We start from the raw sequence: 42,107 nt of genomic DNA, 5'->3' as shown, positions 1-42,107 counted from the left end.
AGCGGGCGGTGTCTTCCGGGCTGTTGGGCCCTTCCGACGAGTGAGACATTAGCGGATTCCCGGCTCCCGAGCTAATCGGGGGCCGCGTTCTTTCGAACGTGGATTCCTCATTCCGTGAATACGCACATCAGTGACATGACGGCGACAGGTCGACCGTTGTCGAGAGGTGTGGGTACGTGCGGGATGGCTGTCCGGGGACCGACCGGGGTCGGCGCTCACGTCGGACAACTCGGAGAACACTACGGACGCGGGTTCCGCGTGTCAAACCCGGGGTGGCGCCCCCCTCGTCGGCGTAGGGTGACAGGCGTGATGACGCGTACGTGCGCCCAGCTCTGGCGGGCCGCCTGACGGCGGCCGTACTCACGTGTGCACCCAACGGCCGCCGCTTCGGCGGCCGTTCTCGTATCTCCCTCCAGGAGGGGCGGCCGGCGGACAGCGGCGGTCCTGACCAGGAGGTGGAGAGATGACGCGGGTTTTCAGCGGGGTCAAGCCGACGGGGCATCTGACGCTCGGGAACTACCTGGGGGCCATGCGGCGGTGGGCGGCCGTCGACCAGCACCGGGCGGAGTCCCTGTTCTGCATCGTGGACCTGCACGCGCTGACCGTGCGGCACGACCCGGCACGGGTACGCAGGCTCAGCAGACAGGCGGCGTCGCTGCTGCTGGCGGCGGGGCTCGATCCGGAGCTGTGCACCGTGTTCGTACAGAGCCATGTCGACGAGCACGCGCGGCTGTCGTACCTGCTGGAGTGTGTGGCGACCGACGGTGAGATGCGGCGGATGATCCAGTACAAGGAGAAGGCCGCACGGGAGCGGGACCGGGCCGGGAGTGTGCGGCTGTCCCTGCTGACGTATCCCGTGCTGATGGCGGCGGACATCCTCGCGTACGGGACCGACGAGGTGCCGGTGGGGGACGATCAGGCGCAGCACGTGGAGCTGGCCCGGGACGTGGCCGTGCGGTTCAACCAGCGGTACGGGCACACGTTCGCGGTGCCTCGGGCGACGGTGCGGGCGGTGGCGGCCCGGGTGATGAACCTCCAGGACCCGGCGTCGAAGATGGGGAAGAGCGACGACGTGGGGCCGGGGATCGTCTATCTGCTGGACGAGCCGGACGTGGCGCGGAAGAAGGTCATGCGCGCCGTGACCGACTCCGGGCGGGACGTCGTGTACGACCGGGTGGAGCGGCCCGGGGTGGCGAATCTGCTGGAGATCCTCGCGGCCTGCACGGGTGGGGACCCCGCGGAGCTGAGTGGTGGATATCAGTCGTACGGCGCGTTGAAGAAGGACGCCGCGGAGGCGGTGGTCGAGGTCCTGAGGCCGGTGCGGGAGCGGCACATGGAGTTGTGCGCGGACCCCGGCCATGTGGAGGCGGTGCTGCGGGACGGTGCGGCACGGGCCCGGGCGATGGCGCGGCCGACCGTGGACGCCGCTTACCGGGCGATCGGACTGCTGCCACCGGTAGCGGCGGAGCCGGAGCCGGTGGTGAACGCCGAGCGGTAGGGGCGTGGGCACGGCCCCTCGGAGTCAGTCCTTGGTGCCGGAGGCGAGTTCGCGGCTGCGGTCGCGGGCGGCCTCCAGGGCGGCGATCAGCGCGGCGCGCACGCCGTGGTTCTCCAGCTCACGGATGGCGTTGATGGTGGTGCCCGCCGGGGAGGTGACGTTCTCGCGGAGCCGGACCGGGTGCTCGCCGCTGTCGCGGAGCATGGTGGCGGCGCCGATGGCGGACTGGACGATCAGGTCGAGCGCCTTGTCGCGGGGCAGGCCGAGGAGGATGCCGGCGTCGGTCATCGCTTCGACCAGGTAGAAGAAGTACGCCGGGCCGGAGCCGGAGAGGGCGGTGCAGGCGTCCTGCTGGGACTCGGGGACGCGGAGCGTCTTGCCGACCGCGCCGAAGATCTCCTCGGCGTGGGCGAGGTGGTCGGCGGTGGCGTGGGTGCCGGCCGAGATGACGGACATGGCCTCGTCCACGAGGGCGGGGGTGTTCGTCATGACGCGCACCACCGGGGTGCCGGCGGTGAGGCGCTCCTCGAAGAAGGAGGTGGGGATACCGGCGGCGCCGCTGATGACCAGGCGGTCGGCGGGGACGTGCGGGGCGAGTTCGTCGAGCAGGGTGCCCATGTCCTGCGGCTTGACCGTGAGGATCAGGGTGTCGGCGGTCTTGGCGGCCTCGGCGTTGGTGACGGCCGTGACTCCGTGGCGGGAGCGGAGTTCGTCCGCCCGTTCCTGACGGCGGGTGGTGACCAGGAGGTCGGCCGGGGCCCAGCCGGCCCGGATCACTCCGCTGAGCAGGGCTTCGCCGATCTTTCCGGCGCCGAGGACTGCGACTTTCTGGGCCATGGCTGCGGGTGACCTCCGGGGTGTACGTCGTCCGGTCCATCCTCGCACCGGGGGCGCCGGGTCCGCGCGGGCGTCCGGTGGGCGGGACGTCGGACGCCCGGACGGCGGTCACGGGGTGGTGGTGGCGACGAGGAGCACGACGTCGTAGACCTCTTCCACCACTTCGTCGGGGAAGACCGCGAGGAGGTGTTCGCGCTCGGCGGTGAGGAAGGCGGCGCTGCGGCGCTCGTCCTGGACCAGGAAGACCGAGTAGCTGCCGATGTTGGCCAGGTGGGTGTCGAGGGGGACGCGGCGGCGCCAGCGGATCTCGCGGCGGACCACGTCGAGGGAGCCGGCCGGGTCCCCGACGTGGGCGCCGGCCTGGCGTTTCTCGGCGGTGACGTCCAGACCGAAGTGGTGCTCGACGCGCCGGGCCGCCGCGGCGATCCAGGGGACGTCCAGTGCCTCGGTGTTCCACCAGAGGGCGAGCGCGCCGCCGGGGCGCAGTACGCGCAGTGCCTCCGGCACGGACCGGGCGGGGTCGGTCCAGTGCCAGGCCTGGGCGTAGGTGAGCAGGTCGGTGGAGTCGTCGGCGAGCGGCAGGGCGTCGCCGGTGCCGCGCACGATCGGTACCTCGGGGAGGGCGCGGTGGAAGTGGGCGGCCATGCCCTCGCCCGGTTCGACGGCGATGACGTCGGCGCCGCGGGCGTGCAGCAGGGCGGTGGCGATGCCGGTCCCGGCGCCGACGTCCGCGACGCGGGCACCCGCGAGGGGACGGCCGGTCAGTTCTTCCAGGGCGTCGAGGAGGGCGGGCGGGTAGGACGGGCGGGCGGCCGCGTACTGGGCCGCGGCGGCGTTGAAGGAGCGGGCTCTGGCCGCGTGGGCGGGGGCGGTGCGGGGAGCGGCGGGGGTGCGAGGATCTGCGGGAGTGTGGGGATCGGCGGGGGTGTGGGGTTCCGGGCGCGAGGTGGTCATACGGTCATGGTGGGGGGCGGCCGATGGCTTGGGGCCGCTCCGGTCGCTAACGGGGGCGTTTCCTCGGGTTTCCGGAGCGGCGGGAGGTGCGCTTCGCGTACTGCTCGCGGGCCGTGTCGTACTCGGCGCGGTGCAGGCTCTCGCCGGGGGCCTCGCGCAGCGAGCGGAGGAAGTAGGCGAGGAGCGTGCCGACGAAGCCGACGGCGAGCAGGCCCCGCAGGGACGCCTGGCGGTCGGGGTCGGGCCGCTTGGTGAAGCCGCCCCAGGTGTGGGCGAAGGCCAGGGCGCTGCAGGCCGCGAACATCACGATCAGCAGCAGGGAGACGAAACCGCCCACGTCGGCGATCTGAAGGCCCTGGTAGGCGACGCGCAGGACGAGGCAGGCGGCGGCCGCCGCGGCGAGCGAGCCGGCCGCGACGCCGATCCGGCGCCCGGTGTAGCCGTGGTCGTGGTGCAGCCAGGTCGTGCCGAAGAACCGGAGGGGCTCCGGGCGGGGGCCGGCGGTGGGTGCGGAGCCCGCGGGGGCGTCCGGGGTGCCGTTCGTACCGTTCTCAGCGCTCACGGTTCGATTATGGCCTCGGACGTGCCGCGGGCTCCGGGTGGGCTCGGCCGCGGTCAGGAGCAGCGCGGGCGGACGTAGCCGTCGCTGCCCGTCTGGATGTAGGCGTCCGAGACGTACTCGCCGCTGTCGATGCTGTCCCAGATGTTCGAGGTGCCGTAGGGCCCCGTCACACGGGTGCCCGGGGTCTGGCAGTTGATGAGGACCTTGGCGCCCTCGGGCAGGACACGTACGACGGTGTAGCCGGTGCCGGGACCGCTGCGGACGTTGAGCCGGTGGCCCGGTGCGACCGCGTAGTAGCGCAGGGCCGAGGCGGACATCGCCACCGATGCCGTGGTGGCGGTCTCTTTCCCGGTGCCGTCACCGGTGTCCGTGAGCTGGTCGACAGACATATGGACATCTCCCCCGTCGGACCCCACGACTGCCGTGGGGCAACGTCGATTCCCCTGGAATCCCCCCGGGGAATACGAGTCCACGACTCGCACGCGGAGGCTAGCAAGCCGCTTCGGTCTCGTACGCACCATCGACTAGGCTCCGAGCGTCGCGCGCCGAGGAACGACACGGGGGTGGTCCCATGGCGCCACAGCGGAACGCCGGAGCGGGTGGGGAAGCGGAACTTCCTGAGTACGCCGGTCACTACCGTCTCGACTCCTTCCTGGGATCGGGCGGCATGGGGGTCGTCCATCTGGCCCGGTCCACCTCGGGCATGAAGGTCGCGGTGAAGGTCGTCCATGCCGAGTTCGCGAAGGACCCCGAGTTCAGGGGACGGTTCCGGCAGGAGGTGGCGGCGGCGCGGCGGGTGAGCGGTGCCTTCACCGCGCCGGTCGTGGACGCCGATCCGGACGCCTCGCGGCCCTGGATGGCCACGCTGTTCATCCCCGGTCCGACCCTCTCGGAGCAGGTCAAGCGGAACGGCCCCATGGACCACGGGCAGGTGCGGCGGCTGATGGCCGGGCTCGCGGAGGCGCTGCGCGACATCCACCGGGTCGGGGTCGTCCACCGCGATCTGAAGCCGAGCAACGTGCTGCTCGCCGAGGACGGGCCGAAGGTCATCGACTTCGGCATCTCCCGGCCCAAGGACAGTGAACTGCGCACCGAGACCGGCAAGTTGATCGGTACGCCGCCGTTCATGGCGCCCGAGCAGTTCCGGCGCCCGCGGGAGGTGGGCCCCGCGGCCGACGTCTTCGCGCTCGGATCCCTCATGGTCCACGCGTCGACCGGACGCGGCCCCTTCGACTCCGACAGTCCGTACGTCGTCGCCTACCAGGTCGTGCACGACGAACCCGACCTGACCGGCGTGCCGGAGACGCTCGCGCCGCTGGTGCGGCGGTGTCTGGCCAAGGAGCCCGGGGAGCGGCCCACGCCGGACGAGCTGATGCGGCTGCTGCGGTCGGTGGCGGCGTCGTACGACACGCAGGCGTTCATACCGGCGCAGCGGGCGACACCGCAGGCCCCGCCGGAGTCGCCGGAGTCGTCAGAGACCTCGGAGTCATCGGGGTCCTCGGCGTCCTCGGCGTCGTGGCCGGGCGCGGATGATGCCGGGCGGCGGTCGCGGGGGCGTCCGGCGCGCCCGGTCCGGCCGGGCCGGCGGGCGGTCCTCGGGGCCGGGGTGCTCGCCCTCACCGTGCTCGGCACGCTCTTCTCGGTTCACGTCGTCGGCGGCTCTGAACCGGTCGTGGAGGACACCGTCCCGCAGGCCGCCGCCGAGCGCTTCGGCGGGTGGCGGACGGCACTCGCCGCGAAGGGGGGCGCACCGCAGTGCTCTTACGGCGCGGGCCGGCTGCTGTGCGCCCAGGGTGCGGAGGTGTTCGCCCTCGACCCCTCGGACGGCCGGCTGCTGTGGCGGCGGGCCGTGCGGACGCCGGGGAGCGAAGCGCCGGCCGTGGCGGGCACCCTGGTCCAGCCCTCCCTGGACCGGAGCGGTGGTCTGGAGGCGCTCGACCCCGCCTCGGGCGAGCCGTCGTGGCAGCGGGACGTGCCCGAGTACGCGGGGCTGCGTCCCGTGGGCGGCACGCTGCTGCTCACCGGCGCCGACGGGGAGGTGACCGGCCTGGACGGTGCGTCGGGCGAGACCGAGTGGTCGCACCGGATACCGGGACAGGCCATGCCGTACTTCTCCGCGTTCCCCGGGGAGCCGCTGGCGTACACGGCGAGTCCCTCGGACGACGGGACGCGTACGCGGGTCGCGGCGGTGGATCCGGGGACCGGTGAGGTGCGCTGGGACGCGGACCTTGACGGGACGCTGAAGATCTTCGGCGCGGCGGACGGGTCCGTCTACTTCCTCTCCGTCGACGCGGTCTACGGGGACACGGAGGCCGTCGTCCGCTACACCCCGGCCGGCGGGGCCGTCCGCCGGGTGGCGCTGCCCGTGCCGCTCGCGCAGGCGCACGGCGGCGTGCACGGGGACTCGGTGTATCTGATGGGCGCCGGTGGTTCGCTGCGGGCCGTCGACCTGGCGGGCGGGAAGCAGCGGTGGAGCCTGGAGACGGGGCTGAACCGGGGCTCGGCGCCCGTCTCCGACGGCCGTCAGGTGTACGTCACCGGCCCGGACGGGCGGCTGCTCGGCGTCGACGCCCGCGCGGGCCGGCTCCTCGGGCAGACACCGCCGCGGCTGGGGACCGACTCCGACCGCGTGCCCGCGTCGCTGCCGGCGCCGGTGCTCGCGGACGGCCGGGTGTACGCCGGCGCGCCCGACGGGAGTGTGTTCGGGGTGGACGGGCGGGACCCGGCCGCCTGGTAGCGGTACCGGGGCCCGGTGATCGGTGTCCGGCGTGTCCGGTGCGTCCGGAGCCCGGTCAGCCCAGCTTGCTGACGTCCCGCACGGCGCCCTTGTCCGCGCTGGTCGCCATGGCCGCGTAGGCGCGGAGGGCCGCGGAGACCTTGCGTTCGCGGTTCTTCGGGGCGTACACGCCGTTCAGGGCCTGCTCGCGGCGGGCCAGCTCGGCGTCGTCGACCAGCAGGTCGATCGTGCGGTTCGGGATGTCGATGCGGATACGGTCGCCGTCCGCCACGAGGGCGATGGTGCCGCCGGAGGCCGCCTCGGGGCTGGCGTGGCCGATGGAGAGGCCGGAGGTGCCGCCGGAGAAACGGCCGTCGGTGACGAGTGCGCAGGTCTTGCCCAGGCCCCGCCCCTTCAGGAACGACGTCGGGTAGAGCATCTCCTGCATACCGGGGCCGCCCTTGGGACCCTCGTAGCGGATCACCACGACGTCGCCGTCCTTGATCTGCTTGTTCAGGATCTTCTCGACGGCCTCCTCCTGGGACTCGCAGACGACCGCGGGGCCCTCGAAGGTCCAGATGGACTCGTCGACGCCGGCCGTCTTCACCACACAGCCGTCGACCGCCAGGTTGCCCTTGAGGACCGCCAGGCCGCCGTCCTTGGAGTAGGCGTGCTCGGCGGAGCGGATGCAGCCACCCTCGGCGTCCACGTCCAGCGCCTCCCAGCGCTCGGACTGGGAGAACGCCTCGGCGGAGCGGACGCAGCCGGGGGCCGCGTGCCACAGTTCGACCGCCTCGGGCGACGGGGAGCCGCCGCGCACGTCCCAGGTCTTCAGCCAGTCCGCCAGGGACGGGCTGTGGACCGCGTGCACGCCCTCGTCGAGCAGACCCGCGCGGTGCAGTTCGCCGAGGAGGGCCGGGATGCCGCCGGCCCGGTGCACGTCCTCCATGTAGTACGTACGGTCCTTGGCGACGTTCGGCGCGACCTTGGCGAGGCAGGGGACCCGGCGGGAGACGGCGTTGATCTCGTCCAGGCCGAACGGGGCGCCGGCCTCCTGGGCCGCCGCCAGCAGGTGCAGGATCGTGTTGGTGGAGCCGCCCATCGCGATGTCCAGGGCCATCGCGTTCTCGAACGCCGCGATGGTGGCGACATTGCGGGGCAGGACCGTCTCGTCGTCCTGCTCGTAGTAACGGCGGGTGATGTCCATCACCGTGCGGGCCGCGTCCTGGTACAGCCCCTTGCGGGCCGTGTGGGTGGCGAGGATCGAGCCGTTGCCGGGCAGCGAGAGGCCGATGGCCTCGGTGAGGCAGTTCATCGAGTTGGCGGTGAACATGCCGGAACAACTGCCGCAGGTCGGGCAGGCGTTCTCCTCGATGCGGAGGATGTCCTCGTCCGAGATCTTGTCGTTCACCGCGTCGGAGATCGCGTCGACCAGGTCGAGCGTGCGGACCGTGCCGTCGACCAGGGTGGCGCGGCCGGACTCCATGGGGCCGCCGGAGACGAAGACCGTCGGGATGTTCAGGCGCAGGGCCGCCATCAGCATGCCGGGCGTGATCTTGTCGCAGTTGGAGATGCAGATCAGGGCGTCGGCGCAGTGCGCCTCGACCATGTACTCCACGCTGTCCGCGATCAGGTCGCGGGAGGGCAGCGAGTACAGCATGCCGCCGTGGCCCATCGCGATGCCGTCGTCGACGGCGATGGTGTTGAACTCGCGCGGGATGCCGCCGGCCTCGGTGATCGCCTCGCTGACGATCCGGCCGACCGGCTGCAGGTGGGTGTGGCCCGGCACGAACTCCGTGAAGCTGTTGGCGACCGCGATGATCGGCTTCCGGCCGATGTCCGCACCGGGTACACCGGAGGCGCGCATAAGGGCGCGGGCGCCCGCCATGTTGCGGCCGTGGGTGACTGTGCGGGACCTCAGCTCGGGCATCGTCGGTCGCTCCTTCGAGAAGTTTCCGCCGGGCCCGGAGAGGGCACCGGCGGGATTCTGGCTGTCTTCGAGCGTACGCCGGTCATCCAGGGACCGGGACAGGGTGTCCGAATTGCGGGATGCCTGTCTCGCGGGGCGCACCGGGGCCCACCGCGCCGGGGGATCGCCTCAGGGGCCGGTTCAGGGGCCTGGTTCAGGAACCCGGTTCAGGGGCTGGGTTCAGGAACTGGTCAGGAACTGGTTCAGGAACTGGTGCGCGGCACCCTCGTGGCCGAGGCCAGGTGCAGGCGGGTGAAGGCGAGCGCCTCGGCCAGGTCGGCCTCCCGCTCGGCGCTCGACATGGCCCGGCGGGTGTTGACCTCGATCACGACGTGGCCGTCGAACCCGGTCACCGCCAGTCGCTCCAGCAGCTCGGCGCAGGGCTGGGTGCCGCGACCGGGGACGAGGTGCTCGTCCTTGGCCGAGCCCCGCCCGTCGGCGAGGTGGACGTGACCGAGGCGGTCGGCCATGCGGTCGACCATGTCGAGGGCGTCCGTGCGGGCCGTCGCGGTGTGGCTGAGGTCGATCGTGAAGTGCCGGTAGTCGTCCTTGGTGACGTCCCAGTCGGGGGCGTACGCCAGCATCTCGCGGTCGCGATAGCGCCAGGGGTACATGTTCTCGACGGCGAACCGCACGTCCGTCTCGTCCGCCATGCGCCAGACGCCGCGGACGAAGTCACGCGCGTACTGGCGCTGCCAGCGGAACGGCGGGTGGACGACGACGGCACTGGCGCCGAGCTTCTCGGCGGCGGCGCGGGCGCGCTGGAGCTTGGTCCAGGGGTCGGTGGACCAGACGCGCTGCGTGATGAGCAGGCAGGGGGCGTGCACCGCCAGGATCGGTACCTGGTGGTAGTCGCTGAGTCTGCGCAGTGCGTCGATGTCCTGGCTGACGGGATCGGTCCACACCATGACCTCGACCCCGTCGTAGCCGAGACGGGCGGCGATCTCGAAGGCCGTGGCCGTGGACTCCGGGTAGACCGAGGCCGTGGACAGGGCGACCTTCGCATCCGTGATGCGCGTGTGGGGCTCTGCCATGGGGGACAGGTTACGGGGTGCGGTTGGGGCGGTGCGGGGCGCCGGGGGGCCGTTGTGGTGTTCGCCATAGGCGGGGGCGAGTACGTCCCCCTCCCCGCTCAGCCATGGCCCATGTGGTCCAGCCTGCGGAGGATCACGCCCTCTCGCAGGGCCCAGGGGCAGATCTCCAGGCTTTCGACGCCGAAGAGGTCCATCGTCGCCTCGGCCACGAGCGCGCCGGCCACCAGTTGGCCGGCCCTGCCCTCCGAGACGCCGGGCAGCTCGGCGCGCTGGGCCGTGGTCATCCCGGCCAGCCGGGGCACCCAGTCCTCCAGGGAGGCCCGTTTCACCTCGCGCTGGACGTACAGGCCCTCGGCGGAGCGGGCGGCGCCGGTGATGCGGGCGAGCTGCTTGAAGGTCTTGGACGTGGCGACCACGTGGTCGGGGGCGCCGAGGCGGCTGAACTCGCCGACCGTACCGGCTATCTCGGCCCGTACCCGCCGGCGCAGGGCCCGTACGTCGTCGGGGTCCGGCGGGTCGCCGGGCAGCAGGGACGCGGTCAGGCGACCCGCGCCGAGCGGCAGGGACGCGACGGTGTCGGGCTCCTCGTCCATGCCGTAGGCGATCTCCAGGGAGCCGCCGCCGATGTCGAGGACGAGCAGCCTGCCCGCGGACCAGCCGAACCAGCGGCGGGCGGCGAGGAAGGTGAGCCGCGCCTCCTCCGCGCCACTGAGGACCTGCAGCTCCACGCCGGTCTCGGCGCGCACCCGCGTGAGGACGTCGTCGGCGTTCCTGGCCTCGCGCACGGCGGAGGTGGCGAACGGCAGCAGCTCCACGACGCCCTTGTCCTCGGCGGCCTGGAGCGCCCGGTGGACGACCGCCACCAGCCGGTCGACGCCGTCGGAGCCGATCGATCCGTCCTCGTCGAGGAGTTGGGCGAGCCGCAGTTCCGCCTTGTGCGAGTGGGCGGGCAGCGGGCGGGCGCCCGGGTGTGCGTCCACCACCAGCAGATGCACCGTGTTCGAACCCACGTCGAGGACACCGAGTCTCATGGACGGAACGCTACTGCCAGTACGGCCGCCGCAAGCCCCCGGAACGGGTACGGAACGCGGGCCGGGGACGGTAGGGGGAGCGGCGGTGGGCGACTTACCCTGGACGGGTGCCAAAGACGAAAAAGGCGAAAGACGAAAAGTCGGCCAAGAAGGACAAGACAGGCAAGGCGGGCAGGTTGGCCAAGGATCTCCTGCGGGGTGACGAGAAGGGGCTCGACTTCGCGCGCGCGTGGGTGGAGTTCCCGGACCCGGCCGACGACGAGCAGGTCTTCCGCTGCGATCTGACCTGGCTGACCTCTCGCTGGAACTGCATCTTCGGCAGCGGCTGCCAGGGCATCCAGCCGGGGCGCGCGGCGGACGGCTGCTGCTCGCTGGGCGCCCACTTCTCCGACGAGGACGACGAGCGGCGGGTGGCCGGGCATGTGGCCAGGCTCACCCCGGACATCTGGCAGCACCACGCCGAGGGCACCGAGCACGGCTGGACCTCGGAGGACGACGAGGGCTCCCGGCAGACCCGCCCCTTCGAGGGCTCCTGCGTCTTCCAGAACCGGCCCGGCTTCGCCGGCGGCGCGGGCTGCTCGCTGCACATCCTCGCCCTGCGGGAGGGCCGCGAGCCGCTGGAGACCAAGCCGGACGTGTGCTGGCAGCTCCCGGTGCGACGGACGTACGAGTGGATCGACCGGCCCGACGACACGCGCGTGCTGCAGGTGTCGATCGGGGAGTACGACCGGCGGGGCTGGGGACCGGGCGGTCACGACCTGCACTGGTGGTGCACCTCGGCGACCTCCGCGCACGGCGCCGGCGATCCGGTCTACGTCTCCTACCGCCCCGAGCTGACCGAGTTGATGGGCAAGGCCGGCTACGACCGGCTGGTCGAGCTGTGCGAGGAGCGGCTGGCCTCGCAACTGCCGCTGCTGGCACCGCATCCGGCCGACCCGGAGCGGCCTGCGGGGCTGTAGGGCTGNGCTGTAGGGCTCTAGGGCTCTAGGGCTCTAGGGCTCTAGGGCTCTAGGGCTCTAGGGCTGTAGGGCTGTAGGGCTGTAGGGCTCTAGCAAGGCGCCCGCCGAGCCGGGCCGGCGTCGAGGGCGCCGGGTGCCGGTCCCGGCGGGCCGGGTGCCCGGTGCCGGCTACCGCGCGGCCGGGCCCGGGCCGCCGGTGTCGCCGGGTGGTGGTGACGAGCCGCCCGTGCCGGTCGGGGACGGGACGGTGGGCGTCGGGTGGGGGTCCGTCGGGGTCGGCGTCCCGCTCGGGACGGCGGTCGGCGGCACCGAGGTCGTCGGGGTCGGGTCCGGGCCGGACGGGGACGGGATGCCGGGGCGGCTCGGACGGGGGGCCGGACGGGAGGGGCCGGGCGCGGTGCCGTAGCCGTCGATGGTGACGACGGCGCCGACGGGCGCGAGGGCCACCCGCGCCGTCCAGCGGCCGGACGGCTCGCGCAGGTGGTCGACGTGGACGCGGACCGTCAGCGTCTCGCCGGGGCCCAGGGTGCCTGCGTACTGACTCAGGTAGAGCCAGGGGGCGGTGGTGGACGCGGACCACCGCACCGGGGAGCGGCCGGTGGCGGCCAGTGTGATGAGCGTGGTGTCGCCGCGGTGACCGGCGGACACCTCCAGCCGGCCGGCGTCCCGGCCGGCTCCCGCGACGCCCAGGACCTCCACGGAGACGTCCGGCCCGCCGGTCCGGTCGCCGCGCGTGGCACCGGCGTTGCCCGCGTTCTCGTAACCGCCGTTCCCGCCCGCCGGACCGTCCTCGGCGTGGGTCTCGCCGGCGCTGGCCGGGCGGCCGTCCTCGGCCTCGCCCACCGGGGTGCCCCGGTAGGCCGCCCACAGGGCGAGCACCGGGGCCGCGACGACGGTGGCGACGACGGTGGTGGTGACGGCACGCGCGCGCAGGCGGTCGCGCCGGGCGGCACGGTCCTTGGGGTCCATCGGGAAGCCGCGCTGGTCGAGGCGGGGGGCGGCGCCCCTAGTGCGCGGGTGGTGTGCCATGAGCACGCGCAGCGCCGCGCGCGGGGCCGGGAGGACGGGCAGCTCGGCGGGGGTGACGCTGGTGCCGGGCCAGTGGCCGGGGATCGCGTGCTCGGCCGTACGGCGGCAGCGCGGGCAGTCGTCGACGTGCCGGACCAGTTCCCGCCGGAGCGGCGCGCTCAGCACCACTTCGTGGCCGCCGGTCAGGCGGGTGACGCCGGGGCAGGTGCCGGTCTCCGCGACGGCGAGGGCAGCGCGGGTGCGTTCGACCTCGCAGGCGGCGGAGGCGAGCAGTTCGCGGGCGGCGGGCGGCTCCATGCCGAGGACGGCGGCGACCTCGTGGGCGGTGAGGTGGTGGCGCACGGCGAGTTCGAGGGCCTCGCGCTGCTCCGGGGTGGTGCCGGCCGCCTCCGGCCAGGCGAGCAGGGACAGTTCGCGGCGGCGCTCGCGCCGGACCTCCGGGGGGACGGGCGGGCCGTGATCGCCGGTCTCGGCGCCGGTGCCGGTACCGAGACCACCGGCACCGGTACCGGTGGTCTCGGTGTCGCCGCGGTCCTCGACCGGGCGGCCCGCCGCGTGGCTGCTCCGCCGTTTCCGCTTGGCCTCCGCCAGCTTGCGCAGACACGCCCAGCGGGCCAGTGCGTACAGCCAGGCCCTGCGGTCGCCGGGGGCCTCCGGGCCGCGGCCGCCGCGACGCTCGGCGAGCGCGAGGACGTCACCGAGGGCGGCGGTCGCGGCGTCGTGGTCGCACAGCGCGGACAGGCAGTAGGTGAACAGGCCGTCCAGGTGGGGCTCGTAGCGCGCGTGCGATGAAAGCGACGAGCGCGACGAGTGCGCCAGCGTGCGCGCCGCGCCGCGGTCACGCGCTTCCCGGTGCGCCCGGTGCGTCCGGTGGGTTCCGGTCGTGCGGGTCGAGGTCTGCGGACTGCTGCTCATCCGGCGACCGTAGGCGGCCGCGAAGGGCGGAAACGGGCACCTTGAGCAGTTTTAATCCATACGGGTGAAACGATCCCTCAATCGGGGACGGGAACCTTCCGTTCCGGTGCGGCGGAGCAGGGCGAATGGCCGGGACCGGACGGCGGATGGCCGGTACGGGCACGCGCCCTGCGCCCCCGCCGAGCCCATGGGACGGGCCGCGGCGGGCGCGCCGAGCCCGTAGGACAGGCCGCGGCGGGCGCGTGGGACAGGCCGCGGCGGACCCGTTGTCAGTGGGGGCCGCTACGGTTTCGGACATGGCTGCCCGTACCAAGACCACCAAGGACCGTCCGTCCTACCGCTGCACCGAGTGCGGCTGGCAGACGGCCAAGTGGCTCGGCCGCTGCGCCGAGTGCCAGGCGTGGGGCACGGTCGAGGAGTACGGCGCGCCCGCGGTGCGCACGACGGCCCCGGGCCGCGTCACCACCTCCGCGCTGCCCATCGGCCAGGTCGACGGCCGCCAGGCCACCGCCCGCTCCACCGGCGTGCCCGAGCTGGACCGGGTGCTGGGCGGCGGGCTGGTGCCCGGCGCGGTGGTGCTCCTGGCGGGCGAGCCCGGCGTGGGCAAGTCCACGCTGCTGCTGGACGTGGCGGCCAAGGCGGCCGACGACGAGCACCGGACCCTCTATGTCACGGGCGAGGAGTCGGCGAGCCAGGTCCGGCTGCGCGCCGACCGCATCGGCGCCATCGACGACCACCTGTACCTCGCGGCCGAGACCGACCTCGCCGCGGTCCTCGGTCATCTGGACGCGGTGCGGCCGTCCCTGCTGATCCTGGACTCGGTGCAGACCATCGCCTCGCCCGAGATCGACGGCGCCCCCGGCGGCATGGCGCAGGTGCGGGAGGTGGCGGGCGCCCTGATCCGCGCCTCCAAGGAACGCGGCATGTCCACGCTGCTGGTGGGCCATGTCACCAAGGACGGCGCGATCGCCGGTCCCCGTCTCCTCGAACACCTGGTGGACGTCGTCCTGAGCTTCGAGGGCGACCGGCACGCGCGCCTCAGGCTGGTGCGCGGCGTCAAGAACCGGTACGGCGCGACCGACGAGGTCGGCTGCTTCGAACTGCACGACGAGGGCATCGTCGGGCTCGCCGACCCCAGCGGCCTGTTCCTGACCCGTCGCGCCGAGGCGGTCCCCGGCACCTGTCTGACCGTCACCCTGGAGGGCCGCCGCCCGCTCGTCGCCGAGGTCCAGGCGCTCACCGTCGACTCGCAGATCCCCTCCCCCCGGCGCACCACGTCCGGTCTGGAGACCTCCCGGGTCTCGATGATGCTGGCCGTGCTGGAGCAGCGCGGCCGCATCAGCGCCCTGGGCAAGCGGGACATCTACTCCGCGACGGTCGGCGGCGTGAAGCTCTCCGAGCCCGCCGCCGACCTGGCCATCGCCCTCGCGCTGGCGAGCGCGGCCAGCGACACCCCGCTGCCGAAGAACCTGGTGGCGATCGGCGAGGTGGGGCTCGCGGGCGAGGTGAGACGGGTCACGGGCGTGCAGCGCCGGCTCTCCGAGGCGCACCGCCTGGGCTTCACGCACGCCCTGGTACCGGGCGATCCGGGGAAGGTCCCGGCCGGTATGAAGGTTCAGGAAGTGGCGGACATAGGGGACGCTCTGCGGGTCCTTCCGCGGTCCCGTCGTCGAGAGGCCCCCCGGGAGGCGGAGGAGCGCCGGTAGACTTTGCCCAGGTCTCGCCCGTCCGTACGAACCGAGTGCGCGAAACGGGGGCGCCCAGAACCTGCGACCGGAGGAGTGCAGTGGCAGCCAACGACCGGGCAGCAGCTCCCGGAAAATCCGGTGGGAGTGCCGGTGCCGATGGCCTGATGCGCGCCTCTCTGAGCGCTGTGGCGCCCGGCACACTCCTGCGCGACGGCCTGGAGAGGGTCCTGCGCGGCAACACCGGCGGACTGATGGTGCTGGGCTCCGACAAGACCGTCGAGTCGATGTGCACCGGCGGTTTCGTCCTCGACGTCGAGTTCACCGCGACCCGGCTGCGCGAGCTGTGCAAGCTCGACGGCGGCATCGTGCTGTCCTCGGACCTGTCGAAGATCCTGCGCGCGGGCGTGCAGCTCCTTCCGGACCCCACCATCCCCACGGAGGAGACCGGCACCCGGCACCGCACCGCGGACCGGGTGAGCAAGCAGGTCGGCTTCCCCGTCGTCTCCGTCTCGCAGTCGATGCGGCTCATCGCGCTCTACGTCGACGGCCAGCGCCGCGTCCTGGAGGACTCGGCGGCGATCCTCTCCCGCGCCAACCAGGCCCTGGCCACCCTGGAGCGGTACAAGCTCCGTCTCGACGAGGTGGCCGGCACGCTCTCCGCGCTGGAGATCGAGGACCTGGTCACCGTCCGGGACGTCTCCGCGGTCGCCCAGCGCCTGGAAATGGTGCGCCGCATCGCCACCGAGATCGCCGAGTACGTGGTGGAGCTGGGCACGGACGGCCGGCTGCTCGCGCTCCAGTTGGACGAACTGATCGCGGGCGTGGAGCCGGAGCGCGAGCTGGTGGTGCGGGACTACGTGCCCGAGCCGACCGCGAAGCGCTCCCGCACGGTCGACGAGGCTTTGGCCGAGCTGGACAAGCTCAGCCACGCCGAACTGCTGGAACTGGCCACGGTCGCCCGGGCACTGGGTTACACCGGCTCGCCCGAGACCCTGGACTCGGCGGTGTCGCCGCGCGGGTTCCGGCTGCTGGCGAAGGTGCCGAGGCTGCCGGGCGCGATCATCGACCGGCTGGTGGAGCACTTCGGCGGCCTGCAGAAGCTGCTCGCCGCCAGCGTCGACGACCTCCAGACGGTGGACGGCGTCGGCGAGGCCCGCGCCCGCAGCGTCCGGGAGGGTCTGTCGCGCCTGGCGGAGAGTTCCATCCTGGAGCGCTACGTCTGAGCCGGCCCGGCCCGGCGGCCCCGCCCGGCGGCCCCACCCGGGGCCCCACCCGCCTCCAGTCGCGAGGGAGCGGTGGTCCGCCGCACCGCCGCCGCCCTTCGGTCGGTCAGTCCTTCTCCAGCACGAACGACGTCCGCTCCTTGGCGAATCCCGGTGCCTTCGCCTCCACCAGGTAGGTGCCGGCCTCGGCCGAGCCCGCCGGTGGCGTCGCGCACTCCGGGGAGCTGGGCTTGCGGTCCCACTTCACGGTGTAGGTGATGCCGCTGCCGGCGGCCACCTTGTACAGCCTGCTCGCCGCGCCCTTCGGGCAGTCGCCGGAAGTCCAGTAGGCGTCGTCGCCGCCCGCCCGGGTGATGGTCAGCACCGCCCGCTTCGGGCCGAGATCGACCTTGCAGTCGCTGCCCGAGGTGTTGCGCGCGGTGAGTTCGAGGGCCGGCCGCTGACCGGGTTCGTAGGAGTTGCGGACGCTGCGCAGGCTCAACTCGACCGCGCCCGCCGTGCAGTCGGGCAGACCGGAACCGGCCGGCAGGGCGTCACCCGCGCCGACACCGACCGCCGTACCGCTCCCTGCGCTCCCGCCCGCGCCGCCGCCGGTACCGCTCTCCCCGGACCCGGAACCCGCGCCGGACCCTGAGCCCGACCCGTCACCGGAGCCGTCGCCTTCGCCGTCGTCCCCGCCGGAACCCCCGGTGTCCCTGGTACCCGCTCCCGAGCCGTCCCCGGACCCCGACCCGCCGGAGTCCTCGTCGCCCGACTCGTCGCGTCCACCGGGCGCCTGGCTGATCGCCGGGCCGGAACCCGAGGGGCCCGCGGTGATCGACGGCAGGGGGTTCTTGCCGTCGGCCCCGTCGTCGCCACCGCCTTTGCCGCCCCCGCCGCCGGACACCACGATCCAGGCGATCAGCAGCGCCAACACGGCGACCACAGACAGCAGTACGACCCTCCGTCGCCAGTAGATGGAGGAGGGAAGCGGCCCGATCGGATTGCGCAGAGATCCCACGGCGGAAACTCTACGAGAGATCGCCACGTTCCCCCGCGCCACCCGCCGTTCGGGCGAACAACTTTTCCGGATCATCATTCCGGTGAGCACGGTCGGCGTCCGGCGGACGCACCCGCACAGGGTGGCGATGCGTCCGCCGGACCACCCCGCCGTGGCAGGATCGAGAGGTCATGACTGCGCCCACGAAGCCCTCGCACACCGGTTCCGCCGGCCCCGCCTCCGCCGACGCCCCGGCTCCCGCCACCTCACCCGCCTCCGCTTCCGCACCCGCCGAGACCGCCGCCGAGACCGCCGTCTCCGGCGCGCTCCTGCACTCCCCCGTCATCGACTGGTTCGACGAGCACGCCCGCGACCTGCCCTGGCGGCGCCCCGAGGCCGGCGCCTGGGGCGTGATGGTCAGCGAGTTCATGCTCCAGCAGACACCGGTCAACCGCGTCCTTCCCGTCTACGAGCAGTGGCTGGCCCGCTGGCCGCGCCCCGCCGACCTGGCCGCTGAGGCCCCCGGTGAGGCCGTGCGCGCCTGGGGCCGGCTCGGTTACCCACGCCGCGCGCTGCGCCTGCACGGCGCCGCCGCCGCCATAACGGAACGGCACGGCGGCGACGTACCGTCGGACCACGCCCAGTTGCTCGCGCTGCCCGGCATCGGCGAGTACACGGCCGCCGCGGTCGCCTCGTTCGCCTACGGCCGGCGCCACGCCGTGCTGGACACCAATGTCCGCCGGGTCTTCGCGCGGGCCGTCACCGGTGTGCGCTTCCCGCCGAACGCCACCACCGCCGCCGAGCGCAGACTCGCCCGCGCGCTGCTTCCCGACGACGAGCGAACCGCCGCGCGCTGGGCCGCCGCCTCGATGGAGCTGGGCGCGCTGGTGTGCACGGCGAAGAACGAGTCGTGCCACCGCTGCCCGATCGCCGCGCGGTGCGCGTGGCAGCTCGCGGGCAAGCCCGAGCACGAGGGGCCCCCGCGCCGCACCCAGACGTACGCGGGCACCGACCGGCAGGTACGCGGCCGGCTGCTCGCCGTGTTGCGGGAGGCGCACGGGCCGGTGGCGCAGGCGGCCCTGGACCGGGTGTGGCACGAACCGGTGCAGCGCGCCCGCGCGCTGGACGGCCTGGTCGCCGACGGCCTGGTGGAGCCGCTGGCCGGCGGCCGCTACCGGCTGCCGCTGACCTGACAGCTCCGCGAAACGTCTCGTACCGGTAGAGATCAGCCCAGCCTTTCCCCCTCCCGCCTCGGCCGTTACACAACCGACGGACAGCCGACTGCCAGCCGCAGGCTGCTCCGCACAGCGCCGTGACAACGCTTGCCTAGCTTCTTCTCAGTGCCCGGCGGACCGGGCCGGATCAGTACCACGGGGAGAGGGAAGGCGGTTCACCATGGCGCAGGGCGAGGTGCTCGGGTTCGAGGAGTACGTCCGCACCCGGCAGGACGCGCTGTTGCGCAGCGCCCGCCGCCTGGTGCCGGACCCGGTGGACGCGCAGGATCTGCTGCAGACCGCGCTGGCCCGGACGTACCGCCGCTGGGAGACCATAGAGGACAAGCGGCTGGCCGACGCCTACCTGCGCCGGGTGATGATCAACACGCGGACGGAGTGGTGGCGGGCGCGCAGGCTGGAGGAGGTGCCGACCGAGCAGCTCCCCGAGTCCCGCGTGGACGACTCCACCGAGCAGCACGCCGACCGCGCGCTGCTGATGGACGTCCTGAAGGTGCTCGCGCCCAAGCAGCGCAGCGTGGTGGTGCTGCGACACTGGGAGCAGATGTCCACGGAGGAGACGGCCGCCGCCCTCGGCATGTCGGCCGGCACGGTCAAGAGCACGCTGCACCGGGCGCTCGCCAGGCTCCGTGAGGAGCTGGTCGCCCGTGAGTCGGACGCGCGGGCGCTGGAACTTGAGGAGCGGGAGCGGTGCGCGGCCTGAACAGCCATCCGGGGGCCCGAGCGGCCCGGCGGAGCGTCAGGGCGGCGATTCCGGCGGCGGCCGGGGTCGTCGCCGTCGCGGTGCTGGCCGCGGGCTGCGGGGCCGGCGGGACCGGCGCCCGGGACGAGGGTCCGGCCCACGCGGACTCGGTGACGGGCGCGGCGGCCTCGCCCTCGGCCTCTCCGTCCAAGGTGCCCGACCGGGTGGACGCCGTCCGCCTGGTCAAGTCCGACCCGCGGGTCTCGGCGGAGGTCAAACGCGAGCTGAAGCCGTGTGTCGCCGACGAGTACCCGATCGACGTCTCCTACGGCAACGTCACCCGGGGATCGGCCGAGGACGTCGTCGTCAACGTCCTGACCTGCGGAGACGCGGTGGGTGTGGGCAGTTACGTCTACCGGGAGGAGAACGGCGGGTACGAGAACGTGTTCAAGGCCGAGGAACCGCCGGTCTACGCCGAGATCGACCGCGGCGACCTGGTGGTGACCAAGCAGGTGTACGAGCGGGGCGACCCGGTGTCGAGCCCGTCCGGCGAGAACGTGATCACCTACCGCTGGTCCGGGGGCCGTTTCTCGGAGGAGTACCGCACGCACAACGACTACAGCAACGCCGCGGGGAACGCGCCCTCACCGGCACCCGACGGCTGACATCGGCCCGGAGGTGAGCGGTCCGCCCCGCCGTGACCGGTCCCGCCGTGAGCCGGCCGGCCCGTCCGTGAACCGGCCCGCCGGTCCGTGAACCGGTCCGCCCGTCCGTGAACCGGTCCGCCCGTCCGGACCGATGAAGCAGTGTCAGGACCGATGAAGCAGTGTCAGGACCCATGGAGCAGGGTCTGGACCCATGAAGCGGGGTCTGGACCCACGAAGCAGTGAGCGGGACAGCGGGACGCCGGAACGCACCGCCGGATACCGCGCCCGCACCGACCACACACGAGGACTGAGAACACCGGGATGGCAGACCAGACCCACGTCCTGTTCGTCGAGGACGACGACGTCATCCGCGAGGCCACCCAGCTCGCCCTGGAGCGGAACGGCTTCGCGGTCACCGCGATGCCCGACGGCCTGTCCGGCCTGGAGTCGTTCCGGGCCAGACAGCCCGACATCGCACTGCTCGACGTGATGGTCCCGGGCCTCGACGGCGTCAGCCTGTGCCGCCGGATCAGGGACGAGTCGACCGTGCCGGTGATCATGCTGTCGGCGCGCGCGGACTCCATCGACGTGGTGCTGGGCCTGGAGGCGGGCGCCGACGACTACGTGACCAAGCCGTTCGACGGAGCGGTCCTGGTCGCCCGTATCCGCGCGGTGCTGCGCCGTTTCGGCCACGCCGGCGGCGGCGACCGGCAGGACGACCGGGGCGCCGCGGCCGGCGGGGTGCTGACCTTCGGCGAGCTGGAGGTGGACACCGACGGCATGGAGGTGCTCCGGTCCGGCCGCCCGGTGGCGCTGACACCGACGGAGATGCGGTTGCTGCTGGAGTTCTCCTCCGCGCCGGGCACCGTGCTCAGCCGCGACAAGCTGCTGGAACGGGTGTGGGACTACGGCTGGGGCGGGGACACCCGGGTGGTCGACGTCCATGTGCAGCGGCTGCGGACCAAGATCGGCCAGGACCGTATCGAGACGGTCCGCGGTTTCGGTTACAAGCTGAAGGCATGAGCGCGGACATGCGGGAGTTCTTCCGACGCCTGGTCGCCGCGGTGGCGCGGCGCGCCCGGCTCCGTACGGGTCTGCGGTGGAAGCTGAGTGCGGCCATCGCGCTGGTCGGCGCGCTGGTCGCGGTCGCGCTGAGCCTGGTCGTGCACAACGCGGCCCGGGTCTCGATGCTGGACAACGCGCGCGACCTCGCCGACGAGCGCATCGTCGTCGCCCAGCGCAACTACGAGCTGTCGGGCCGGCTCAACTTCCCCAACGCCCAGGTCGACGACCCGGCGCTCCCCGCCGAGCTGCGCCGGAAGGTCGAGGGCGGGCGGCGGGCCACGTTCGTCGCCGACCGGCCGGGCGGGGCCAGTGACATCTGGGCCGCGGTGCCGCTCAACGACGGGCACGTGATGTCGTTGCACACGGGGTTCACCGACCGCAGCTCGGACATCCTCAAGGACCTCGACCAGGCCCTGGTCATCGGTTCCATCGCGGTGGTGCTGGGCGGCAGCGCGCTGGGGGTGCTGATCGGCGGGCAGCTCTCGCGCCGGCTGCGCAAGGCGGCCGCCGCCGCGAACCAGGTCGCCAACGGCGAGACCGAGGTGCGGGTGCGGGACGCCATCGGCGGGGTGGTCCGGGACGAGACCGACGACCTCGCCCGCGCGGTGGACGCGATGGCGGACACCCTGCAGCGGCGGCTGGAGGCCGAGCGCCGGGTCACCGCCGACATCGCGCACGAGCTGCGCACCCCGGTGACCGGACTGCTGACCGCCGCCGAGCTGCTGCCGCCGGGCCGGCCCACCGAGCTGGTGCTGGACCGGGCCAAGGCCATGCGCACCCTGGTCGAGGACGTCCTGGAGGTGGCCCGGCTGGACAGCGCCTCGGAGCGGGCGGAGCTGCAGGACATCATGCTGGGCGAGTTCGTCACCCGCCGGGTGACGGCCAAGGACCCCGACGTCCAGGTGCGGGTGGTGCACGAGTCGGAGGTGACCACCGACCCGCGCCGGCTGGAGCGCGTGCTGTTCAACCTGATCACCAACGCCGCCCGGCACGGCAGACCGCCCGTCCAGGTCACCGTGGAGGGCCGGGTCATCCGGGTCCGCGACCACGGGCCGGGGTTCCCCGAGGCGCTGCTCGCCGAGGGCCCGAGCCGCTTCCGCACGGGCAGCGCGGACCGCGCCGGGCGCGGCCACGGGCTGGGGCTGACCATCGCGGCCGGACAGGCCCGGGTCCTGGGCGCCCGGCTCACCTTCCGCAACATACGGCCGGTGGGAGCACCCGCGCAGGTGCCGTCCGAGGGCGCGGTCGCCGTGCTGTGGCTGCCGGAACACGCGCCGACCAGCACCGGCAGCTACCCGATGCTGCCCGACCGGCCGACGGGCCCGCCCCGAGGCTGAGACGCCGGACCACGCCCGGGGAGGGCGGCCCATGCGAGGGGTCCCCGTCCAGGGAGAGCGGCCCTTGCAAGAGGCCCGCCCGGGGAGAGCGGCTCATACGAGTGGCCCGCCCAGGGAAGGCGGCTCACGCGAAAAGCCCCCCGGGAGCTGTCCCGGGGAGCCTCTCGTCGTGCCGGACGGTGAGTGACGGCAGGTGATGACTGTCCGACGGGCGCGCCCGTCGGACAGGCGGTCTAGCCGGCTGTCGCCGGGGTCTTCGCCGCGGCGCCGTCGCCGGTGCCGGGGCCGTCCGCCGGGTCCTCCTGCGCCTTCGGTCCCGCCCCCTTGAGCGGGACCTCCTTGACGAACAGCGCCGCGACCAGTGCGAGCAGGGCCACCGCGGAGCCCAGCAGGAAGGCGCTGTGCGATCCGGCGGAGACCGCGTGCTGGTACGCCTCCCGTGCCAGCACCGGCAGCTTCGCCAGGCTGGCCGCGTCGAGCTGCGCGGACTGCTCGGTCACCTTGGCGCCCAGCGTGCCGGCCCGCTCGGCCATCACGTCCTGCACCCGGTGGTTGAAGAGCGCACCCATGAGCGCCACGCCGAAGGAGGCGCCGAGGGTGCGGAAGAGGGTGGTGGACGAGGAGGCCACGCCCATGTCCTTCATCTCCACGCTGTTCTGCGCCACCAGCATGGTGATCTGCATCAGGCAGCCCATGCCCAGGCCCACCACGGCCATGTACAGACCGGAGGTGAACCGGGAGGTGTCGGTGTCCATCAGGGAGAGCAGGTAGAGGCCGACCGCCATCAGCGCGCCGCCGGCCACGGGGAAGATCTTGTACCGGCCGGTGTTCGTCGTGACCCGCCCGGCGACCATCGAGGTGACGAGCATCGCGCCCAGCAGCGGCAGGAGCAGCAGCCCCGAGTTGGTCGCCGAGGCGCCCTGCACGGCCTGCTGGTAGAGCGGCAGGAAGAGGGTCGCCCCGAACATCACGAACCCGACGACGAAGCCGATCAGGGACATCAGGGTGAAGTTGCGGCTGCGGAAGATGTGCAGCGGCACGATCGGTTCGGCGGCCCTGGTCTGCCAGAAGACGAAACCGACCAGCGCGGCGACGCCGATGCCGATCAGTTCCATGATCCGCGCGGAGGTCCAGGCGTACTCGGTGCCGCCCCAGGTGGTGACGAGGACGATCGAGGTGATGCCGACGGCGAGCAGCGCGGCGCCCAGATAGTCGATCCGCGCCTCGGCCCGCTTCTTCGGCAGGTGCAGTACGACGCTGATGGCGATCAGCGCGACCGCGCCGAGCGGCAGGTTGATGTAGAAGGACCAGCGCCAGCCCCAGTGGTCGGTGATGGTGCCGCCGATCAGCGGGCCGCCGATCATCGCCAGCGCCATGACGCCGGCCATCATGCCCTGGTACTTGCCGCGCTCCCGCGGCGGGATCAGATCACCGATGATCGCCATGACGCCCACCATCAGACCGCCGGCGCCCAGTCCCTGCACGGCGCGGAAGCCGATGAGCTGGCCCATGTCCTGGGCCATGCCGCTGAGCGCGGAACCGATCAGGAAGATCACGATCGACGTCATGAAGACGCCCTTGCGGCCGTACATGTCGCCGAGCTTGCCCCACAGCGGTGTGGAGGCGGCGGTGGCGAGGGTGTAGGCGGTCACCACCCAGGCGAGGTGTTCGAGTCCGCCCAGTTCGCCCACGATGGTCGGCATCGCCGTACCGATGATCATGTTGTCGAGCATCGCGAGCATCATCGCGATCATCAGGGCGAGCAGGACGACCCGCACGCTCCTGGGTTGCTTGCCGTCCACGGCCTCTGTACGGCCGTTCTCGGCCACTGCTGTCTCCGCCATCGCTCCCACTCCCCCAGCTACCGGCACTTACTTGCCGCCCGGCTAGTGACTACACTCGGAAGGTAGACGCGTAACTAGCCGGGCGTCAAGTAAGTTTCTGGGAAAGTGCGCGGAGCGGCTGGGGCGTAGGAGGATGGGCGGCACGATGGACGGCACCAAGCAGCAACGACGCCGCGGGGACACCCGCCAGCGCATCCAGGACGTGGCTCTCGAACTCTTCGCCGAGCAGGGTTACGAGAAGACCTCCCTGCGCGAGATCGCCGAGCGGCTGGAGGTCACGAAGGCGGCCCTCTACTACCACTTCAAGACCAAGGAAGAGATCCTCGTCAGCATCTTCGAGGATCTCACCAAGCCGATCACTGAACTCATCGAGTGGGGCCGGACCCAGCCGCACACGCTGCAGACCAAGCAGGACATAGTGCGCCGCTACAGCCATGCGCTGGCGGACGCCGCCCCCCTGTTCCGCTTCATGCAGGAGAACCAGGCCACGGTGCGGGAGCTGCGCATCGGCGAGATGTTCAAGACCCGGATGCTGGGCCTCAAGGACATCCTGGTCGACCCGGACGCGGACCTGACCGACCAGGTCCGCTGCGTGAGCGCGATGTTCACGCTGCACGCGGGGATGTTCGTGCTCCAGGACCTCGAAGGCGACCCCGAGACCAAGCGCAAGGCTGTTCTCGAGGTCGCGATCGATCTGGTCACCCAGGCCCATCAGGGCGGCTGAGGTTCTTGTCGGGGTGTGACCGTCAGACGGTGACGCCCTTGGAGCGCAGGAAGGCGACCGGGTCGACGGCCGAGCCGTAGTTGGCGGTCGTGCGGATCTCGAAGTGCAGGTGCGGACCGCTGGAGTTACCGGTGGAACCGGACTGGGCGATGTGCTGACCGGTCTTGACGACCTGGCCTATCTTCACGTCGATCCGCGACAGGTGGGCGTACTGGGAGTACGTGCCGTTGCCGTGCTTGATGACGATGGCGTTGCCGTAGGCGGGGCCGTCACCGGCGCCGTTGCCACCGGCCTTGACGACGGTGCCGCCGTGGGCGGCCATCACGTTGGTGCCGGTGGGCACGGCGAAGTCCTGCCCGCTGTGGGTGGACTGCCACATGCCGCCGGCCTGCGCGAAGCTCGCGCTGAGCTTGTAGGACTTCACCGGGTCGATCCAGGAGGCGGCCTTCTTCGCGGCGGCCGTCTTGGCGTCGGTCTTCTGGGCGGTGGCGGCCTTGGCCTGAGCCGCGGCCTGGGCCTCGACGGCGCTCGCCGCGCCGGAGGCGGTGGAGGCCGCCGTGGTGTCGGCGGCGGCCGCGACCCCTGCTCCCAGCGCGACCGAGGCTCCGAGGCCGGCGGCCAGGACAGCGGCGCGGGTGCGGAGGGCGGTCGTACGGGAAGAACGGGACGTGACACGCGGAGACATACGAACCTCACGGGGGTGGGGACAGAGGAAAGCCCCTCCGACGCACAGACACTCGCCGAGCGGGACTCCACATTGGTAACCCACCAGGGCGTACCGGCACAAAGGTGTGACCTACGACGAAGACTAGTACTTCATCGTAAAACTTCCGTAGCCCCAAAAGACCCGTCATTCCGGACAAACCAGGTCACAAGCCTGGGCCCACGCCTCCCGCTCGCGGCGAGGTGCCCGATCAGGCACTTCCCGTCCGCCCTACTATTCCTGGCCGTATCCCCCGGAACCCCTGTGCGGCACGTCACCGGGCACCATGATCGAAGCCCCGCCGGATGTGACCGGGGCTACGCCGGAACACGGCCCGGCGGACTTCCACGACGTCGGCCACGCCCGCCGCGCAGCACGCACTCGACCCGCCACAGAGCAAGCATTCGTACAGGGCACCGAAGCGGCCCCGCGCCGACGCCTGACACGGCACGGCACGCCGCACGCCGCACGACGCACGACGCGGCACGGCTCAGCACGCCGCACGCAGCGCGGCACGGCACGACGCGGCACGGCGAAAGGGGCTGCCCCGGGACCGAAGTCCCGGGGCAGCCCCTTTCTGGGCTCACCCTCGGAGGGCTACGCCTCCTTGCTCAGGTTCGGGCCGGTGCCGCCGGCCGCCTGCTCGATCGGCGGGGCGTCGGGCAGGGCCGACTTCTCCTCACCTCGGAAGGTGAAGGTCTTGGTCTCGCCCTCACCCTCGGTGTCGACGACCACGATGTGACCGGGGCGCAGCTCACCGAAGAGGATCTTCTCGGAGAGCGTGTCCTCGATCTCGCGCTGGATGGTCCGGCGCAGCGGCCGGGCGCCCAGCACGGGGTCGTAGCCCTTGGTGGACAGCAGTTCCTTGGCGGACGGGGAGAGCTCGACGCCCATGTCCCGGTCCTTCAGGCGCTCGTCCACCTTTTCGATCATCAGGTCGACGATCCGCAGGATGTCCTCCTGGGACAACTGCGGGAAGACGACCACGTCGTCGACGCGGTTGAGGAACTCGGGCCGGAAGTGCTGCTTCAGCTCGTCCGAGACCTTGTTCTTCATGCGCTCGTAGTTGCTCTTGGTGTCGCCCGCGGCGGCGAAGCCGAGGTTGAACCCCTTGGAGATGTCCCGGGTGCCGAGGTTGGTCGTCATGATGATGACCGTGTTCTTGAAGTCCACGACCCGGCCCTGGGAGTCGGTCAGGCGACCGTCCTCCAGGATCTGCAGCAGCGAGTTGAAGATGTCCGGGTGGGCCTTCTCGACCTCGTCGAAGAGGACGACCGAGAACGGCTTGCGGCGCACCTTCTCGGTGAGCTGGCCGCCCTCCTCGTAGCCCACGTAACCGGGGGGCGAACCGAAGAGACGCGAGACCGTGTGCTTCTCGCTGAACTCCGACATGTCGAGGGAGATCAGCGCGTCCTCGTCACCGAAGAGGAACTCGGCGAGCGCCTTGGACAGCTCGGTCTTACCGACACCGGACGGGCCGGCGAAGATGAACGAGCCACCCGGGCGCTTCGGGTCCTTGAGCCCGGCACGCGTGCGGCGGATCGCCTTGGAGAGCGCCTTGACGGCGTCCTTCTGGCCGATGACCCGCTTGTGCAGCTCCTCCTCCATGCGGAGCAGGCGGCTGGACTCCTCCTCGGTCAGCTTGAAGACCGGGATGCCGGTGGCGGTCGCGAGGACCTCGGCGATCAGCTCGCCGTCGACCTCGGCGACGACGTCCATGTCGCCGGCCTTCCACTCCTTCTCCCGCTTGGCCTTCGCGGCGAGGAGCTGCTTCTCCTTGTCGCGGAGGGAAGCCGCCTTCTCGAAGTCCTGGGAGTCGATGGCCGACTCCTTGTCGCGGCGGACGCCCGCGATCTTCTCGTCGAACTCGCGCAGGTCCGGCGGCGCGGTCATCCGGCGGATGCGCATCCGGGAGCCGGCCTCGTCGATCAGGTCGATCGCCTTGTCCGGCAGGAAGCGGTCCGAGATGTACCGGTCGGCCAGGGTGGCGGCCTGGACCAGGGCCTCGTCCGTGATGGAGACCCGGTGGTGGGCCTCGTAACGGTCGCGCAGACCCTTGAGGATCTCGATGGTGTGCGGGAGCGAGGGCTCGGCGACCTGGATGGGCTGGAAGCGGCGCTCCAGGGCCGCGTCCTTCTCCAGGTGCTTGCGGTACTCGTCCAGCGTGGTGGCGCCGATGGTCTGCAGCTCACCGCGGGCCAGCATCGGCTTCAGGATCGAAGCGGCGTCGATGGCGCCCTCGGCGGCACCCGCACCGACCAGCGTGTGCAGCTCGTCGATGAACAGGATGATGTCGCCGCGGGTGCGGATCTCCTTGAGGACCTTCTTCAGGCGCTCCTCGAAGTCACCGCGGTAGCGGGAGCCGGCGACCAGCGCGCCGAGGTCCAGGGTGTAGAGGTGCTTGTCCTTGAGGGTCTCGGGCACCTCGCCCTTGACGATGGCCTGTGCGAGGCCCTCGACGACGGCGGTCTTGCCGACGCCGGGCTCGCCGATCAGGACCGGGTTGTTCTTGGTGCGGCGGGACAGCACCTGCATGACCCGCTCGATCTCCTTCTCGCGCCCGATGACCGGGTCGAGCTTGGACTCACGAGCGGCCTGGGTGAGGTTCCGGCCGAACTGGTCGAGGACCAGGGACGTGGAGGGCGTGCCCTCGGCAGGACCGCCGGCGGTGGCGGTCTCCTTGCCCTGGTAGCCGGAGAGCAACTGGATGACCTGCTGCCGCACCCGGTTGAGATCGGCACCCAGCTTGACCAGGACCTGGGCGGCGACGCCCTCGCCCTCGCGGATCAGGCCGAGCAGGATGTGCTCCGTGCCGATGTAGTTGTGACCGAGCTGGAGGGCCTCGCGGAGCGACAGCTCCAGGACCTTCTTGGCACGGGGGGTGAAGGGGATGTGACCCGACGGGGCCTGCTGGCCCTGCCCGATGATCTCCTCCACCTGCTGGCGGACCGCCTCGAGCGAAATCCCGAGGCTCTCAAGGGCCTTGGCGGCGACACCCTCACCCTCGTGGATCAGGCCCAGGAGGATGTGCTCGGTGCCGATGTAGTTGTGGTTGAGCATCCGGGCTTCTTCCTGAGCCAGGACGACAACCCGCCGCGCGCGGTCGGTGAACCTCTCGAACATCGTTAATCGCTCCTCAGAGCGGTCAGGCAGTAAGGGGAACTTCCCCTCCCTGTCCTTCCGCAGCTTAGTCCCGCAAGCGGGGACCGCTCATTCCAACTGCCGACACCGTCGATGGCCTCCTGACCCGCAACGCCGACATCTGCCACAACCCGATGGTGCGAGACGATGTTCCCGCAGGCCAGGCACTTACCCCAGTCGCCAGTACGCCGATGGCGAACGTGAGACGCCCTTTTCTGCGTGTCGCCCCCTCCCACTAGGGATGTCTTACCCGCCGGCACTGACAGTCCATGCCGCGCGCACTGATTCCCTCCGCTACGGGCGAACAACCTCGCACCTCCCCGCGCCCCCGCGCACCCCGATTCTCGGCACTCTTCGCACCGGCCGGAACACCCAGCGTAACTTGAGGCCCTCGGGGACGGTTGGACTTGGCATGGTTGGCGCCTCGCCCGCGGGCGACCCGGGTCCCGCGGCCGCTTCGGCCACCTCTGCCGCCTCGGCCGTCGTGGTTCCCGGCCCGCGCCGTCCGCCGGAGTCCGCACCGGACGGACCGTGGGGCCGGGTGCGGCGGTGGTACGAGCACGCGCTCGGCTGGGAGACGGAGCCGGGTGTCCCGGTACGGCTGCGCACCGGCGTCCGCTTCGACGTGCTGGACCTCCCCGCTCCGGCCGGTCACGCGTCCCTCGGACGGCTCGGGCACGGCTTCCCGGTGGCGCTCCGCGGCGACCGGATGCTGCTCCTCGTGGCGCCGGGCAGCGCGGAGGAGCTGCCGGGGCTGCTGGAGTGGCTGGAGTGGGGATCGCTGCCGCTGGACCTCGTGGCCCTCGGCGCCGGCGGCCTGGTCGACGCGCCGCTGCCCGGCGGGGCGCCGGGTCCGCAGGGGGCCGCCGTGTGGCTGCGGCCCCCTGAGCCGGGGTGCGAGGTCGAAGACTCACTGCCGACACTGTCGGCCCTGGGAAGCGGCGCGGTCGCCCCCGGTCTCGCGCCGGGGGCAGGTCGCGGGACCGCGCCGGGTTCGGTACGGGAGTCCGTGCCGGATCTCGTGCGGGTGGTCGGGACGGTGGCCACGCAGTGCCACCGCCTCCGGCTGTGGCCTGCGGGGTGCGCGCGGAGGTGATCGGGACTGCCGGTCAGCCGTTGGCCTTCTCGTACGCCTCGCGGATGGTCGCGGGCACCCGGCCGCGGTCGTTGACGTCGTAGCCGTTCTCCTTGGCCCAGGCGCGGATGGCCGCGGTGTCCTGGCTGCCGCCGGAGGCGACCCGCGCCTTGCCGCCGCGTCCGCCCGAGGCACGGCCTCCGGTGCGGCGGCCGCCCTTCACGTACGCGTCGAGAAGGCCACGGAGCTTGTCCGCGTTGGCGGTGGTGAGATCGATTTCGTACGTCTTGCCGTCCAACGCGAACGTCACGGTCTCGTCCGCCTCGCCGCCGTCGAGGTCATCGACGAGAAGGACCTGAACCTTCTGTGCCACCGGATTTCCTTTCATCGATAACTGGAAGGGTCGGGGTCCGCCGGCGTCCGCCGTTTCGCCGCCCTTGTTATATGCACTACTGCACTACGTCGGAAAGCAAACCGCTTTTGCGGGAAAAACACAAACCCCCGGCGGGAACCAACAGCCCGGCCCGCGCCCCGGAAGATGCGCGTATCGGACATAGGCCACGGCCGGAGGGACGTGCCGATGGAATAAACCTGGCCGAGGTGTGCGCAGCCGCGGTGACACTTGCCGATCCGACGGTGATGATCACAGATGCAGAAGCATCCGACTGTTGCCCAAGGTGTTCGGTTTCACTCGTTCGAGACCGAGGAACTCCGCGACGCCCTCGTCATAGGAACGGAGCAGCTCCGCGTAGACATCGGTGTCCACCGGCGTCTCCCCGATCTCCACGAAGCCGTGCTTGGCGAAGAAGTCCACTTCGAAGGTCAGACAGAAAACGCGGCGAACACCGAGCCAACGCGCGGTCTCCAGCAACTTCTCCAGCAACTGATGGCCGACCCCGGCCCCCTTCAGCCCCGGCTTCACGGCGAGAGTCCGCACTTCCGCGAGGTCTTCCCACATCACGTGCAGGGCGCCGCAGCCGACGACCTCGGCGTTGTCGTCGCGTTCCGCGACCCAGAACTCCTGGATGTCCTCGTAAAGCGTGACCGTCGCTTTGTCGAGCAGGATGCGGTCACGCGCGTACGAGTCGAGGAGTCGGCGTACCGTCGGGACATCCCTGGTGCGGGCCCGTCGGACGGTGATGGCTTTCGCGCTGACTTCAGGACTCACTGCTGACATGAGCGGACGCTATCGCCCGTCGGCGGAGGGTGTGGAGTCGGGGTTCCGGCCCGGGTTGCGGCTCTCGTTCTGTCCGGCGTTTCGTCCGGGCGCCTGATCCCCGGTGCGGGGTTCGGCTGTTTCCGGGCCCTGGGCGATGCGGATGGCGTCTCTGAGGGCCTGGCGCTGTTCCTCGCTCATCATGCCGAAGAAGGCGACGAGGGCGGCGGCCGGGTTGTCACTCTGCGACCAGGCGTCGTTCATCAGGGCGGCGGCGTAGGCGGGGCGGGTGGAGACCGCCTCATATCGATAGGCCCGGCCTTCCGCCTCGCGGCGGACCCAGCCCTTCTGATGGAGATTGTCCAGAACGGTCATCACGGTGGTGTACGCGATCGACCGTTCCCGCTGGAGATCTTCCAGGACTTCTCGAACGGTCACCGGGCGGTTCCACTTCCACACCCTCGTCATGACCGCGTCTTCGAGTTCTCCCAATGGGCGAGGCACGTTCAGCACAGTAGTGGGAGAACTCGGTCGCCGCGTGCCGCACATGCGGTTTTGCCGACAAAGCTGACAAAGCCGACAAAGGGGACCGGCGGGGCCGTGCGGGGTCCGGGCCGGAAGCCCCCAGGAGGGGCTCGGCGGGCAGGGAGGGGTCAGGCGTCCGCGCGCGGCGTCGCCTGCCGGGTGCTCTCCGCCCGGGCGAGGGCGGCGTCGACGGCCGCGTCCTCCTTGGCCTTGTTGGCGCCGCCCTGGGTCTTCACGATCACCCTGATCACGGCGACGAAGAGCACGGCCATGACGACCGGGGGCAGCAGCGCGGAGACGTAGTCCATGGCTCCAGGGTAGCCACCGGGTCGGGTCAGCCCACCGCGAGGTGCTGTCCGGGAGCGGCGGCGGGCGGGGCCGGCTTGCGGCGGGGGAAGACCTCGCCCGGGGTCGGGACGGGGCGTTTCGTGGTGTCCGGGGAGGAGGGGCGGGGGGCCGGCTTCTCGGCGGGCTCCCGGTCGGGCCGCTCGGCGGGGCCGTCCTGGGCGGCGGCGCGGGCGGCGGCGCCGGGGAGGCTGCCGCGCGCACCGGGCAGGCTGCCGTACGGGCCTGCGGGGTTCCCATGGGGGGTTCCGTGGAGGGTTCCGTGCGGGCCGTCGCAGGGGCTGCCGGAGCGGCCGCCGGGGAGGGCGAGGAGGCGGGTGCGGGCGGCGGGGACGGCCGGGGCGGGGGCCGCCGGGACGGTGCCGGTCCGGGCCGGGACCGCGGCGGTGGGGGCCGGGACCGCGGCGGTGTGGGGGTGGCAGCGGTCCAGGAGGGCGGCGGCGGTGGGGTTGCCGCGCAGGGCCCGCAGTGCGGCGAGGTCGTCCCGGGTCGGGCGGTGGCCGGCGCTCAGAGCCTCGTCGAGGAGGGTCAGGTAGCCGGCGGCGGTACCGGGGAGGGCGGCGCGGTAGCGGGCGAGGTCGGCCACGAGGAAGGCGCGCAGGCGGGCACTCTCCCGCGTGGCCTCGTCCAGGGACTCGGCCAGGCGCAGGCAGTCTTGGACGTCCTCGGCCGAGACGGGGCTGGGGTGGAGGGCGAGAGCGAGAGCGCGGCGGAGCACACGCAGCTCCTCCGCGCCGAACGCCAGGCCGCCGCGGGATCCGTATGGCGTGGGCATGCGGCGACGATACGCGCTAATCAGACAAACCCGACACAGGGGACGGGCGTGGCGTGGGGGTCCCACCCGGGTGGGCGTGCCACTCGGATGGGGAGCGGGTGGGGAGGGGGTTCGGAGCGGGTGGGGAGCGGGTTCGGAGCGGGGCTCACATACGGGACACGTTCCGTTCGTAGACCAGGCGCAGGCCGATCAGGGTCAGCCACGGCTCGTGTTCGTCGATGACCGCGGACTCGCCCAGGACCATCGGCGCGAGGCCACCCGTGGCGATGACCGTGACGTCGTCGGGGTCGTCGGCCAGTTCGCGGGCCATGCGGCCGACCACGCCGTCGACCTGGCCGGCGAAGCCGTACACGATGCCCGCCTGCATCGCCTCGACCGTGTTCTTGCCGATCACGCTGCGCGGGCGGGCCACCTCGATCTTGCGGAGCTGGGCGCCCTTGACGCCCAGGGCGTCGACGGAGATCTCGATGCCGGGGGCGATGACCCCGCCGACGTACTCCCCGCGCGCGCTGACCGCGTCGAACGTCGTCGCCGTGCCGAAGTCGACGACGATGGCGGGGCCGCCGTAGAGGTCGACCGCGGCGACCGCGTTGATGATGCGGTCCGCGCCGACCTCCTTGGGGTTGTCGGTGAGGATCGGGACGCCGGTCTTGACGCCCGGTTCGACCAGGACCGCGGGGACGTCGCCGTAGTAGCGGCGGGTGACCTCGCGCAGTTCGTGCAGGACGGAGGGGACGGTGGCGCAGATGGCGATGCCGTCGATGCCGTCGCCCAGTTCGTCGCCGAGGAGCGGGTGCATGCCCATCAGGCCCTGGAGGAGCACCGCCAGTTCGTCGGCGGTGCGGCGGGCGTCGGTGGAGATGCGCCAGTGTTCGACGATGTCGTCGCCGTCGAACAGGCCGAGGACGGTGTGCGTGTTGCCCACGTCGATGGTCAGCAGCATGGGGTGGCCACCTACTCCGCTGCTCGCAGGTCGAGGCCGATGTCGAGGATCGGGGAGCTGTGGGTGAGGGCGCCCACGGCCAGGTAGTCGACGCCGGTGTCCGCGTACACCTTGGCGTTGTCCAGGGTGAGGCGGCCCGAGGCTTCGAGGGCGGCGCGGCCGGCGACCAGGGCCACGGCCTCCTCGCACTCACCGGGCGTGAAGTTGTCCAGCAGGATCAGGTCGGCGCCCGCGTCCAGGACCTCGCGGAGCTGCTGGAGGGTGTCGACCTCGACCTCGATGGGGACGTCGGGGAAGCGGTCGCGGACCGCCTGGAAGGCTGCGGCGACGCCGCCCGCGGCGACCACGTGGTTGTCCTTGACCAGCGCCGCGTCCGAGAGGGACATGCGGTGGTTGACACCGCCGCCCGCGCGGACGGCGAACTTCTCCAGGGAGCGCAGGCCGGGGGTGGTCTTGCGGGTGTCGCGGACCTTGGTGCCGGTGCCTTCCAGGGCGTCCGCCCACGCGCGGGTGGCGGTCGCGATGCCGGAGAGGCGGCACAGGAGGTTCAGGGCGCTGCGTTCGGCGGTCAGCAGGTCCTGGGTACGGGTGGTGACCGACAGGAGCGGCTGGCCGGCCGCCACGCGGTCGCCGTCCTCGACGTGGCGCTCCACCTCGAACTCGTCGGTGCAGACGACGGACATGACGGCCTCGGCGACGCGCAGGCCGGCCACGACGCCGGCCTCCCGCGCGGTGAAGTCGGCGGTGGCCACCGCGTCCTCGGGGATGGTCGCGACCGTCGTCACGTCCACGCCGTGGGCGAGGTCCTCCTGGATGGCGACGTTGGCGATGTCCTCGATCTCCACGGGGTCGAGGCCGGCGTCCGCCAGGAGTTCGGCGAGCGCGGGGTCGAGACCGCACTCCAGGTGTTCTTCGCCGGCACCGCAGGCGCAGTCGTCACCGCAGCCGCCGGGGGCGAGGGGAAGGTCGGGGGTGGTCACGTGGCTCACTGCTCCTGGGGGCTCTGCGTCGGCGGTCCGGTCGGGGGAAAGTCTGGTGCCTGCGTGGTGTGCACGGCGAGGGTGCGGTCCGGGTTCAGCCGTACGACGAGGTGGCGGCGCCAGGCCGGGTCGTCGCGGTCCGGGTGGTCCTCGCGCCAGTGGCAGCCCCGGGTCTCCTCGCGCTGTGCGGCCGCGGCGACGAGGACCCGCGCGACGCACAGGAGGTTGGTGGCCTCCCAGGCGTCGACGCCCGGCTCGGCCGTCTTGCCGTGCTCGTGGAGGGCCTCGCGGGCCTCGGTGTGCAGGTGCCGCAACCGGTCACCCGCGCGGGTGAGGGAGCCGGCGGAGCGCAGGACGCCGGCGCCGTCGGTCATGATCCGCTGGATGGTGAGGCGGGCCTCGGGCGGCAGGAGCGGGTGGGCGGGGGTCTCCGGGTGGGTGAGCGGGTGCACCTCGCGCGCGTGCAGGGTGCCGTCCGCGTGGCGGGCGGCGACGTCGGCGGCGATCCGCTCGGCGTAGACCAGCCCTTCGAGGAGGCTGTTGGAGGCCAGGCGGTTGGCGCCGTGCACGCCCGTGCAGGCGACCTCGCCGCAGGCGTAGAGGCCGGGGACCGTGGTGCGGCCCCGGGAGTCGGTGCGTACGCCGCCGGAGGCGTAGTGGGCGGCCGGGGCGACCGGGATCGGCTCGGTGACCGGGTCGATGCCGTGCGCGCGGCAGGCGGCGAGGATCGTCGGGAAGCGGTGCTCCCACATCTCGGCGCCGAAGTGGCGGGCGTCGAGGAACATGTGTGCGGCGCCCCGCTCCCGCATCCGGCGGGTGATGCCCTTGGCGACGACGTCCCGGGGGGCGAGTTCCGCCAGCTCGTGCTGTCCCACCATGAAGCGCGTGCCGTCGGCGTCCACCAGGTGGGCGCCCTCGCCGCGTACCGCCTCCGAGACCAGGGGCTGCTGGCCCTCCGCGTCGGGGCCGAGGAAGAGCACGGTGGGGTGGAACTGGACGAACTCCAGGTCGCTGACCTCGGCGCCCGCGCGCAGGGCGAGGGCCACGCCGTCGCCGGTGGAGACGGACGGGTTGGTGGTGGCCGAGAAGACCTGGCCCATGCCGCCGGTGGCGAGGACCACGGCGGGGGCGTGGACGGCCCCCACTCCGTCGTGCTGGCCCTCTCCCATGACGTGCAGGGTGACACCGGCGGTGCGGCCCTCGGCGTCCGTGAGGAGGTCCAGGACGAGGGCGTTCTCGACCGTGCGCAGGCCCCGGGCGCGTACCGCGTCGACCAGGGCCCGGGAGATCTCCGCGCCGGTCGCGTCGCCCCCCGCGTGGGCGATGCGGCGGCGGTGGTGACCGCCCTCGCGGGTCAGTTGCAGGGCGCCGTCGGCGGACTCGTCGAAGTGCGCGCCGGTGGCGATGAGCCGGCGTACGGCGTCGGGGCCCTCGGTGACCAGGAGCCGGACCGCCGCCTCGTCGCACAGGCCGACGCCCGCGACCAGGGTGTCGTCCAGGTGCTGGCCCGGGGTGTCGCCCTCGCCGAGGGCCGCCGCTATGCCGCCCTGCGCCCAGCGGGTGGAGCCGTCGTCCAGGCGGGCCTTGGTGACCACGACCGTGCTGAGACCGGCCGCCTCGCAGCGCAGGGCGGCGGTGAGACCGGCGACGCCGGAGCCGACGACGACCACGTCCGCGGTGAGGGCCCAGCCGGGCGCGGGGGCGTGCAGTCGTATGCCTGTGGTCGTCACGAGGCGGCTCCGAACGTGAGGGGGATGTTGTCGATCAGCCGGGTCGCGCCGATCCGGGCGGCGACCGCGAGGACCGCCTCGCCGGTGAAGCCCTCCCCGATCTCGGAGAAGTCGACGGGGTCGACTAGGGCCAGGTAGTCGAGGGTGAGCGGCGGAACGAGACGGGCGGCGTCGTCCAGGATCAGGCGGGCCGCCGCGCGTACGTCCGCCGGGCCGCAGGCGGCGGCGCGGTACGGGGCCTCCTCGCGGGCGGTGGGGGCCGGCCGGGACTGGGCGACGGCGTGCGCGTCGGCGGCCGCGCGGGACTCGCCCAGGGCGCTGAGCGCTTCGGCACGCGCGTGCGTGGCGGGCACCTCGCGGGCCCGGGCGCGCAGCGCCTCCTGGGCGGCGTGCCGGTCGCGGCCGGCGAACAGCGCCTGGGAGAGGGCGAGCGCGGTGCGCCGCTCCTCCGGCGAGAGGTAGCGGTTGCGGCTGGACAGGGCGAGGCCGTCCTCCTCGCGGACGGTGGGGACGCCGACGATCTCGATGCCGAAGTTCAGGTCCCGCACCATGCGGCGGACCAGGGCGAGCTGCTGGGCGTCCTTCTGGCCGAAGAAGGCCGCGTCGGGGCGGGTGAGGTGCAGCAGCTTGGCGACGACCGTGAGCATGCCGTCGAAGTGGCCGGGGCGCGAGGCGCCCTCCAGCCTCTCCCCCATGGGTCCGGCGGTGACGCGGACCTGGGGTTCGCCGCCCGGGTAGACCTCGTCCACGGCGGGGGCGAACACCACGTCGGCGCCCGCGCGTGCGGCGAGCGCGAGGTCGGCGTCCAGGGTGCGCGGGTAGCGGTCGAGGTCCTCGCCGGCGCCGAACTGCAGCGGGTTGACGAAGACGGTGACGACGACCTCGCCCTCCGGCCCGGCCAGCTCGCGGGCGGTGCGGATCAGGGTGGCGTGGCCCTCGTGCAGGGCGCCCATGGTCATCACGACGGCCCGGCGGCCGTGCCGTGCCCGCGCGTGCAGCGCGTCGGCGGTGTGCAGCAGGGCGGTGGTCATCGGGCGTCCGTCCTCGGTCCCGTGGGTCATCGGTCGTTCCCTTCGGTGCCGGGGGTGCCGGGGGTGCCGTCGGCGAGGACGCCGAGCAGGTCCTCGGCGAGGCCGGGCTTGAGCAGCCCGTGGGCGAGCGCGCGGTCGGCGGTCGCGCGTGCCATCGCCAGGTAGCCGGCGACGGCCCCCGGGGCGTGTGCGCGCAGTTCCTCGATGTGCGCGGCGACCGTGCCGGCGTCCCCGCGGGCGACGGGGCCGGTGAGGGCGGCGTCGCCGGAGCGCAGGGCGTTGTCCAGGGCGGCGCCGAGCAGCGGGCCGAGCATCCGGTCGGGGGCCTCGACGCCGGCGGCGCGCAGCAGGTCCATGGACTGGGCGACCAGGGTGACCAGGTGGTTGGCGCCGAGGGCGAGGGCCGCGTGGTACAGCGGGCGCTTCTCCTCGGCGATCCACTCCGGTTCACCGCCCATCTCGATGACGAGGGCCTCGGCGGCGAGCCGCAGTTGCTGGGGCGCGGTGACGCCGAAGGCGCAGCCGGCCAGGCGCTGGACGTCCACGGGGGTGCCGGTGAAGGTCATCGCCGGGTGCAGGGCGAGCGGCAGGGCGCCGGCCCGCAGGGCGGGGTCCAGGACCTTCGTGCCGTACCGGCCGGAGGTGTGCACGAGCAGGTGGCCCGGCCGTACCGCCCCGGTCTCGGCGAGGCCGGTCACCAGGCCGGGCAGGGCGTCGTCCGGGACGGTCAGCAGCACCAGCTCGGCGCGGCGCAGGACCTCGGCGGGGGTCACCAGCTCCACGTCGGGCAGCAGGGCCGCGGCGCGCCGCCGGGAGGCGTCGGAGACCGCGGCGGCGGCCACCGGGCGGTGCCCGGCGAGCTGGAGGGACGCGGCGAGCGCCGGGCCCACCCGGCCGGCGCCCACGACGCCTACGGTGAGCCGCGCGGGGCGGTCCTTGGGATCGAGCTGTGGGGTTGTGTTCACGCGACGGGGGCCTTCCCGTTCCAGTCCGCTCTGGGTACCGGACGATTTCTCGTCATGCTAACGCGATCGGTTCCCCGGCGGTCGGTCGTCCACAGGGCCGGGCGTCGGCCGCGGCGTGGTTGTCCACAGGCTGTGGGCAATCCGGCGCGCCGCGGAGCGCGGGATGCGGGCGGCTCGCGGGCCGTCCTGCCGTGGGGGGCCGTGGGCGCCGTGGGGGCCGTGGGGGCCGTGGGGGCCGTGGGGGCCGCGCGGGCCGCGCGGGCCGCGCGGGGGGGGTCCTCGGGCGGAATCCGTCACTCACTGTCTCTCTCCCGGCCTCACCCTGCATGATCGCCGTATGAGTGAGGACGCTGGAGCCAGCGAGCGGCAGGGCGGCACGGACCTGGACGGGACGGACCAGGGCGGCACGGACACCGAGGAGGCGTCGGAGACCGAGGAAACGTCGGAGACCGAGGAGGCGTCGGAGGCGGAGCGGTCCCTGCGGATGCGCGAGCGGCGGGTGGCCGCCCACCGGGACGCGCGACGGGTGCTGGGGCGGCCGGGCTTCCTGGCGACGCTCGGGGAGCGCCTGGCGGTGCTGGAGAGCGCGCGGGAGCTGTACGACCTGGCCGAGCCGGCCGACATGTACGGCAACGGCGTCGTCGCCGCCCTGGAGGAGCGGGTCGCCGGTCTGCTCGGCACGGAGGCCGCCGCCTTCTTCCCGACCGGCACGATGGCCCAGCAGGTCGCCCTGCGCTGCTGGGCGGGCCGCACCGGCAACCAGGTCGTCGCGCTGCACGGCCTCGGCCACCCCGAGGTGCACGAGCGGGGCGCGCTCAGCCAGGTCGGCGGCCTGCGCCCGGTGCGGCTGACCGACGCGCCCCGGCAGCCCACCGCGGCGGAGGTGCGCGACTTCGAGGAGCCCTTCGGGACGCTGATGCTGGAGCTGCCGCTGCGGGACGCCGGTTATCTGCTGCCCACCTGGGAGGAGCTGACCGAGGTCGTCGCGGCCGCCCGGGAGCGGGACGCGGTGGTCCACTTCGACGGGGCCCGCCTGTGGGAGACGACCACGCACTTCGGCCGGCCGCTCGCCGAGATCGCGGGCCTCGCGGACAGCGTCTACGTGTCGTTCTACAAGTCCCTCGGCGGCTTCGGCGGCGCCGCGCTGGCCGGCCCGCGGACCCTGGTGGAGGAGGCGAGGGTCTGGCGGCACCGCTACGGCGGCATGGTGTTCCAGCAGTTCCCCACCGCCCTGTCGGCCCTGGCGGGCCTGGAACGGGAGCTGCCGCGGCTGCCCGAGTACGTGTCGCACGCACGCGTGGTGGCCGCCGCCCTGCGGGAGGGCCTCGCCGGGGCGGGGGTGCCCTGGGCGCGCGTCCACCCCGAGGTGCCGCACACCCACGAGTTCCAGCTCTGGCTGCCCTACGACGCCGAGGCCGTCGGCGAGGCCGCGGTACGGCAGGGCGAGGAGACCGGCATCCTGCTCTTCGCCCGCCCCTGGGACTCCCCGGGGCCCGGGCTCGCGCGGACGGAGATCAGCGTGTCGGCCGCGGGTCTGGAGTGGACGCCGGAGGACGTCCGGGCGGCGGTCGCCGGCTTCGTCGCCCGCCTCGCCGCGCGCCCCGTCGCCCGCGCGGCGCGGACGGCCCCCTGAGGAGGCGGGCCGCGCGGACCGGCTCAGCCGTGTCCGCCCGCCCGTACCAGGCCGGTCTCGTAGGCCAGGACCACGACCTGGACGCGGTCCCGGAGGCCGAGCTTGGTCAGGATGCGGCCGACATGGGTCTTCACGGTCGCCTCGGAGAGCACCAGCCGGGCCGCGATCTCGCCGTTGGACAGGCCCTGCGCCACCAGCATCATCACCTCGCGTTCGCGCTCGGTGAGCCGCTGGAGACCGGCGTGCCCGGGCTCCTGGACGCCGCTCGGCAGCATCGGCGCGAAACGGTCGAGCAGGCGCCGGGTGGTCGACGGGGCGACGACCGCGTCGCCGCTGTGCACCGAGCGGATGGCGGCGAGGAGTTCGCCGGGCGGCACGTCCTTGAGCATGAAGCCCGAGGCACCGGCCTTCAGTGCCGAGAAGGCGTACTCGTCGAGGTCGAAGGTGGTCAGGATGAGCACCTTGGGGGCGCCGTCCTGCGCGCAGATGCGGCGGGTGGCCTCCACGCCGTCGAGCCTGGGCATGCGGACGTCCATCAGGACGACGTCCACGGCGCTCGCGCGCAGCACCTGGATGGCCTCGACGCCGTCGCCCGCCTCGGCCACGACCTCCATGTCCGGCTGGGCGGCGAGCACCATCCGGAACCCGGTGCGCAGCAGCACCTGGTCGTCGACGAGCATCACGCGGATCGTCATCCGGGGCCTCTTCCGTTCCTCTGCGAAGGTCGTGCGGGGGTGAAAGTCGTGCGGGGGTGTTCGGGGGCGTTCGGGGTTGTGCGGAGCGTCCAGGGGTGTGCGGGAGGCGTGCGAGGTGCGGTGGGGGCGCTGGGGGCGTGACAGGTGTCAACGCGACACTTGTACGGGTCAGTGCGCGGGTTTGAGCGGCAGCAGCACGCTGATGCGGAAGCCTCCGCCCTGGCGCGGACCCGCGTCCAGTGTGCCGCCCACCATGCCCACGCGTTCCCGCATGCCGATCAGCCCGTGGCCCTGGCCGTCCATTCCGCCCTCCTCGTACAGCTCGTGCGGGGCGCCCTTGCCGTCGTCCTCCACGAGCAGGCCGAGCCCGTCGTCGAAGTAGACCAGGCGTACGCTCGCGCCGGCGTCCACGCCGCCGTGCTTGCGGGTGTTGGTGAGCGCCTCCTGCACGATGCGGTAGGCGGTCAGCTCGACACCGCTGGGCAGCGGGCGCGGGGTGCCCTCCACCTTGAAGTCGACGGGCAGCCCGGAGCCGCGGCACTGCTCGACCAGGTCCTCGATCTGCTGGACGTCGGGCTGCGGCACGTACTCCCCGGCCTCCTCGTGCTCGCCGGTGCGCAGCACACCGAGCAGGCGGCGCATCTCGGCGAGGGCCTGGCGGCCGGTGGAGGAGATGGTCTCCAGGGCGTTCTTCGCCTGGTCGGGCGCGGTGTCCAGGACATAGGCGGCGCCGTCGGCCTGCACCACCATCACGGAGACGTTGTGGGCGACGACGTCGTGCAGTTCGCGGGCGATGCGGGCGCGCTCGGCGGCGACCGCCACCTTGGCCTGCGCCTCCCGCTCCCGCTCCAGGCGCGCGGCCCGCTCCTCCAGTTGCGCGAAGTACGCGCGGCGGGTGCGGATGGAGTCGCCGAGCACCCAGGCCAGCGCGAACGGCACCGTCTGGAAGACCGTCACGGCGACCTGGCCCGCGATCCCCGTCTCCGCGGTGGGCCAGCGCAGTTGCGCCGCGGCCGCCGCGCACAGGCTGGTGGCCAGCGCCAGCCGGGACGCCCAGCGCGCACCGGTCGCGGCCACCGTGTAGACGATCACCAGCATGGCGAAGTCGGCCGGCATCGTGGCGACGTCCAGCAGGAGCTGGCCCACACCGAGCACGACGGCCAGCAGCAGCATCTTCTCCGGCGTGCGCCGACGCAGCGCGACCACCAGGGACAGCAGGGCGGCGAACGGGACGACCAGCGCCCTGGCGTCCGTTCCGCCGCTGTCCTCCAGGGGGCCGCCGGACACCACGGAGATCCCTAGCAGGACAAGGGCCCAGAAGGTGTCGACCCCGGTCGGGTGCCTGCGGAGGAAATCGTAGAGGCGCTGCACGTGACCCAGCGTAGGGAAGTGCGATCGGTGCAGGGGTCAACCGGAGGGCCGATCCCGAACGGGCGGGCGTACTCCGCAAGGTGGAGGCCCCGCGCACCCGCGCGCCTCCTTGAC

37 protein-coding genes are annotated in these 42,107 nt (G+C 72.8%); 13 read left to right on the top strand and 24 right to left on the bottom strand.

Going from position 1 to position 42,107, the window contains the following annotated elements:
- Positions 1-463: 463 nt before the first annotated feature.
- A complete protein-coding gene (trpS, locus tag ABEB00_RS35330; protein WP_345624831.1) occupies positions 464-1,498 on the top strand; it encodes a tryptophan--tRNA ligase in 1,035 nt (344 codons plus the stop codon).
- A gap of 24 nt (positions 1,499-1,522) precedes the next feature.
- Here trpS and proC read toward each other — a convergent pair whose 3' ends face one another.
- The 4 genes from proC to ABEB00_RS35310 form a co-directional block, all read right to left on the bottom strand.
- Positions 1,523-2,335 carry a pyrroline-5-carboxylate reductase gene (gene proC / locus ABEB00_RS35325; protein ID WP_345624830.1) on the bottom strand — a complete coding sequence of 271 codons (813 nt, stop codon included), beginning with the start codon at positions 2,333-2,335 and terminating at the stop codon, positions 1,523-1,525.
- Positions 2,336-2,443: 108 nt separating this feature from the next.
- The gene (locus ABEB00_RS35320) at positions 2,444-3,289 is read right to left on the bottom strand and encodes a class I SAM-dependent methyltransferase (protein WP_345624829.1); all 846 of its coding nucleotides are present in this window, start codon (positions 3,287-3,289) and stop codon (positions 2,444-2,446) included.
- Positions 3,290-3,335: 46 nt separating this feature from the next.
- Entirely contained in the window at positions 3,336-3,851 is a 516-nt protein-coding gene (locus ABEB00_RS35315; protein ID WP_345624828.1) for an EamA/RhaT family transporter, read from the bottom strand.
- A 53-nt stretch (positions 3,852-3,904) separates the two neighbouring features.
- Positions 3,905-4,240 carry an SH3 domain-containing protein gene (locus ABEB00_RS35310; protein WP_345624827.1) on the bottom strand — a complete coding sequence of 112 codons (336 nt, stop codon included), beginning with the start codon at positions 4,238-4,240 and terminating at the stop codon, positions 3,905-3,907.
- 182 nt (positions 4,241-4,422) lie between these two features.
- Here ABEB00_RS35310 and ABEB00_RS35305 point away from each other — a divergent pair, with 182 nt between their 5' ends.
- Positions 4,423-6,588: a protein kinase domain-containing protein gene (locus tag ABEB00_RS35305; RefSeq protein WP_345624826.1), complete on the top strand. Its 2,166-nt coding sequence runs from the start codon at positions 4,423-4,425 to the stop codon at positions 6,586-6,588.
- Between the two features lie 55 nt (positions 6,589-6,643).
- Here ABEB00_RS35305 and ilvD read toward each other — a convergent pair whose 3' ends face one another.
- The 3 genes from ilvD to ABEB00_RS35290 all read right to left on the bottom strand — a co-directional run bounded on the left by ilvD (position 6,644) and on the right by ABEB00_RS35290 (position 10,601).
- Entirely contained in the window at positions 6,644-8,497 is a 1,854-nt protein-coding gene (gene ilvD / locus ABEB00_RS35300; protein WP_345624825.1) for a dihydroxy-acid dehydratase, read from the bottom strand.
- A 242-nt stretch (positions 8,498-8,739) separates the two neighbouring features.
- Entirely contained in the window at positions 8,740-9,570 is an 831-nt protein-coding gene (locus ABEB00_RS35295; protein ID WP_345624824.1) for a sugar phosphate isomerase/epimerase family protein, read from the bottom strand.
- A 98-nt stretch (positions 9,571-9,668) separates the two neighbouring features.
- On the bottom strand, positions 9,669-10,601 hold the full coding sequence (locus tag ABEB00_RS35290) for a Ppx/GppA family phosphatase (RefSeq protein WP_345624823.1): 933 nt from the start codon (positions 10,599-10,601) through the stop codon (positions 9,669-9,671).
- A gap of 107 nt (positions 10,602-10,708) precedes the next feature.
- Between ABEB00_RS35290 and ABEB00_RS35285 the strand changes: the two genes are divergently transcribed.
- Positions 10,709-11,560, top strand: a complete 852-nt coding sequence (locus ABEB00_RS35285; RefSeq protein ID WP_345624822.1) for a DUF3109 family protein — start codon at positions 10,709-10,711, stop codon at positions 11,558-11,560.
- Between the two features lie 168 nt (positions 11,561-11,728).
- Here the strand turns inward: ABEB00_RS35285 and ABEB00_RS35280 are convergent, their stop codons facing one another.
- A complete protein-coding gene (locus tag ABEB00_RS35280) occupies positions 11,729-13,504 on the bottom strand; it encodes a hypothetical protein (protein ID WP_345624821.1) in 1,776 nt (591 codons plus the stop codon).
- Between the two features lie 296 nt (positions 13,505-13,800).
- Here ABEB00_RS35280 and radA point away from each other — a divergent pair, with 296 nt between their 5' ends.
- Together radA and disA are read left to right on the top strand one after the other, a co-directional pair.
- Complete coding sequence (gene radA, locus ABEB00_RS35275; RefSeq protein ID WP_345624820.1) at positions 13,801-15,210, top strand: DNA repair protein RadA; 1,410 nt, start codon at positions 13,801-13,803, stop codon at positions 15,208-15,210.
- Between the two features lie 80 nt (positions 15,211-15,290).
- A complete protein-coding gene (gene disA, locus ABEB00_RS35270; RefSeq protein WP_345624819.1) occupies positions 15,291-16,415 on the top strand; it encodes a DNA integrity scanning diadenylate cyclase DisA in 1,125 nt (374 codons plus the stop codon).
- Between the two features lie 106 nt (positions 16,416-16,521).
- Here disA and ABEB00_RS35265 read toward each other — a convergent pair whose 3' ends face one another.
- Positions 16,522-17,415, bottom strand: coding sequence for a hypothetical protein (locus ABEB00_RS35265; RefSeq protein ID WP_345624818.1), 894 nt, complete (start codon positions 17,413-17,415; stop codon positions 16,522-16,524).
- A 170-nt stretch (positions 17,416-17,585) separates the two neighbouring features.
- Between ABEB00_RS35265 and ABEB00_RS35260 the strand changes: the two genes are divergently transcribed.
- The 5 genes from ABEB00_RS35260 to cseC all read left to right on the top strand — a co-directional run bounded on the left by ABEB00_RS35260 (position 17,586) and on the right by cseC (position 22,357).
- A complete protein-coding gene (locus ABEB00_RS35260; protein WP_345624817.1) occupies positions 17,586-18,587 on the top strand; it encodes an HhH-GPD family protein in 1,002 nt (333 codons plus the stop codon).
- Positions 18,588-18,789: 202 nt separating this feature from the next.
- A complete protein-coding gene (locus ABEB00_RS35255) occupies positions 18,790-19,329 on the top strand; it encodes a SigE family RNA polymerase sigma factor (RefSeq protein WP_345624816.1) in 540 nt (179 codons plus the stop codon).
- Positions 19,317-19,973, top strand: a complete 657-nt coding sequence (locus ABEB00_RS35250) for a hypothetical protein (protein WP_425586628.1) — start codon at positions 19,317-19,319, stop codon at positions 19,971-19,973. Before ABEB00_RS35255 ends, ABEB00_RS35250 begins: the two co-directional genes overlap by 13 nt.
- A gap of 303 nt (positions 19,974-20,276) precedes the next feature.
- Positions 20,277-20,978, top strand: coding sequence for a two-component system response regulator CseB (gene cseB, locus ABEB00_RS35245; RefSeq protein ID WP_345624815.1), 702 nt, complete (start codon positions 20,277-20,279; stop codon positions 20,976-20,978).
- An 8-nt stretch (positions 20,979-20,986) separates the two neighbouring features.
- Positions 20,987-22,357 carry a two-component system sensor histidine kinase CseC gene (cseC, locus tag ABEB00_RS35240; protein ID WP_345624833.1) on the top strand — a complete coding sequence of 457 codons (1,371 nt, stop codon included), beginning with the start codon at positions 20,987-20,989 and terminating at the stop codon, positions 22,355-22,357.
- A gap of 233 nt (positions 22,358-22,590) precedes the next feature.
- Here the strand turns inward: cseC and ABEB00_RS35235 are convergent, their stop codons facing one another.
- Positions 22,591-24,201: an MDR family MFS transporter gene (locus tag ABEB00_RS35235; RefSeq protein ID WP_345624814.1), complete on the bottom strand. Its 1,611-nt coding sequence runs from the start codon at positions 24,199-24,201 to the stop codon at positions 22,591-22,593.
- Positions 24,202-24,334: 133 nt separating this feature from the next.
- Between ABEB00_RS35235 and ABEB00_RS35230 the strand changes: the two genes are divergently transcribed.
- Complete coding sequence (locus ABEB00_RS35230; RefSeq protein WP_345624813.1) at positions 24,335-24,925, top strand: TetR/AcrR family transcriptional regulator; 591 nt, start codon at positions 24,335-24,337, stop codon at positions 24,923-24,925.
- 22 nt (positions 24,926-24,947) lie between these two features.
- On the opposite strand, the gene ABEB00_RS35225 is transcribed toward ABEB00_RS35230, so the two are convergent.
- Together ABEB00_RS35225 and ABEB00_RS35220 are read right to left on the bottom strand one after the other, a co-directional pair.
- On the bottom strand, positions 24,948-25,610 hold the full coding sequence (locus ABEB00_RS35225; RefSeq protein WP_345624812.1) for a M23 family metallopeptidase: 663 nt from the start codon (positions 25,608-25,610) through the stop codon (positions 24,948-24,950).
- Positions 25,611-26,225: 615 nt separating this feature from the next.
- The gene (locus ABEB00_RS35220; RefSeq protein WP_345624811.1) at positions 26,226-28,751 is read right to left on the bottom strand and encodes an ATP-dependent Clp protease ATP-binding subunit; all 2,526 of its coding nucleotides are present in this window, start codon (positions 28,749-28,751) and stop codon (positions 26,226-26,228) included.
- Positions 28,752-29,181: 430 nt separating this feature from the next.
- On the opposite strand from ABEB00_RS35220, the gene ABEB00_RS35215 reads away from it, so the two are divergent.
- A complete protein-coding gene (locus ABEB00_RS35215) occupies positions 29,182-29,865 on the top strand; it encodes an SCO3374 family protein (RefSeq protein WP_345624810.1) in 684 nt (227 codons plus the stop codon).
- Positions 29,866-29,878: 13 nt separating this feature from the next.
- On the opposite strand, the gene ABEB00_RS35210 is transcribed toward ABEB00_RS35215, so the two are convergent.
- The 10 genes from ABEB00_RS35210 to ABEB00_RS35165 all read right to left on the bottom strand — a co-directional run bounded on the left by ABEB00_RS35210 (position 29,879) and on the right by ABEB00_RS35165 (position 38,294).
- A complete protein-coding gene (locus tag ABEB00_RS35210) occupies positions 29,879-30,217 on the bottom strand; it encodes a histone-like nucleoid-structuring protein Lsr2 (protein ID WP_345624809.1) in 339 nt (112 codons plus the stop codon).
- A gap of 270 nt (positions 30,218-30,487) precedes the next feature.
- The gene (locus ABEB00_RS35205) at positions 30,488-31,021 is read right to left on the bottom strand and encodes an amino-acid N-acetyltransferase (protein WP_345624808.1); all 534 of its coding nucleotides are present in this window, start codon (positions 31,019-31,021) and stop codon (positions 30,488-30,490) included.
- A gap of 9 nt (positions 31,022-31,030) precedes the next feature.
- The gene (locus tag ABEB00_RS35200; RefSeq protein ID WP_425586627.1) at positions 31,031-31,468 is read right to left on the bottom strand and encodes a BlaI/MecI/CopY family transcriptional regulator; all 438 of its coding nucleotides are present in this window, start codon (positions 31,466-31,468) and stop codon (positions 31,031-31,033) included.
- A 185-nt stretch (positions 31,469-31,653) separates the two neighbouring features.
- Positions 31,654-31,833 carry a hypothetical protein gene (locus tag ABEB00_RS35195; protein WP_345624806.1) on the bottom strand — a complete coding sequence of 60 codons (180 nt, stop codon included), beginning with the start codon at positions 31,831-31,833 and terminating at the stop codon, positions 31,654-31,656.
- A gap of 26 nt (positions 31,834-31,859) precedes the next feature.
- Complete coding sequence (locus tag ABEB00_RS35190; protein ID WP_425586629.1) at positions 31,860-32,615, bottom strand: hypothetical protein; 756 nt, start codon at positions 32,613-32,615, stop codon at positions 31,860-31,862.
- A 175-nt stretch (positions 32,616-32,790) separates the two neighbouring features.
- On the bottom strand, positions 32,791-33,588 hold the full coding sequence (locus tag ABEB00_RS35185; protein ID WP_345624804.1) for a type III pantothenate kinase: 798 nt from the start codon (positions 33,586-33,588) through the stop codon (positions 32,791-32,793).
- 11 nt (positions 33,589-33,599) lie between these two features.
- Positions 33,600-34,568 (bottom strand): carboxylating nicotinate-nucleotide diphosphorylase, encoded by a 969-nt coding sequence (gene nadC / locus ABEB00_RS35180; RefSeq protein WP_345624803.1) that lies wholly within the window; start codon positions 34,566-34,568, stop codon positions 33,600-33,602.
- Positions 34,569-34,573: 5 nt separating this feature from the next.
- Complete coding sequence (locus ABEB00_RS35175) at positions 34,574-36,298, bottom strand: L-aspartate oxidase (protein WP_345624802.1); 1,725 nt, start codon at positions 36,296-36,298, stop codon at positions 34,574-34,576.
- A complete protein-coding gene (gene panC, locus ABEB00_RS35170; protein ID WP_345624832.1) occupies positions 36,295-37,329 on the bottom strand; it encodes a pantoate--beta-alanine ligase in 1,035 nt (344 codons plus the stop codon). Before panC ends, ABEB00_RS35175 begins: the two co-directional genes overlap by 4 nt.
- A gap of 26 nt (positions 37,330-37,355) precedes the next feature.
- Positions 37,356-38,294 carry a Rossmann-like and DUF2520 domain-containing protein gene (locus ABEB00_RS35165; RefSeq protein ID WP_345624801.1) on the bottom strand — a complete coding sequence of 313 codons (939 nt, stop codon included), beginning with the start codon at positions 38,292-38,294 and terminating at the stop codon, positions 37,356-37,358.
- A 337-nt stretch (positions 38,295-38,631) separates the two neighbouring features.
- Here ABEB00_RS35165 and ABEB00_RS35160 point away from each other — a divergent pair, with 337 nt between their 5' ends.
- The gene (locus ABEB00_RS35160) at positions 38,632-39,927 is read left to right on the top strand and encodes a threonine aldolase family protein (RefSeq protein ID WP_345624800.1); all 1,296 of its coding nucleotides are present in this window, start codon (positions 38,632-38,634) and stop codon (positions 39,925-39,927) included.
- Positions 39,928-39,950: 23 nt separating this feature from the next.
- On the opposite strand, the gene ABEB00_RS35155 is transcribed toward ABEB00_RS35160, so the two are convergent.
- The gene (locus ABEB00_RS35155; RefSeq protein WP_345624799.1) at positions 39,951-40,622 is read right to left on the bottom strand and encodes a response regulator; all 672 of its coding nucleotides are present in this window, start codon (positions 40,620-40,622) and stop codon (positions 39,951-39,953) included.
- Positions 40,623-40,790: 168 nt separating this feature from the next.
- Positions 40,791-41,993, bottom strand: a complete 1,203-nt coding sequence (locus ABEB00_RS35150; RefSeq protein ID WP_345624798.1) for a sensor histidine kinase — start codon at positions 41,991-41,993, stop codon at positions 40,791-40,793.
- Positions 41,994-42,107 lie beyond the last annotated feature (114 nt).

This window comes from Streptomyces ziwulingensis (genome assembly GCF_039542605.1).
GTDB lineage: Bacteria > Actinomycetota > Actinomycetes > Streptomycetales > Streptomycetaceae > Streptomyces > Streptomyces ziwulingensis.
Note: the sequence above shows the minus strand (reverse complement) of the source record. Positions and strands in the feature narration are given on the sequence as shown.

What these genes read in the sequence shown, in the direction of transcription:
- ABEB00_RS35255 (WP_345624816.1), top strand. Translation starts at nt 18,790, where the DNA reads ATGGCGCAGGGCGAGGTGCTCGGGTTCGAGGAGTACGTCCGCACCCGG.
- ABEB00_RS35185 (WP_345624804.1), bottom strand. Translation starts at nt 33,588, where the DNA reads ATGCTGCTGACCATCGACGTGGGCAACACGCACACCGTCCTCGGCCTG.
- ABEB00_RS35290 (WP_345624823.1), bottom strand. Translation starts at nt 10,601, where the DNA reads ATGAGACTCGGTGTCCTCGACGTGGGTTCGAACACGGTGCATCTGCTG.
- ABEB00_RS35305 (WP_345624826.1), top strand. Translation starts at nt 4,423, where the DNA reads ATGGCGCCACAGCGGAACGCCGGAGCGGGTGGGGAAGCGGAACTTCCT.
- ABEB00_RS35310 (WP_345624827.1), bottom strand. Translation starts at nt 4,240, where the DNA reads ATGTCTGTCGACCAGCTCACGGACACCGGTGACGGCACCGGGAAAGAG.
- cseC (WP_345624833.1), top strand. Translation starts at nt 20,987, where the DNA reads ATGCGGGAGTTCTTCCGACGCCTGGTCGCCGCGGTGGCGCGGCGCGCC.
- ABEB00_RS35320 (WP_345624829.1), bottom strand. Translation starts at nt 3,289, where the DNA reads ATGACCACCTCGCGCCCGGAACCCCACACCCCCGCCGATCCCCACACT.
- ABEB00_RS35280 (WP_345624821.1), bottom strand. Translation starts at nt 13,504, where the DNA reads ATGAGCAGCAGTCCGCAGACCTCGACCCGCACGACCGGAACCCACCGG.
- trpS (WP_345624831.1), top strand. Translation starts at nt 464, where the DNA reads ATGACGCGGGTTTTCAGCGGGGTCAAGCCGACGGGGCATCTGACGCTC.
- ABEB00_RS35205 (WP_345624808.1), bottom strand. Translation starts at nt 31,021, where the DNA reads ATGTCAGCAGTGAGTCCTGAAGTCAGCGCGAAAGCCATCACCGTCCGA.
- ABEB00_RS35230 (WP_345624813.1), top strand. Translation starts at nt 24,335, where the DNA reads ATGGGCGGCACGATGGACGGCACCAAGCAGCAACGACGCCGCGGGGAC.
- panC (WP_345624832.1), bottom strand. Translation starts at nt 37,329, where the DNA reads ATGACCACCGCCCTGCTGCACACCGCCGACGCGCTGCACGCGCGGGCA.
- ABEB00_RS35160 (WP_345624800.1), top strand. Translation starts at nt 38,632, where the DNA reads ATGAGTGAGGACGCTGGAGCCAGCGAGCGGCAGGGCGGCACGGACCTG.
- ABEB00_RS35155 (WP_345624799.1), bottom strand. Translation starts at nt 40,622, where the DNA reads ATGACGATCCGCGTGATGCTCGTCGACGACCAGGTGCTGCTGCGCACC.
- ABEB00_RS35225 (WP_345624812.1), bottom strand. Translation starts at nt 25,610, where the DNA reads ATGTCTCCGCGTGTCACGTCCCGTTCTTCCCGTACGACCGCCCTCCGC.
- ABEB00_RS35235 (WP_345624814.1), bottom strand. Translation starts at nt 24,201, where the DNA reads ATGGCGGAGACAGCAGTGGCCGAGAACGGCCGTACAGAGGCCGTGGAC.
- ABEB00_RS35295 (WP_345624824.1), bottom strand. Translation starts at nt 9,570, where the DNA reads ATGGCAGAGCCCCACACGCGCATCACGGATGCGAAGGTCGCCCTGTCC.
- cseB (WP_345624815.1), top strand. Translation starts at nt 20,277, where the DNA reads ATGGCAGACCAGACCCACGTCCTGTTCGTCGAGGACGACGACGTCATC.
- ilvD (WP_345624825.1), bottom strand. Translation starts at nt 8,497, where the DNA reads ATGCCCGAGCTGAGGTCCCGCACAGTCACCCACGGCCGCAACATGGCG.
- proC (WP_345624830.1), bottom strand. Translation starts at nt 2,335, where the DNA reads ATGGCCCAGAAAGTCGCAGTCCTCGGCGCCGGAAAGATCGGCGAAGCC.
- ABEB00_RS35215 (WP_345624810.1), top strand. Translation starts at nt 29,182, where the DNA reads ATGGTTGGCGCCTCGCCCGCGGGCGACCCGGGTCCCGCGGCCGCTTCG.
- ABEB00_RS35260 (WP_345624817.1), top strand. Translation starts at nt 17,586, where the DNA reads ATGACTGCGCCCACGAAGCCCTCGCACACCGGTTCCGCCGGCCCCGCC.
- ABEB00_RS35220 (WP_345624811.1), bottom strand. Translation starts at nt 28,751, where the DNA reads ATGTTCGAGAGGTTCACCGACCGCGCGCGGCGGGTTGTCGTCCTGGCT.
- radA (WP_345624820.1), top strand. Translation starts at nt 13,801, where the DNA reads ATGGCTGCCCGTACCAAGACCACCAAGGACCGTCCGTCCTACCGCTGC.
- ABEB00_RS35200 (WP_425586627.1), bottom strand. Translation starts at nt 31,468, where the DNA reads ATGACGAGGGTGTGGAAGTGGAACCGCCCGGTGACCGTTCGAGAAGTC.
- ABEB00_RS35195 (WP_345624806.1), bottom strand. Translation starts at nt 31,833, where the DNA reads ATGGACTACGTCTCCGCGCTGCTGCCCCCGGTCGTCATGGCCGTGCTC.